Raw genomic sequence first — 57,405 nt, 5'->3', positions numbered from 1 at the left:
TTCGGCCGAGGCGCCGGAGGAGCTTCCGCAGGCGGCCAGGGTGAGGGCGGCGGCGAGTGAGGCGGCGGCGGTCACGAGGGCGCGACGGGGTAGGGACATGGCGGAACTCCTTGCGTGCGGGCTTGCGGGTGAAAGGGGTGACGGGGGTGAAAGGAAGGGGTGCCGGGGCCGGTCAGAGGACCTTGGCGAGGAAGGCGCGGGTCCGCTCGTGCCGTGGGTCGTCCAGGACGGCCCCCGGCGGTCCCTGCTCGACCACCACGCCGCCGTCCATGAAGACGACGGTGTCGGCGACCTCGCGGGCGAAGCCGATCTCGTGGGTGACGACGATCATCGTGGTGCCGGACCGCGCGAGGTCCTTGATCACGTCGAGCACCTCGCCGACCAGCTCCGGGTCGAGCGCCGAGGTGGGCTCGTCGAACAGCAGCACCTTGGGCTCCAGCGCCAGCGCCCGGGCGATCGCCACCCGCTGCTGCTGGCCGCCGGAGAGCTGCCGGGGGTAGGCGTCCGCCTTGTCGGCCAGCCCGACCCGGTCCAGCAGCTCCAGGGCGCGCGCCCGGGCCTCGGCCTTCGGCTGCTTGAGCGCGCTGACCGGCGCCTCGGTGATGTTCTCCAGCACGGTGAGGTGCGGGAAGAGGTTGAAGTTCTGGAAGACGAAGCCGATGTTGGTCCGCTGGCGCAGGACCTCGCGCTCCTTCAGCTCGTGCAGCCGGTCGCCGGCCCGGCGGTAGCCGATCAGCTCGCCGTCGATCGCGACGAAGCCCCGGTCCAGCTTCTCCAGGTGGTTGATGGCGCGCAGCAGGGTGGACTTGCCGGAGCCGGAGGGGCCGAGCACCACCGTGACGGAGCCGGTGGCCACGTCCAGGTCGACCCCGCGCAGCACGGCCAGCTGCCCGAAGCTCTTGTGCAGGCCCCGGACCTGCACCATCGGGTCCCCGGACTTGGTCAGCGTGGTCATGAGCGTCCTCCGACGGCTTTCTCGGCAGCGGTGCGGGAGCTCCGCAGGCCCCGGACGAGGGCCCGGGCCCGCTGCAGCGGGGTGGGGGGCGGGGTGCGCTGCGCGCCCCGGGCGAAGTACCGCTCGACGTAGTACTGGCCGATCGACAGCACGGTGGTCAGCAGCACGTACCAGACGGTGGCGACCATCAGCAGCGGCACCACCCGGCCGGTGCGGCCGTAGATCACCTGCACCTGGTAGAAGAGCTCGCCGATGGCCATCACGTAGACCACCGAGGTGCCCTTGAACAGCGAGATCACCTCGTTGGCGGCGGACGGCAGGATGCCGCGCATCGCCTGCGGCAGCACGATCCGCCAGGCCTGGCGCCAGCGCGGGACACCGAGTGCGGCGGCGGCCTCCCGCTGGCCGGTGTCGACGGCGATGATGCCGCCGCGGATGATCTCGGCGGCGAACGCGGCCTGGTGCAGTCCGAGACCGAGCACGGCGGCGCCGAGCGCGCCCAGGACGCCGACCGTCTCGAAGTCCGCGAAGGTCGGGCCGAACGGGATGCCGAAGCCGAACCGCTTGTAGAGGTAGGAGAGGTTGAACCAGAACACCAGCTGGACGATCAGCGGGATGGAGCGGAACGCCCAGACGTATGCCCAGGCGATGGACTGCAGGATCGCGCTGCTCGACAGCCGCATCGCGGCCACCCCGGCGCCCAGCACGAAGCCCAGGATCGTTCCGTAGAAGGTGAGTTCGAGGGTGCGGCCGACCGCCCGCAGGATGGTGTCGGCGGAGAAGAAGACCCGGAAGGTGGCCCAGTCCCAGCCCGGGTTGGTGGCCAGCCCGTGGGCGAACTGGGCCAGCACGACGAGGGCGGCGAGGCCGGCCGCCCAGCGCCAGGGGTGCCGGGCGGGGACGGTCCGCAGCCGGTTCAGCTCGTCCAGGTCGAGCGGGCGGGCGGGTGCGGGTGCGGTCGTGGTTGCTGTTGCGGCCCGCGGCCCGTCGGCCGTGGTGATGACGGTCATGGTGGGATTCCTCCAAAAGGCCCGGAGCCCGGACAGGGGGTCACGTGTGCTCGGGCGGGCTGATCCGGGACTCCTTGATCGCGGAGTCGGTCACCCCCCACTTCCTGAGGATCCGCTCGTAGGTGCCGTCCTTGATCAGCTGGTTGACCGCCGCCTGGAACGCGGGGGCCAGCGGGGAGCCCTTCCTGAAGGCGAAGCCGACGTCCAGGCGGTGGAACTCGCCGAGGAAACGCGTCCCGGAGGCCTCCTGCGAGGCCTGGTAGCGCAGGCCGTTGATGGTGGACATCAGGATGTCCACCCGCCCCTGCTGCAGGCTGGTCAGCACGGTGCCGCTGTCGCTGAACGCCTTCACCTCGTACGGCTTGCGGCCCGCGTCGGTGCAGACGTTCTTCTTGCCGTTGAGCGTGGTCTCGAAGGTGGTGCCGGCCCCGGTGCCGATGGTCAGGCCGCAGAGCTGGAGGAGGTCGGTGACCGGCTGGATGCCGGTGTTGTCCTTCCTGACCGCGAAGCCCTGGCCGTCGTCGATGTAGGTGACGAAGTCGATGGTCTTCAGCCGGGCCTCGGTGACGCCGAAGTTGCCGGTGCCGACGTCGTACTTGCCGCTGCCGAGCGCGGGCAGGATGGTCTCGAAGGCGGCCTCCTCGCGCTGCACGGTCAGGCCGAGCACCTTGGCCACCGCGTCGCCGAAGTCGATGTCGATGCCGGCCGCCTTCTTGGTGGCCTGGTCGGCGTAGAACGCGGTGGGCGGGGCGCCGATGGACGAGCCGAACTTCACGGTGCCGGACTTGCGGACGTCCTCGGGCAGCAGCGCGGCGGCGGCGTCCGACCTGGCGATGCCGGAGACGAGGTCCTGCGTGGCGGCGGCCGCCGCCAGGCTGGCGCCGCCCTTCCCGCCGACGGCCTTCGGGTCCGAGCCGCAGGCCGCCAGCGCCAGCACGGGCAGCAGGGCGGTGGCCGCGAGCAGGCGGCGGCGGGCGGTGGTGGTTCTCACGGGAAACGGTGCCTTTCAGCTGGTCAGGTGCTTCTGGAACGGCAGCGGGCCGATGGTCAGCGGGTCCGCCGCGAGGTCGAACAGCGCGGTGTAGCCGGTCGCCAGGTACAGCCCCCTGGCCTCGGGCTGGCGCGGTCCGGTGGTGAGGTGGATCCGGGTGTAGCCGGCCGCCCCGGCGGCCCGCTCCAGCTCGGCCAGGACCTGCCGGGCCAGGCCGCGGCGGCGGTGCGCGGAGTGCGTCCACATCCGCTTGACCTCGGCGGTGTGCTCGTCGTACCGCTTGTACGCGCCGCCCGCGACCGGCTCGCCGTCCTCCAGCAGGAGCAGCAGCAGCCCCGCCGGCTCCGCGAAGGCGTCCCGCGGGTAGCGGGTCATCTCCTGGTGGGCCTCGGGTCCGTACCGGCTGACGTACTCCTCGGTGAGCTCGCGCAGCAGCGGCTCGACCAGCGGGTCGTCGATCAGCACCCGGCGGACCTCCACCACCGGGCGGGTGCCGGTGCCGGTCGCCGCGGTCATGCCTGGACCGCGATCAGCTGGTGGCGGTCCCGCTCGGCGCGGGCCGCCCGCTCGGCCTCGGCAGCCTTCGCGGCGTCGCGCCTGGCGACCTCCTCGCGGACGATCGGGATGACGTACCGGCCGAAGTCGATCGCGTCGTCCAGCAGCGCGTAGCCGCGGGCGGACAGGATGTCCACGCCGAGGTCGTAGTAGTCGAGCAGCGCCTGGGCGACCGTCTCCGGTGTGCCGACCAGGGCGTTGGAGTTGCCGGCGCCGCCGGTGGCGGCCGCGGTCGGGGTCCACAGCGCGCGGTCGTAGCGCTCGCCGGCCTCGGCGATCTCCACCAGCCGCTGCGAGCCGGTGTTCTCGGGCCGGAAGGCGCCCGGCGGACGGCCCCGGCGGACCAGGTCCCCGGCCTCCCGGCGGGCCCTGATGGTGTCCACCGTCCGGTGCGCCTTCTCCCAGGCCAGCTCCTCGGTGGGCGCGATGATCGGCCGGAACGCGACCTGGATCCGCGGCACGTCGGTGCGCCCGGCGGCCCGCGCGGCCTCCTTCACCCGCTCGATCTGCTCGGCGGTCCTGGCCAGCGGCTCGCCCCAGAGGCAGTAGATGTCCGCCTCCGCCCCGCCCGCCGCGTAGGCGGCGTCCGAGGAGCCGCCGAAGGAGACCGCCGGACGCGGCGCCTGGACCGGGAAGACGTCGGAGAGGAAGTCGTTGAAGCGGTAGTGCTCGCCCTCGTGGTCGAAGGCCTCCCGGCTGGTCCACGCCTTCTTGACGATCCCGATGTACTCACGGGTGCGGTCGTAGCGCTGGTCCTTGGTCAGGAAGTCGCCCTCGCGCTGCTGTTCGTGGTCGTTGCCGCCGGTGATGAAGTGGACGGTGAGCCGCCCGTCGCTGATCCGGTCGATGGTCGCGAAGGTCTTGGCCGCGTACGTCGGGTAGGAGACGTTCGGCCGGTGGGCCAGCAGGATCTGCAACCGGTCGAGCCGGGCCGCGATGTAGGCCGCCCCGGCCGCCGGGTCGGGGGCGCCGGCCGCGTAGGCGAACAGCACGCGGTCCCAGCCGTTGTCCTCGTGCGCACGGGCCAGCCGCAGGGTGTAGTCGCGGTCGAAGGCTGCCGTGGAGCGGGGGGTGGTCTCCGAACCGTCGCCGGTGGCGGCGATGCCGAGGAATTCGACGGGCATGGTGACGGACCTTTCGGTTGTACGGGCGTCCGGCGGCTGCGGGTGGGCAGGCCGGAGGAGGCCGCGGCCGGGGCCGGGGCCGGAGGGGGCGGCACACGTGCGAACGTGGCGGTGACGGCGGGAACTGCCGGAGTGCAGGGGGAGTGAGAAGACGGCGAAGGCGGCAGCGTGCGCCTGGACCGCCGTCAGAGGACGGCGGCTTCCCGGCCCGCGACGGGGCACCGAGGGAGGGGTCTCCGAAGGAGAGCAGGGCCGGCTAGACGGCCCGCTGCCGGGTCAGCCGCGACACGCCGCGGACCACACCCGACCGAAGTCGATGTGGTCGCGGGTGACCAGGGGCTGCTCGGCGTACATGGCCACAAGTTGAGCAGCGAACGACGCACTACGTCAACCACCCTCCATTGCCGCACTGTTGCGATCTCCTGTCGCCCTGCGACCACCGCTGCGACCCCGCTCACCACCCTTGACAGGCGCCGATCGCGCATGCGTACGATCACAACGGAGTGAGTGCAGTGCCACCCGCGTTGAGGGACGCGGACCGGCACCGACGGCCGTACGTGACCACCCCCGTACCTCCCGCCCGCCCGCACCTCCCCGCCTGGAGCCCTCCGCATGGCCACCCCGCAGGACGTCCTCCCCTCCCCCGCCCTCGCCGCCGTCCGGCCCCCGGCCCCCGAAGCCGCGGCGGCCGACGCCCGCATCGTCGCCCGCCGCCGCCCCGGCCAGTGGGTCTCCGCCACCCTCGCCCTGCTGCTGTTCGCGATGGCCGCCAACTCGGTGATCCGCAACAAGGCCTTCCAGTGGGACGTGGTGGCCGACTGGTTCACCTCCGCCTCCGTCCTGAACGGCCTCACCCTCACCCTCTGGCTGACCGCCGTCACCCTCGTCCTCGGCTTCGTGCTCGGCACCGTGCTCGCCACCATGCGGCTCTCCGCCAACCCGGTGCTGCGCACCCTGAGCTGGATCTACATCTGGATCTTCCGCTCCACCCCGGCGCTGGTGCAGCTGCTCTTCTTCTTCAACATCGGCGCGCTCTACCCGACCCTCGGCCTCGGCATCCCGTTCGGCCCCGAGTTCGTCAGCGTCAGGACCGTCAACCTGATCGGCCCCACCCTCACCGCCGTCATCGGCCTCACCCTGCTGGAGGCCGCCTACGCCGCCGAGGTGGTGCGCGGCGGCATCCTCTCGGTCGACCGCGGCCAGCTGGAGGCCGCCTCGGCCCTCGGACTGGGCCGGTGGCGGGTGCTGCGCCGGATCGTCGTGCCGCAGGCGATGCGCTCGATCGTGCCGACCGCCGGCAACATGCTGATCAGCGCGCTCAAGGGCACCAGCATCATCAGCGTGCTGGCCGTCTCCGACCTGCTCTACTCGGTGCAGCTGGTGTACCTCCAGACCTACCAGGTCATCCCGATGCTGATGGTCGCCACCCTCTGGTACATCGCCGTCACCACGGTCCTGTCCATCGGCCAGTACTACGTCGAGCGGCACTACGCCAAGGGCGCCACCCGGGAGGGCCTGCCGCCCACCCCGCTGCAGAAGGCCCTGGCCGGCTACCGCCGGCTGCGCGCCGCCGCCGACGCCGATCCGCGCACCGGGGGGAAGCGTTGACCACTCTGGTGATCGTCGGAGCCGGGCCGCGGGGCACCGGACTGCTGGAGCGGATCGCCGCCAACGCGGCCGAACTGCTGCCCCCCGAAAGGCCGTTGCACATCCACCTGGTCGACCCGTACCCGCCCGGCGCCGGCCGGATCTGGCGCTACGACCAGTCCCCGCTGCTGCGGATGAACTCGATGGCCGAGGACGTCACGATGTTCACCGACGAGCGGTCGACCATCGACGGACCGGTCCGCCCGGGCCCCTCGCTGGCCGAATGGGCCGCCCGCAGCACGGAGTTCGCACCGTACCGGGAGATACCCGACCCGGCGGTCCGGGCCGAGCTGGACTCCCTGGCACCCACCGACTTCCCCACCCGCCGGGCCCAGAGCGCCTACCTGGACTGGGTGTTCCGCCGCGCCGTCGCCGACCTGCCGCCGCACATCACCGTCACCGTGCACCGCGACACCGTCCGGCGGATCGACGGGCCCGCCGACGGCCCCCAGTCGGTCCACCTCGGCGACCGGGTGCTCACCGCCGACCACGTCGCCCTCACCCTCGGCCACCTCGACTCCGCACCCGACCCCCGGTACGCCGCCGACGCCGCCTTCGCCGCCCGGCACGGCCGCTTCCACCTCCCGCCCGCCTTCTCCGCCGACGCCGACGCCGAGCTCGCCGGCGTCGCCCCGGGCGAGCACCTCGTCCTGCGCGGCTTCGGACTGGCCTTCGTCGACCTGCTGTCGCTGCTCACCGAGGGCCGCGGCGGACGCTTCGAGGAGACCCCCGACGGCCTGGCCTACCGCCCCTCCGGGCGGGAGCCGGTGATCCACGTCGGCTCCCGGCGCGGGGTGCCGTACCACTCCAAGACCGGCTACCGCCTCCAGGGCCCGCCCGCGCCGCTCCCCCGGTACTTCGACGCCGCCGCCGTCGACACCGTCCTCGCCCGCTCCGGACCGCTCGAACTGCGGCGCGACTTCTGGCCGTTGATGGCCAAGGACATCGGCTTCGGCCACTACCACGAGCTCTTCCACGCCCACCCCGAGCGCACCACCCTGCCCTGGCCCGCGTTCCTCGCCGCGTACGACCGGTACGACTGGTACGCCCCCGAACTCGGCCGGCTGATCGCCGAGGCCGTCCCCGACCCGGCCGACCGGCTGGACTTCGAACGCCTCGACTTCCCGCTCGCCGGCGTCGAACTCGGCTCGGCCGAGGAGCTCCAGCACCACCTGCGCGACTACGTCACCCGGGACGCCGAGCGGCGCGCCGACCCCGCCCACAGCGCCGACCTCGGCGCCTTCCTCGCCCTGCTCTCGCTCTTCGGCCAGCTGCCCCGCGTCCTCGCCTCCGGCCGGCTCACCGCCCGCTCGGTGGGCCAGGAGGTCGACGAGTGGTTCTTCGGATACTTCAGCTACCTCGCCTCCGGCCCGCCCGGCTTCCGGCTGCGCCAGCTGCTCGCCCTCTCCGAGGCGGGCGTGGTGCGCTTCCTCGGCGCCGGGATCCGGGTCGAACAGGACGAGGCCACCGGCACCTGGCGGGCGTCCGGCGCCACCGTGCCCGGGCACAGCGTCACCGCCACCGCGCTGGTCGAGGCGTACCTGCCCAAGCACGCGCTGGCCCGCACCCACGACCCCGTGCTGCGCGAACTGCACCGCGCCGGGCGGATCGTGGAGGAGGTCGTCGAGGACGGGGAGTACACCCACCGCTCGGGGCTGCTCACCATCACGCCCGGCGACAGCCGCGTCCTGGACCCGGCCCTGGACGGCGCCCCGCACCCGCGCCGCACCGCCCTCGGCCCGCACACCAGTCTGCGGGCGGCCGCCGCCTTCGCGCGGCCGCGCACCAACTCGCCCGGCTTCCGGCAGAACGACGCCGCCGCCCGCGCGCTGCTGCGCGCCCTGGCCGGGGAGGGGGCGGCCGCCCTGGCGGACTGCGTGGCCGGGGCGCTCTGACCGGCCCGGCTGAGCTGGGCTGAGCTGGGCTGGGCCCTACGGTCCGAAGATCTCCGCGACCAGGTCCTCGGCCGTGACGTGGTCCGGGGCGGAGAGGATCCAGTCCCCGACCCCCTTGATGCCGGTCCCGCGCTCCAGCGCGCTCACACAGGCGTCGGCCTCCCGGTCGGTGGCGAACTCCCAGGCCAGCAGCCGCCGGACCAGCACCACGGCCTCGATCGGGCTCATCCTCGGCCGCCGGCCCGCGCGGGGCGCGCCGCCGCGGGCCCGGCGGCCCGGCGCGGCGAGGCGCTGCTGGTAGCCGGCCAGGTCGTGCCAGGCCTGGACGGTGCTGGGGTGCTGCTCCCCCAGCGCCCGGGCGAGGTCCGGCAGGAGGGTGCGCAGCTGGAGGACCGCGCCGTCCAGGTCGCCCCGGTTGGCGGCGTGCACCGCCAGGTCGTGCCGGGCCTTCAGGACCCGGCTGTCGTGGCCGCCCCAGGCCGCGTGCAGATCGGGCAGCAGCTGGGACAGCTGCCGGATCGCGGTGACGCTCTCGCCGCTCTCCCCGATGCACCAGGCCAGGTGGTAGCGGGCGCCCAGGGTGTCGTCGTCGGTCGCGCCGAGCGCCGTGCGCATGTCCTCCACCAGCGTGCCGAGCAGCCGGATCGCGCCGTCGAGGTCGCCCGCCTTGCTGAGGTACCAGGCGAAGTCGCGCCAGGCGCACAGGGTGTCCCGGTCGGTGCCGCCGAGGGCGGCGAGCGCGTCCCGGGCCACCGCCTGCAGCTGGATGGCGGACTCCCCGGCGGTCGGCGCCCGGTAGGCGGCGCTCCGGCGCTCGCGCAGGGCCGCCCGGACGTCGTCGGACCCGGCGGCGGGCGGCGCGGTGACCGGGGGCGTGGTGAGCGGCGACAGCACCGGCGCGGCCGCGGCCGGCGGCGCGGCGGACACACCGGGAACGACGGGAACAGCGGGAACGACGGGCGGCGCCGTCGGTGCGGGCGGCACCGAGGGCGGCGCTGGCACCACCGGCGCCTCAGCCATCACCGGCGGCGCGGATGTCACCGGCGGCACTGCTGTCACCGGCGGCGCCGGCCGGTCCAGCACGGTCGGGGTCGGCGCCGCCGTCTCGGCCGGCTCCGCCGCCGCGCGCGGCTCCGCCAGCCCGGCCAGCCTCCGCTCGACCGCCCGGGCGTCGGCCGGCCGGTCCTGCGGGTCCTTGGCGAGCAGCTCGGCGACCAGCTCCGCCACCCCCGCCGGCAGCCCGAACTGCGCCGGGTCCAGCGCCGGCGGCGGCTCGTTGAGGTGCTTGTACATCAGCACCGGCGTCGACTCCCCGCCGAACGGCCTGGCCCCGGTGCAGAGTTCGACCAGCACGCAGCCGAAGGCGTAGAGGTCCGCCCGCCCGTCGACCCGGCCGCCGGTCCACCGCTCGGGCGCCATGTACGCCGGGCTCCCGATCACCGTCCCGGTGGTGGTGAGCCCGCCCGCGCCGGTGTCCAGCTGGGCGATGCCGAAGTCCAGCACCTTCAGCACCCCGGCCTCGGTGACCATGATGTTGTCGGGCTTGATGTCGCGGTGCACCATGCCCGCGTCGTGGGCGGCGGCCAGCGCGGCGCAGATCTGCCGCCCCCAGCCCAGGCTCTGCGCCGGGTCGGGCGGACCGGCCCGCAGCACCTCGGTCAGGGTGCGGCCGGTGAGCAGCTCCATCACCAGGAAGGTGACCGGCTGACCGCCGAGCTCGGCCTCCCCCAGGTCGTGCACGGTGACGATGTTCGGGTGCGACAGGTTCCCGGCCGCGCACGCCTCCCGGACGAACCGCAGCGCCGCCTTCTGCTGGTCGCCCCCGTGGTGCCCGATGACCTTGACCGCCACCTGGCGCCGCATCCGGGTGTCGAGGGCCCGCCACACCACCCCGAAGCCGCCCTGGCCGAGCCGCTCCACCAGCTCGTACCGGCCGTCGAGGACATCTCCGACTCTCACGCGCCCCACCCCTGCCTCTCGAAGCGGTCACACTCTATCGACGCCCGGCCGGCCCGACCGGCGCCGGTGGTGGGGATGGTCCGGATGACCAGGCCGGGTGGAAGGATGGGGGTCGGGCCACCGCGACGGCGCGGCGGACCGGACGGATGACGAGCCGAGGAGCGCAGTCATGGCCAAGCAGGCCCCGCAGAGCGACCCGGCGCAGGACGCCCCCCGGGTGTCCGCGCCCCAGCACGCGGCGGCCGGGCTGCCCGCGGTCGGCCACAGCCTGCGCATGGCCGCCGAACAGATGGGCGCCCGCCGCACCCTCGCCACCCTGCGCAAGGTCAACCAGCCGGACGGCTTCGACTGCCCCGGCTGCGCGTGGCCGGAGCCGGGGAAGACGCACGCCGCCGAGTTCTGCGAGAACGGCGCCAAGGCCGTCGCCGAGGAGGCCACCGAGCGCCGGATCACCGCCGAGTTCTTCGCCGCCCACCCGGTGGCCGAGCTCGCCGGGCGCTCCGGCTACTGGCTCGGCCAGCAGGGCCGCCTCACCCAGCCGATGCTGCTGGACGAGGGCGCCACCCACTACGTCCCGGTCTCCTGGGACGCCGCCTTCGACATCGTCGCCGAGGAACTGCGCGCCCTCGACACCCCCGACGGCGCCGCCTTCTACACCTCCGGCCGGACCAGCAACGAGGCCGCCTTCGCCTACCAGCTGTTCGCCCGCCGGCTGGGCACCAACAACCTGCCGGACTGCTCCAACATGTGCCACGAGTCGTCCGGCTCGGCCCTCACCGAGACGCTCGGCATCGGCAAGGGCAGCGTCAGCCTGAAGGACCTCTACCAGGCCGACCTGATCATCGTGGCCGGCCAGAACCCGGGCACCAACCACCCGCGGATGCTCTCCGCCCTGGAGCGGGCCAAGCGCGCGGGCGCCACCATCGTCAGCGTGAACCCGCTGCCGGAGGCCGGTCTGGAGCGGTTCAAGAACCCGCAGAACGCCCGCGGCCTGGTCGGCCACGGCACCAAGCTGACCGACCTCTTCCTGCAGATCCGGCTCGGCGGCGACCTCGCGCTGTTCCGCGCGCTCAACCAGCTGGTCCTGAAGCAGGACGGCGGCGTGGACCGGGCCTTCGTCGAGGAGCACTGCCACGGCTTCGAGGAGTTCGCCGCCGAGGCCCGGACGACCGACCGCGCCGAGGTGCTCGCCGCCACCGGTCTGCCCTGGGAGCAGATCGAGGAGCTGGGCCGGCTGGTGCTCTCCTCGAAGAAGATCATCGTCTGCTGGGCGATGGGCCTCACCCAGCACAAGCACTCCGTGCCCACCATCCGCGAGGTGGTCAACTTCCTGCTGCTGCGCGGCAACGTCGGCCGCCCGGGCGCCGGGGTCTGCCCGGTGCGCGGGCACAGCAACGTGCAGGGCGACCGCACGATGGGGATCTTCGAGCGCCCCTCGGCGGCCTTCCTGGACGCGCTGGGCCGGGAGTTCGGCTTCGAGCCGCCGCGCGAGCACGGGCTGGACGCGGTGGACACCATCCGGGCGATGCGCGACGGCCGGGTGGGGGTGTTCTTCGCGATGGGCGGCAACTTCGTCGCGGCCACCCCGGACACCGGGGTCACCGAGGCGGCGATGCGCCGCTGCCGGCTGACCGTGCACGTCTCCACGAAGCTCAACCGCTCGCACGTGGTGACCGGCGCCCGGGCCCTGATCCTGCCCACCCTCGGCCGCACCGACCGGGACGTCACCGCCAAGGGCGCCCAGTTCGTCAGCGTCGAGGACTCGATGGGCCAGGTCCACTCCTCGCGCGGCGGTCTGCGCCCGCCCGCGCCGGGCCTGCTCTCCGAGGTGGCGATCGTCTGCCGGCTGGCCCGCGCCACGCTCGGCCCGCAGGACAGCGTGCCGTGGGAGGAGTTCGCCGACGACTACGACGGGCTGCGGGACCGGATCGCCCGGGTCGTGCCCGGCTTCGACGACTTCAACGACCGGGTCCGCCGCCCCGGGGGCTTCACCCTGCCGCACGGGCCGCGGGACTCCCGGACCTTCCCCACCGCGACCGGCAGGGCCAACTTCACGGTCAACCCGCTCACCGCGCCCGAGGTGCCGGCCGGCCGGCTGCTGCTCCAGACGCTGCGCTCGCACGACCAGTACAACACCACCGTCTACGGCCTCGACGACCGCTACCGGGGCATCACCGGCGGCCGCCGGGTGGTGCTGGTCAACCCGGCCGACGCCGCCGAACTCGGCCTCGCCGAAGGGGAGTACGTCGACCTGGTCGGCGAGTGGAAGGACGGCGTGGAGCGCCGCGCGCCGCACTTCAGGGTGGTCCACTACCCGGTCGCCCGGGGCGGCGCGGCCGCGTACTACCCGGAGACCAACGTGCTGGTGCCGCTGGACTCCACCGCCGACATCAGCAACACCCCGACCTCCAAGGCCGTGGTGATCCGCTTCGAGCCGGACACCGGGGAGCACTGAGCCGACAACGCCGGAGGGGCGGTGGACCGCGGTCCACCGCCCCTCCGGCGTAAGCCCTGCGCCTAGTTCTGGCCGGACGGCAGCGACGTGGCCGAGGCGCTGCCGTGGGCGGTGGCCGAGGCGCTGCCGGTGCCCGCGGGCGTGCCGCTCGCGGTGCCGGCCGGCGTCCCGGTGGGCGTGGTGGTCGGCACCGAGGCACCAGGCTCGGGCGTGCCCGTCCCGGTCGGGGTGCCGGTCGGCGTTCCCGTGGGCGTCCCGGTGGGCGTTCCCGTCGGGGTACCGGTCGGGGTCCCCGTGGGCGTTCCGGTCGGAGTGCCGGTCGGCGTCCCCGTCGGGGTGCCCGTGGGCGTCCCGGTCGGCGTCCCCGTGGGCGTGGTGGTGGACGGCTGGCCCGTCCCCGGGTCGGTCGGCGTGGCCGTCCCGGGCGCCGGGGTGCCCGGCGCGGGGGTGCCCGGGGCCGGGGTGCCGGGGGCGGTCGGCGTGCCGGGGTCGGGGGTGGCCGCGACCTGGTTGGCCGGGCTCGGCGCGATCGGCGTGACGCTGTCCCAGCCCGCCGGGAGGTCCGGCACCTTCCAGGCGCCGCCCTGGTCGTCCGGAGCGGTCTCCGGGTCGGGGCGGACGGCACCGAGGATCGGCATCGAGCCGATCGGCGACACCTTGATCCAGGCGCCCGGCCGGGGCGCCTGCACGACCAGGCCGCCGCCGATGTACAGCGCGACGTGGGTGGCGCCCTCGTAGTAGATGACCAGGTCCCCGGGGCGCAGCTGGTTCAGCGGCAGGCGCTGGAGCCGGGCCCACTGCTCCTGGCTGGTCCGCGGGATGGGCTTGCCGGCGTGCAACCAGGCCTGCGAGGTGAGGCCCGAGCAGTCGAACACGTCCGGTCCGGCGCCGCCCCACACGTAGGGCTTGCCCAGCTGCGCGAGCGCGTAGGCGACGGCGGCGCGGCCGGCCAGCGACGGGGTGCGCTCGCCCTGGCCGAGCGCGCCCGAGGCGAGGAAGGCGAGCTGGGCCTCGTCGGCCTTGACCTTCTCCAGCTTCTCCAGCTCGACGCGCTGGGCGCCGGTGAGCGAGGAGACCATCTGCTCGACGGCGGTCAGCTCGGAGGCGACCTTGGCCTTGGCGGCGTCCTGCTGGGCGACCAGCGCCTGGGTGTTCTTCAGCGCCTCCTCGTTCTGCTTCTGCAGTCCGGTGAGGGCCTCGCGGTCGGACTTCAGCCGGTCGAGGAAGTCGGACTGGGAGCGGCTGGCCGCGGCGAGCAGCTCGGCGATGGTGACCGCCTCGTACGGGTCCTTGGAGAGCAGCAGTTCGGCGTAGGCGGAGGCGGCGCCGTTGCGGTACTGGGCGGCGGCGAGCTGGGCGGCCACGTCGGTGCCGGCGTCCACCTGCTTCTGCTGGCGCTCCAGACGGGCCTTGAGCTCGGCGAGCGCGGCCTGCTGCTCGGCGACCTTGGCGACGCTGCCGTTGTACTGCTCGCTGGCGGCCTCGGCGTTCTTGTACAGCTCGTGCAGCTGGTCGAGCAGCGGGCCGAGGGTGGCCTTGGCCTCGGCGAGCGGGTCGGCGCCGGGAGAGGCGGTCGGGGCGCTGATGCCCGGGGTGGTGCCCGGGTCGGGAGCGGCGTACGCGTCCTGGGCGGCCAGCGGCAGCGCGAGCGCGGCGGCCGCGAGCACGGCTCCGCAACGCAGGGCGGCCCGCACCCACGGTCGTATGCCCGCCGACTCCGCACGCTGTGCAGCCCCGCCCATGGGTGTGTCCTCCCCGCCCTGCCTGATCCCCGGGCTCCCCGGATCCCCGTCGATCCTGCCATGGGTTACTCGCCGGAAACAGACCGCACCCGTACGGGTCGGTGAATTCTCCGGTTCGGCTGTGAGACAGGTCTCAGCAAACCCTCCCGAACCGGGACGTTCTTCACTAATGCCCAGCTCAGCACGGGTGAGGACACCTTGCGGAAAGCCTACGGCAACCCCTCCGACACTCCCGGAACCACGAATCCCGATCCAGTTCACCTTCCGTTCACCGAGCGTCCCTACCGTCGCGAGCGACACCAACGTCAGTGCGACAACTACGACGATTGTTTGGGTATGGAACACATCTCGTTCCTGGTGGCCGTTGTGATCATCACGGCGCTCGCCTTCGACTTCACCAACGGGTTCCACGACACCGCCAATGCGATGGCCACCTCCATCGCGACGGGAGCCCTTCGGCCCAAGGTCGCGGTCACCATCGCGGCCGTCCTCAACTTCGCGGGCGCGTTCCTGTCCGTGAAGGTCGCCACCACCATCTCCGGCGGCATCGTCAACGAGAAGGCGGGCATCCACCCCGAGATCATCTTCGCCGCACTGGTCGGCGCGATCCTGTGGAACCTGCTCACCTGGCTGAGAGGCCTGCCGTCCAGCTCCTCGCACGCGCTGTACGGCGGCCTGATCGGCGCCACCGTGGTGGGCGTCGGTGTCAACGGCGTCAACTTCGACACCGTGGTCAGCAAGATCCTGATCCCGGCCGTCGCCTCCCCGCTGGTCGCGGGCCTGGCCGCCTGGGGCGCCACCAAGCTGGCGTACGCGATCACCCGCCGGACCAACGAGGAGACCGCCACCAAGGGCTTCAAGACCGGCCAGGTCTTCTCCTCCTCGCTGATCTCGCTGGCGCACGGCACCAACGACGCCCAGAAGACGATGGGCATCATCACCCTGACCCTGGTCTCGGTCGGCGCACTGCCCAAGGGCGCGCTGCCCCCCACCTGGGTGATCATCTCGGCCGGCGCGGCCATCGCGCTCGGCACCTACATGGGCGGCTGGCGGATCATCCGCTCGATGGGCAAGGGCCTCGCGGACATCAAGGCGCCGCAGGGCTTCTCCTCCGAGTCGGCCGCCGCGACGGTCATCCTGACCTCCTCGCACATGGGCTTCGGCCTCTCCACCACCCAGGTCTGCTCCGGCGGCATCATGGGCGCCGGCCTCGGCGGCCCGAAGGGCGAGCTGCGCTGGAGTCTGGTCCGCCGGATGGTCTACACCTGGGGCCTGACCCTGCCCGCCGCCGCCTCGGTGGCCGGCGGCGCGGCCTTCCTCGCCGAGCAGGGCAGCTGGGGCGTGGCGCTGGTCGGCGTCACCCTGGTGGCCGGTTCGGGCGCGATGTGGATCATCTCCCGCCGCCAGCCGGTGGGTGCGGACAACGTCAACGACGTCACCCCGGTCGAGGCCGTCACCCCGGTCGAGGTGGGCCCGGCCGCCGTCTCCGCCACCCCCACCCCCGCCTCGACCACCGTCGCGGCCTGAGCGCCGACCACCAAGGAACCGACACCATGCACATCAAGTGGAACGCCCTGGCCCAGACCGCCGGCGTCAGCTTCGGCATCACCGTCGCCGTGGTCGCCGTCTTCGCCCTCGGCATCCTGGCCCTGTCCCGCCGCGAGGCCTCCCAGTCCGCCCGCGGCTCGGAGTCGGGCGCCGCGGCCGGCGGCCGACTGGCCCTGGCCGGCGCGTACACCTGCTTCGCCGCCTGCGCGGCGGCCGTGGTCTACGGGCTGACCCTGATCGCCGGGAAGTAGCGGTCGTACGCCGAAGGGCCGGGGAGCGGTGATCCGCTCCCCGGCCCTTCGGCGTGTTCCGGGTCAGTCCTGCTGCGTGGTGCGCAGCACGGTCTCCCGGATGAACAGCACGGTCACGAAGGCCATCAGGGCGAACGGCGCCGCCACCAGGAAGACCACGCCCACGCCGTGCCCGAAGGCGTCCGTCACCAGGGGGACGACCGGGGCGGGCAGCTTGTGCAGGTCCGGGATGCCGCCGCCACCGGCGCCGGAGGCCGGGATGTGCGCGGCCGCCAGGTTCTCCGCCAGGTAGTGGGAGACCTTGTTGTTCATCAGGGCGCCGAGCGCGGAGACGCCCATCGCGCCGCCCATGGTGCGGAAGAAGGTGACCACCGAGCTGGCCGCGCCGAGCTCGCCCCGGGGCACCGTGTTCTGCACCGCGAGGACGAGGTTCTGCATGGTCAGACCGAGGCCGATGCCGGTGACCGCCATGTAGACGGAGAGCAGCCCGTAGGAGGTGTCGGCGCGGGCGGTGCCCAGCAGGCCGAAGCCGATCGCCAGCATCAGGGTGCCGGAGACCAGGTACGCCTTCCACTTGCCGTACTTGGTGATCAGCCGGCCGGCCACGGTGGAGGAGACGGCCAGGCCGAGGATCATCGGCAGGGTCATCAGGCCGGCGATCGTCGGGGACTTCTCCTTGGCCAGCTGGAAGTACTGGCTGAGGAAGGTGGTGGCGCCGTACATCCCGACGCCGACCAGCACGCTGGCGAGCGCGGCCAGGACGACGGTGCGGTGGCGGAACAGGCTCGGCGGGATGATCGGCTCGGCGGCGCGCTTCTCGATCACCACGGCGAGGGCGCCCAGCAGCAGGCCGCCGCCGACCATGGCCCCGGTCTGCCACGAGATCCAGTCGTAGTTCTTGCCGGCCAGGGTGATCCAGATCATCAGCAGGCTGACGGCGCCGGTGACGACCAGCGCGCCCAGGTAGTCGATCCTGACCTTGCGCTTGACCACCGGCAGCTTGAGGGTCCGCTGGAGCACCGCGATCGCGGCCAGCGCGAACGGGATGCCGATGTAGAAGCACCAGCGCCAGCCGAGCCAGGAGGTGTCCACGATGACGCCGCCGATCAGCGGACCGCCGATGGTGGCCAGGGCGAAGACGGCGCCGAAGTAGCCGCTGTAGCGGCCGCGCTCGCGCGGCGGGACCATCGCGGCCAGGCAGATCTGCGCCAGTGCGGTGACGCCGCCGGCGCCGATGCCCTGGAGCGCGCGGCAGGCGATCAGCTCGCCGGTGTTCTGGGAGAGTCCGGCCAGCGCCGAGGAGGCGATGTAGATGACCAGGGCGATCTGCAGCAGCAGCTTCTTGCTGGCGAGGTCGGAGAGCTTGCCCCAGATCGGGGTGGAGGCGGTGAGGGTGAGCAGCGTCGCGGTGATCACCCAGGTGTAGGCGGACTGCCCGCCGTGCAGGTCGGTGAGGATGTGCGGCAGCGCGTTGGAGACCACGGTCGACGAGAGCACGGCCACGAAGAGGCCGAGCAGCAGGCCGGACAGCGCCTCCATCACCTGCCGGTGCGTCATGGGTCGGTCGTCGGCTGGGGCGGCTCCGGTCGCGGCGGGTGCGGTGAGGGTCATCTGGGTCCTTCGGCGGGGTGCGGAGGCAGGGCGCGAGAAGTCGTTGCCTCGGGCAACCATAAGGCCGATGGTTGTCTAAGGCAACTTTCTTCAAGCTCCGGCAAAATCCCGGCGCCTCAGACCCCTACGCCCTCCCCGACCACGTCGTTGAAGCGGTGCAGCAGCTCGGCGAAGCGCACCACGTCCTCCTCGGGCCAGCCGCCCATCACCTCGCGCACCCGCGCCATCCGGGCACCCCGCGCCTCCAGGAAGCGCCGCCGGCCGTCCTCGGTCAGCGAGACCAGCGCGGCCCGCCGGTCCTGCGGGTCCGCCTCGCGGGCCACCAGGCCCAGCTCCTCCAGCGCCCTGATCTGCCGGCTCACCGTGGCCTTGCCCACCGCGAAGTGCACGCCGACGTCCGTCACCCGCACCGGTCCGGCCTGCTCGACGTAGGCGAGCAGGCTGTACGCCATGCCCTCCAGCCGGGGGTGCACCCGCCGGGACATCTCCGCCACCCGGGCCCGGCCGCGCCGGAACAGCAGCGCGACCTCGCGCTCCACCGCCATCAGGGGTTCCTCGTCGCCGGGCGCACCGGCCGCACTTGCCGCACTCACCGCGCCAGTATCCCGCAGCGGCCGTGGCCGGAATCCGGCGCGGGGTCCCCGGCCCACCAACTACTTGATGATATGAAGTATCCGTTTTTCACTCATACGTTAGGAGATGTCGATGGCCGCCCCACGGCAGGGACTCGTCGCCGAACTGAAGGACGCGGTCACCCCGCGCACGGCACTGCTGGTGATCGCCGTGCTGCTGCTCCAGCTCGGGTTCATCACCTCGTACGTCGGCGCCCTGCACGACCCCAGCCCGCACGAGCTGTCGATCGCCGTGGTCGCGCCGCCCCAGGTCTCCCCCAAGCTGGTCGGGGCGCTGGAGGCGGTGCCCGACGACGCCGTGAGGGCCGTCACCGCGCCCGACGCCGCGACCGCCACCGAGCGGATCAAGGACGAGAAGATCTACGCCGCGCTGGTGGTGGACCCGACCGGCACCGAGGACACCCTGCTGGTCGCCAACGCCCGCGGACCGGCCGCCGCCCGGGCCGCCGAGACCATCGTCACCGCCCTGGACAAGTCCCAGGGCCGCACGGTCAAGGTCCAGGACGTGGTGCCGCTGGCCAAGGGCGACACCAACGGGCTCTCCTCCTTCTACCTGGTGATCGGCTGGTGCGTCGGCGGCTACCTGGTCGCCTCGATCCTCGGCATCAGCGCCGGCGCGCTGCCCGCCAACCCCAACCGGGCGCTGATCCGGCTCGGCAGCCTGGCGCTGTACTCGGTCGCGGCGGGCATCGGCGGCGCGGTCATCGTCGGGCCGGTGCTGAACGCGCTGCCCGGCTCGCTCTGGGGGCTGGCCGCCCTGGGCGCCCTGGTGGTCTTCGCGGTCGGCGCGGTCACCATGGCGCTGGAGTGCCTGTTCGACATCATCGGCATCGGGATCGCGGTGCTGGTCTTCGTGGTGCTCGGCAACCCCAGCGCGGGCGGGGTCTTCCCGCCGCCGATGATGCCGCCGTTCTGGCGGGCCATCGGCGCCTGGATCCCCAACGGCGCGGGCACCGACGCGGCCCGCTCGATCGCCTACTTCGGCGCCGCCAACCTCGCCGTGCCGCTGTTGGTGCTCGCCGTCTGGGCGGCGATCGGGGTCGCGGTGACCTTCATCGCCGTGCTCCGCAAGCCGCGCTACGGCCGGGAGCTGGTCCACCCGTAGGGCCCGCCCGGGCCTCGGGGCACGCAGGGTTCAGGCGCGCAGGCCTCAGGGCGCTCGGGGTTCAGGGCGCAGGGCCTCAGCCCTCCTCCAGGCGGCCCGGGTCGGCGACGATCGCCCGCACCACCCCGACCGCCGCCCCCAGCAGCGGTCCGCGGCGGCCCAGCCGGGAGACCGTCAGCCGGTCCTCCGACCAGGGCCGGACGGTCACCCGGGCCGCCAGCTCGGCCCGCATCGCGGGCAGCAGCCAGGGCGCCAGCTGGGCGTAGCCGCCCCCCAGCACCACCTCGGCCGGGTCGAGCAGATTGACCGCCCCGGCCGAGGCGGTGCCCAGCGCGGAGCCGGCCCCGGCCAGCGCCTCCCGCACCTCCTCGTCCCCGGCCGCGGCCCGCTCGGCGAGCAGCGCCACCCAGTCGCCCCGCACGCCGTCGAGGCCGGCCGCCCGCATCACCGCCGTCTCCCCCGCGTACTGCTCCAGGCAGCCGTACGCCCCGCAGGCGCAGAGCGGCCCGTCCGGGCGGATCGGCACGTGCCCCAGCTCGCCCGCGTAGCCGCGCGCCCCGCGCAGCAGCCGGCCGCCGACCACGATCGCCGAGCCGACGCCGGCCTCGGCGGAGACGTGCAGGAAGTCGTCCGGCGCGCCGCCCAGCCAGAGCTCGGCGAGCCCGCCCAGATTGGCCTCGTTGTCGGCGTCCATCGGCAGCTCGGCCAACTGCTCCGCGCCGGCCGCCCGCAGCGCGAGCCGCAGCTCGGCGGCGACCGGCACGTCCAGCCAGCCCAGGTTGGCGGCCCGCTGGAGCACCCCGCCACCCGTCCCGACCAGCCCGGGCACGGCCAGCGTCAGCCCGGCCGGGCGCAGGCCGGCGTCGACGGCGGCCCGGCGCAGCAGCTCGGCCAGGTCGGCCATCACGGCGGCCGGCCGCCGGTCCCGGTTGCGGATCTCCTGCCGGCGCCAGGCCCGGACCTCGCCGCGCAGGTCGACCACGCAGGCGCCCAGGTGCTCGACCCCGATCTCGGCGCCGAGGCCGCCCGGCCCCTGTGGGTTGAGGCCCAGCGCGGTCCCGGGCCGGCCGACCTTGCCGCTCGGGGCGGCCGGACCCTCCTCGACCACCAGGCCGGCGCCGATCAGCTGCTCGGCGAGCGAGGAGACGGCCGCCCTGGTGAGTCCGGTGTCCGCGGCCACCTCGGCCCGGGAGCGCGGGGAGCGCGCGATCACCCCGAGGACCAGGGCCAGGTTGGACCGGCGCATGCCCCGCTGGCTGGCGGGCCCGGCCGGAGCCCGCTCCGTCTCGCGCATCGCCTTCACCCCGCTCCCGCACGTCCCGATGGGCCCGGCTGCTTGCAGCGTAACCGCGTTTCGCCGCCCGCTCCCGGCGGGCGCGGACCGGCCGACCGGTCGGGAGCGGACAAGCCCTAGCGGGCCCGCGCGGGCTGCTCCACCCGGGTGGCGAGCGGGTCGGCGCGGGGGCGGAAGACCCAGCGCTGCATCGCCCAGTAGCGGAACAGCATCGCGATGAAGGTGCCGACGACCATCCCGCTGAGGAAGTCGGCGACCTCCTGGGTGAACGCGCCCACCTGGGGCTCACGCAGGTCCAGGACGTAGCGCGAGAGGATCAGCGGGATGTCGTTGACCCCGATCGCCACCACGCTGACCAGCAGGAACAGCAGCACCTCGCGCTGGCGCCCGTTCGCCCGGAAGGACCACTGGCGGTTCAGCACGTAGGAGACGGCGGTGGCGACCACGGTCGCGATGGTGAGCGCCACCACCGGCTTGTGCTGCAGCACGGTGAACTTCAGCGAGAAGTTGATCACCGTGGTCAGCGCGAAGCAGGTGCCCCCGACCAGCAGGAACTTCACCAGCCTGCGGTGCTTGACCAGGAACGGGCGCAGCCCGGCCGGCACCCTGGCCAGAGCTCGCTGAGTGGGGGACGGCATCCTCGCAGTCTCGCACGAGGTCCACCGCCCCTCCCGTCCGGCGCGGGCCGCCCCGCTCCCGCCCGGCCGGTCGCGTCCGATCGCGTCCGCTCTCGATCGGCGCGGCCGGCCGGACCCGGCCTACTGCGCGGCGATCCGCAGCACCCCGGTGGTGGTGCCCTGGTAGACCACGCCGCCGGGGGCGATCGAGCCGACCATCTGGAGCGTGTCGAAGACGAAGCCGGCGCCGGTGTACTTGGTGCGCACGACCGCCCCGCTGCCCGGGTCGACCTCCGCGTAGTAATAGGGGTCGAGCACCGAGGTGGCCTGGGTGCCGGGGATGACGGGGTTGCGCAGCACGGTGTGGATCAGCCCGTCGGCGGTGGAGAGCCGGGGGACGGCCGCCGAGCGCACCCGGTTGTCCCAGGCCAGGTCGCAGCCGGAGCCGTCGGCGCGCACGTCGACCCGGCTGAGCCCGCCCTGGAAGGCGCCGGAGGAGGGCACGCTGGGGCCCGCGTCCTCGGGCAGCTTCGGGTACGGGTAGCCGTAGGTGGAGGCGACCAGGACGGTGTTGCCGACGGCCACCGGGGAGTTCTCGCTGCCGCTGCCGCCGGCCCGGAGCACCGGCACCGAGCAGACCGGCGAACCGTCGGAGGTCCGGTAGACCAGCAGGTTCACGGTCGGGGCGGCGTTGTCGACGATGGTGAGGTAGTCGGTGCCGGTGCGCGGGCCGAAGAAGGTCGGGGTGGAGCCGGTGCCCCAGCTGAGCTGGCCGGGCTTGCGGCCGGGCCCGCGGTCGTAGGCCTGGCGCCAGGCGACCTGCGGGGTGCCGTCGGCGGCTGCGGTGAGCAGGTAGGTGGCGTGGGTGGTGGCGACGGCGGTACCGGCCGGGGCGGTGGAGATCGAGTTGGCGACCTTCTCCCCGGCGGGCAGGGTGAGCGAGCGGACGGCGCCGGTGCGGTCGTCGGCGGTGCCGACCACCCCGCCGCCGGTGGCGAACCAGACCCGGCCCTGCCAGTCGGGCGACACCCCGGTGACGGCGTCGCCGGCGGGCACCGCGCCGGCCAGCGACAGCCGGCTGTCGACGGTCAGCGTCCAGGCGCCGGAGGCGGTGCGGTGGTGGCCGATCCGCAGCAGGTTCCGGTCCCCGTCGACGGCCACCAGGCGGTTCTCGTTGTCCAGGTAGGCGTAGACGCCGCCGAGCAGCGAGCCCTTGGCGATCGGCAGCTCGGTGATCGAGCCGCCGTCGGCGGGGTCGAGCAGGTGGACGGTCGGGGTGAGCCCGAAGATCGTGGTGCAGAGCGCGACGGGGAGGCCGTCGGAGCCGACCAGCACCGTCGGGCAGGCGGACTGCAGGGCCACCCGGTCGGAGTCGAGCGGTCCGGCCTTCGGTCCGGGCAGCGGGGTGGCGTCCGAGGAGCCGGTGTCGCCGTGCATGGTGGCGGTGCCGTCGGGGCCCGCGTACGGGTTGTGCGGCGGCAGCGGGCCGAAGGCCGGTTCGGCGTGGGCCGGGGCGGCTGCCGCCAGCAGGAGGGCGGCGGCCGCGAGCACGGCGGCGCGCATGGGCAGCGCGAAGCGCATGGAGATGTCCCATCGGGTGAGTGGAAACGGCGGACCGCGCACGGCGGTGCGTTCCACCCGGCTCGAACGTCCTGGCGGCTTACCGGGCGGACCATCGCACTGGTCAGACGGCGCGGCGACAGATCGCGGAGCATGCGTACGCCAGGTCGACGTCGAGTCGACGGCTCAGGTACGCATGGCGATTCACCCCGCCAGCGTGGCGCACTGACGGGGTGTCTCACAAGACCGTCTCAGGGAGCGGGCGGCGGCCCGGCGGGGCATCTCCCCCCGCCGGGCCGCCCGGTGAGCCACCGTCAGACGGAGACCAGCACCTCGGCCGGCTCCAGGGCCAGCTTCAGCACCTCCCGGACGTCCGCGACCGGGTGGACGGTGAGCCGCTCCAGCACCTCGGCCGGGACGTCGTCCAGGTCGGCCTCGTTGCGCTTGGGGATGATCACCGTGCCGACCCCGGCCCGGTCGGCGGCGAGCAGCTTCTGCTTCACCCCGCCGATCGGCAGCACCCGCCCGGTCAGCGAGACCTCGCCCGTCATCGCCACGTCGGTGCGCACCCGGCGGCCGGAGAGCAGCGAGGCCAGCGCGGTCGTCATGGTGATGCCGGCGCTCGGCCCGTCCTTGGGGACGGCCCCGGCGGGGACGTGCAGGTGCACGCCCCGGTCCCGCAGCGAGGTGACCGGCAGCTCCAGCTCGGCGCCGCGCGAGCGCAGGAAGGAGAGCGCGATGTGCGCGGACTCCTTCATGACGTCCCCCAGCTGTCCGGTCAGGGTGAGCCCGGTGCCGCCGGTCTCGGCGTCGGCGAGCGAGGCCTCGATGTAGAGGACGTCGCCGCCGGCGCCGGTCACCGCGAGGCCGGTGGCCACCCCGGGGACGGCGGTGCGCCGCTCGGCCGGCTCCTGGGCGGCCTCCGGGACGTGGTGCGGCCGGCCGATCAGGGCCCGCAGCTCGTCGGCGCCGATCGCGGCGGGCAGCTTCCGCTCACCCAGCTCGCTCTGCGCGGCGACCTTGCGCAGCACCCGGGCGATCGAGCGTTCGAGGTTCCGGACGCCCGCCTCGCGGGTGTACTCGCCGGCCAGCCGGCGCAGCGCCGCCTCGTCGACCGCGACCTCCTCGCCGCGCAGGCCCGCCCGCTCCAGCTGGCGCGGGAGCAGGTGGTCCCGGGCGATGACGACCTTCTCGTCCTCGGTGTAGCCGTCCAGCCGGACCAGCTCCATCCGGTCGAGCAGCGGCTCGGGGATGGCCTCCAGCACATTGGCGGTGGCGAGGAAGACCACGTCGGAGAGGTCCAGCTCGACCTCCAGGTAGTGGTCGCGGAAGGTGTGGTTCTGCGCCGGGTCCAGCACCTCCAGCAGCGCGGCCGCCGGATCGCCCCGGTAGTCGGAGCCGACCTTGTCGATCTCGTCCAGCAGCACGACCGGGTTCATCGAGCCGGCCTCCTTGATGGCCCGCACCAGGCGGCCGGGCAGCGCTCCGACGTAGGTGCGCCGGTGGCCGCGGATCTCCGCCTCGTCCCGGACGCCGCCGAGCGCGACCCGGACGAACTTGCGGCCCATGGCGCGGGCCACCGACTCGCCGAGCGAGGTCTTGCCGACGCCGGGCGGGCCGACCAGCGCCAGCACCGCGCCGCCCGCCCGCCGCCCGCCGCCCTTGCGGGCGAGCGCCTCGCGCCGCCCCTCCCCGTCGCCGCCCACCGGGTCGAACCCCTGGTCGGCCCGGCGCTTGCGCACCGCGAGGTACTCGACGATGCGGTCCTTGACGTCGGCGAGACCGGCGTGGTCCGCGTCCAGCACCGCGCGGGCGCCGACGATGTCGTAGGCGTCCTCGGTGCGCTCGCTCCACGGGAGCTCCAGGACGGTGTCCAGCCAGGTGCGGATCCAGGAGCCCTCGGGCGACTGGTCGGAGGAGCGCTCCAGCTTGTCGACCTCCTTGAGGGCGGCCTCGCGGACCTTCTCGGGCAGGTCCGCGGCCTCGACCCGGGCGCGGTAGTCGCCCTCCTCGTCGGCCGGGTCGCCGTTCAGCTCGGCCAGCTCCTTGCGGACGGCCTCCAGCTGGCGGCGGAGCAGGAACTCCTTCTGCTGCTTGGCGACGCCCTCCTCGACGTCCTTGCGGATGGTGTCGTTGACCTCCTCCTCGGCGAGGTGGTCGCGCAGCAGCGTCAGCGCGTACTCCAGACGGGCCGTCTGGTCCGCCTCCAGCAGCACCTTGAGCTTCTGCTCGGCGGTGGCGAAGGGTGCGTAGCCGATGTTGTCGGCCAGCTCGCCGACGCCCTCGATCTGGGCCACCCGGTCGACGATCTGCCAGGCGCCGCGCTTGCGCAGCCACTGGGTGGAGAGCGCCTTGTACTCCCTGACCAGCTCGGCGGCGCGGCCCGTCACCGGAGTGTCGAGCGAGGACTCCCGGAACGGCGTGGTCTCCACCCAGAGCGCGGCGCCGGGCCCGGTGGTGCCGACGCCGATCCGGGCCCGGCGCACGGCCCGGACCAGTGCGGCCGGCTCCCCGTCGGCCAGCCGGCCGACCTGTTCGACGGTGGCGAGGGTGCCGACCGCCGCGTACGAGCCGTCCACCCGTGGCACCAGCAGCACCTGGGGCTTCGCGGTACCGGTGGCCGCGGCCCGCGCGGCCTCGACGGCGGCGCGTACCTCGGTGTCCTTGAGGTCCAGCGGGACGACCATGCCCGGGAGCACGACCTCGTCGTCGAGCGGCAGCACGGGCAGGGTGAGCGGTGTGGACGTCGATGCCATGATCTCTCCCCAGTCAGCGAAGTTGAGCTGACCTGACTAAGGTTTGGCGGGCGCCGGATGTTCCCGGGGATCAGTTCGCCGTGAGCGAACAGGGCGGGAGCTGCCGGGGCCCGTCAAAACGCACCCGGACGACCGCGCGGCGGGAAGGGCGGGACCGGCGCTACGCGCGGTCGAGGACGGCGGCGCCGGAGCCCGGCGCCCGGGCGGCCGCCGTCTGGGCGCCGGCCGCCGCCCCGGAGCGCCGCAGCGGCAGCCGCCGGCCCGGGCCGCGGCGCAGCCAGCGCCAGAGCGCCACCCCGGCCAGCAGCGCCACCGGGTGGCCGACCCCGGTGACGAGGTCCCGGTCGGTGAGGATCTGGTCGGCGATCAGCGCCCCGGCCCCGGCGAGCGCCAGCAGCCGACCGCGCGGCGGGAGCAGCCCGGCCAGCGCGCCGAGGCTCGCCAGCACGCCGTAGCTGACGCCGATGTCCAGGTGGTCCAGCGCCGCGGACTCCATCCGCCCGGTCGCCACCGCGGCCAGCACCACCGCCTGGGACAGCACGGTGGCCGTGACGTGCCCGATCGCGAACACCGCGGCCGCCCGGGCCGCCCCGACCCGGCGCTCCAGCGGCGCGACGGTGAAGGCGAAGGCCCACAGGTACGGCATCCAGACCGGACCGGCGACCCAGAAGCCGCTGAACAGCAGCGCGCGCACGGGGTGGTAGAGCAGGTTGTGCCCGTCCGAGCTGGACGCCTCCTGGAGGCGCAGCACCAGGTCCGGGTCGGCGAGCTTGGCGAAGGTGGTGGTGGCTCCGACCACCGCGAGGTAGCCGAGCGCGAAGGGGTTGCGCCGGGGCGTCGGCACCCGGGCCAGCACCCAGTCGGCGACGCCGGCCCGCAGACCGTGGCGCAGCATGCCGTACGGCGGCCCCGCGGAGGGCCCGTCCGGCCGCCCGGGACACGACCCGGCCCGCACCGCACCCTTGCGCAGCTCCGCCATGCCGTCTCCGCTCCAGACCCCGCAGCCACCGGACCCCGTCCGATGCCCAACGTACCGGCGCGCGCCGAAAATCCCACCCCCGCGACTTGTCGTGGCCACGGTACGTCGCGGTCCTGGGAGCCAGCTGGGAATACCCCGTGAAAACGGTGTCCGACCCGGGCTCGCCATTGGTACGGACCTGCACTCCGTTTACGCACGAGTAGCGGCCCTGACCGGCGGCTCGGCGTCAAATCAACTGCATACGTACCGTTACGGAGTGAAAAATCGCCGGGTAAGGTATCGCCCCGTGCCCACTTGCGAGTGGGTCCGAGGGCGGCCGGACAGCCGCTCCACGGGCCGGAAATGTCCGGTCCACCTGCCGGGAAGCACCCGTTGTCCGTACGCTGCGAAGTGTGCGGGAGGGGTGGGCGGTCCACACCCGTCCCCCTGATCCGCACACGCGACGAACGGGACGGCGGACCCGGCACAGTCCACGACGGAACAAGACTACGAGCGGAGCCCCGCCATCCCCACAGGTGGCCGGCCCGCAGCCCTGGGGGCGGTGGCGTGACCGTGACAGATATTCAGCAGGACAACAACAACAGCGGCGGCACGGTGAGCAGCCAGCGCAGAGTGCTGGTGGTGGAGGACGAGCCGACGATCGCGGAGTCGATCGCGGCCCGACTGGGCGCGGAGGGCTTCAAGGTCGCCGTGGCCCACGACGGCCCGGGCGCCGTCGACGGCTTCCACACCTGGCAGCCTGACCTGGTGGTCCTCGACATCATGCTGCCCGGCTTCGACGGCCTAGAGGTGTGCCGCCGGATCCAGGCCCAGCGACCGGTGCCGGTACTGATGCTGACCGCGCGCGACGACGAGACGGACCTGCTGGTCGGCCTCGGCGTCGGAGCCGACGACTACATGACCAAGCCCTTCTCCATGCGCGAGCTGGCGGCCCGGGTCAACGTCCTGCTGCGCCGCGTCGAGCGCGCCCAGCAGGCGGCCAGGACGCCGGCACTCGGCAGCCTGCGCTTCGGCGAACTGGAGATCGACCACGTGCAGCGCCGGGTCCGGCTGGCCTCGGGCGACGTCCACCTGACGCCGACCGAGTTCGACCTGCTCGCCTGCCTGGCCGCCCAGCCGCGCGCGGTACTCACCCGCGAACAGCTGCTGGCCGAGGTCTGGGACTGGACGGACGCGTCCGGCACCCGCACCGTCGACAGCCACGTCAAGGCGCTGCGCCGGAAGATCGGCGCCAGCTGGATCCGCACCGTGCACGGCGTCGGCTACGCGCTGGAGGCCCCGCTCTCCTAGCGGCGCCTCGGGCACCGGGCCTCCGGGGGGCCCGTGTCCCGAACCACCGCTCGGACCACCGCGGGGGACCACAAGGGACCCATGACCTTTCCACAGCAACGCAACGGGGACGCCGCCGGAACGCGGCCGCCCACACTGGCCGCCCGCGCCGCCCGCCGGGTCTGGGCCGACATCCGGCCGCTCGACCCGGTCCGGTCCATCAAGGGCAAACTCGCCCTCCTGGTGATCGTCTCGGTCTTCCTGGCCACCGGCATGGTGGTCGTCGCGATCCGCTCGGAGACCCAGATCCGGATCATCATGGTCTTCTCCATGATCGCCTCACTGCTCTTCATGCAGTTCCTCGCGCACGGGCTGACCGCCCCGCTGCGCGACATGACCGCCGCCGCCCGCGCGATGGCCTCCGGCGACTACAGCCGCCGGGTCGAGGTGAGCTCGCGCGACGAGATCGGCGAACTGGCGACCACCTTCAACCAGATGGCGGCCGACCTCGAAGCCGCCGACCGCCACCGCCGCGAGCTGGTCGCCAACGTCTCGCACGAGCTGCGCACGCCCATCGCCGCGCTGCGCGCCGTGCTGGAGAACGTCGTCGACGGCGTGGTCCAGCCGAACCCGGCGACCCTGGGTGCCGCCCTGGAGCAGACCGAGCGGCTCGGCCGGCTGGTCACCCACCTGCTCGACCTGTCCAAGATCCACGACGGCGTGGTCGCCCTGGACACCCGCGCCTTCGAGGTGCGCGAGTTCCTGGACGGCGTGCTGCGCGGGGTCACCGTGGACGGCGCGACGGCCGGTGGGGCGTTCTCCCGGCGCGGCGACGTCCGGCTGGCACTGGAGGTCAGCCCGACCGGCCTGACCGCCGTGGCGGACCCGGAGCGGCTGCACCAGGTGGTCGCCAACCTGGTCGACAACGCCTGCAAGCACTCCCCTCCCGGCGGCACCGTGACGGTCCGCGCGCGGCCCGGCGACGGGCCCGGCGACCTGCTGCTGGAGGTCGAGGACGAGGGTCCGGGCATCCCGCCGGCGGACCGCGGCCGGGTCTTCGAGCGGTTCAGCCGCAGCGGCACCGCCACCGCCCAGGGGCCCGGCTCCGACGGCGGCACCGGGCTGGGGCTGGCCATCGCCCGCTGGGCGGTGGACCTGCACGGCGGACGGATCGAGGTGGCCGAGGCCCCGCGCGGCTGCCGGATCGAGGTGCGGCTGCCCGGCCCGCGGTGAGCCGCCGCCGGGCGGGCGCCCGGACCGGGTCGATCGGCGTTCGCCCCCATGTCACAGAAGCGACACAGTGGTATACGGATCTTGGATGATCGCTATGTCCGGATTCGTACCGATATGGGGGCCGATCAGGGGCGATCGATTCCCCTCCCATGCGGCTTTCTAACGCACATTTTCAGCCAAACTGCAGGTCAGGACTGTGATCTGGGCGACGCCTGAGCTCTGGGGACTGCGCGATCACTGGTCAGGGGCGTAGCCTTAATCCCCGCTGTCCAAACATCCCAAAAGGAAGCGGAAGAGGGCGGTTGCCGCCGTGTCGCCACAGTCCCAAGAAACCCCCAACAGCTCGGCAAGCTCCACTGGCTTCGGCCCCAATGAGTGGCTCGTCGACGAGATCTACCAGCAGTACCTCCAGGACCCGAACTCGGTCGACCGAGCCTGGTGGGACTTTTTCGCCGACTACAAGCCCGGTACCGAGGTGACCCCAGTGACCCAGGCCGCGACCCAGGTCGGCCCCACGCCGACCCCCGTTGCCGCCCCCGCGCCCGCCGCTGCTGCTCCGGCCGCGCCCGCCCCCGCCGCACCGGCCGCGCCCGCGCCGGCCCCTGCGGCCCCGGCGCCCGCGCCCCTCGCCGCAGCCCCTGCCGCGCCCCCGGCCCCGAAGGCCGCCGCCGCAGCGCCGGCCGCGCCCGCCGAGACCGGCCCCGAGCTGGTCCAGCTCCGCGGCCCGTCGAAGGCGGTGGCGACCAACATGGACGCCTCGCTGGAGGTGCCGACGGCGACCTCCGTGCGCGCCGTGCCGGCCAAGCTGTTGATCGACAACCGCATCGTCATCAACAACCACCTGCAGCGCGCCCGCGGCGGCAAGGTCTCCTTCACCCACCTGATCGGCTACGCCCTGGTCCAGGCCATCAAGGCCTCGCCGGGCATGAACCACAGCTACCAGGTGAAGGACGGCAAGTCGTACCTGGTCAAGCCCGAGCACGTGAACCTGGGCCTGGCCATCGACCTGGTGAAGCCCAACGGCGACCGCCAGCTCGTGGTCGCGGCGATCAAGAAGGCCGAGACCCTCGACTTCTTCGGCTTCTGGCAGGCCTACGAGGACATCGTCCGCCGGGCCCGCGCCAACAAGCTGACCATGGACGACTTCACCGGCGTCACGGTCTCGCTGACCAACCCCGGCGGCATCGGCACCGTGCACTCCGTGCCGCGCCTGATGCAGAACCAGGGCACCATCGTCGGCGTCGGCGCCATGGAGTACCCGGCCGAGTTCCAGGGCTCCGCCCCGGAGACGCTGTCCCGGCTCGGTGTCTCCAAGATCATGACGCTGACCTCGACCTACGACCACCGCGTCATCCAGGGCGCGGCGTCCGGCGAGTTCCTGCGCGAGATCCACCGGCTGCTGCTCGGCGAGAACGGCTTCTACGACGAGATCTTCGAGTCGCTGCGGATCCCGTACGAGCCGGTCCGCTGGGCCACCGACGTCGCCACCACGCACGACGACGAGGTCAACAAGACCGCCCGCGTCATCGAGCTGATCCACTCCTACCGGGTCCGCGGCCACCTCATGGCCGACACCGACCCGCTGGAGTACAAGCAGCGCAAGCACCCCGACCTGGACGTCACCACCCACGGCCTCACCCTGTGGGACCTGGAGCGCGAGTTCGCGGTCGGCGGCTTCGGCGGCCAGCGGATGATGAAGCTGCGCGACATCCTCGGCCTGCTGCGCAACACGTACTGCCGCACGGTCGGCATCGAGTACATGCACATCCAGGACCCGAAGCAGCGCAAGTGGCTGCAGGAGCGCCTGGAGAAGCCGTACACCAAGCCCGAGCGCGAGGAGCAGCTGCGCATCCTGCGCCGGCTGAACTCGGCGGAGGCCTTCGAGACCTTCCTGCAGACCAAGTACGTCGGGCAGAAGCGCTTCTCGCTGGAGGGCGGCGAGTCCCTCATCCCGCTGCTGGACGCGACCATCGACTCGGCGGCCGAGCACCGCCTGGACGAGGCCGTCATCGGCATGGCCCACCGCGGCCGCCTCAACGTGCTGGCCAACATCGTCGGCAAGCCGTACGGCAAGATCTTCGGCGAGTTCGAGGGCAACCTCGACCCGAAGTCGATGCACGGCTCCGGCGACGTGAAGTACCACCTCGGCTCCGAGGGCACCTTCACCGGCCTGGACGGCGAGACCATCAAGGTCTCGCTCGCCGCGAACCCCTCCCACCTGGAGGCCGTGGACCCGGTCGTCGAGGGCATCGCCCGCGCCAAGCAGGACATCCTGGACCAGGGCGGCACCACCTTCCCGGTGCTGCCGATCCAGATCCACGGCGACGCGGCCTTCGCCGGCCAGGGCGTCGTCGCGGAGACCCTGAACATGTCGCAGCTGCGGGGCTACCGCACCGGCGGCACCGTGCACGTCGTGGTGAACAACCAGGTCGGCTTCACCGCCGCGCCCGCGAGCAGCCGCTCGTCGATGTACTGCACCGACGTGGCCCGGATGATCGAGGCCCCGATCTTCCACGTGAACGGCGACGACCCGGAGGCCGTGGTCCGCGTCGCGCGGCTCGCCTTCGAGTTCCGCCAGGCGTTCCACAAGGACGTCGTGATCGACCTCATCTGCTACCGCCGCCGCGGTCACAACGAGGCCGACAACCCGTCGTTCACCCAGCCGCTGATGTACGACCTGATCGACAAGAAGCGCTCGGTGCGCAAGCTGTACACCGAGGGCCTGATCGGTCGCGGCGACATCACCATGGAAGAGGCGGAGCAGGCGCTCCAGGACTTCCAGGGCCAGCTGGAGAAGGTCTTCGCCGAGGTCCGCGACGCCGCCCAGACGCCGGCCCCGGCCGCCAACGGCAAGCCGCAGGCCGACTTCCCGGTCAACATCCAGACCGGCATCTCCCAGGAGATGGTCAAGCGGATCGCCGCCTCCCAGGTCAACCTGCCGGACTGGCTGACCGTCCACCCGCGCCTGCTGCCGCAGCTGCAGCGCCGCGCCGGCTCGGTCGAGGACAACACCATCGACTGGGCCATGGGCGAGACGCTCGCCATCGGCTCGCTGCTGATGGAGGGCCACCCCGTCCGACTGGCCGGCCAGGACAGCCGCCGCGGCACCTTCGGCCAGCGCCACGCGGTGCTGATCGACCGGGTCTCCGGCGAGGACTACACCCCGCTGCTGTACCTGACCGAGGACCAGGCCCGCTACACCGTGTACGACAGCCTGCTGTCCGAGTACGCGGCGATGGGCTTCGAGTACGGCTACTCGCTGACCCGCCCGAACGCGCTGGTCATGTGGGAGGCGCAGTTCGGCGACTTCGTCAACGGCGCGCAGACCATGGTGGACGAGTACATCGCCTCCGCCGAGCAGAAGTGGGGCCAGCACTCCGGCGTCACCCTGCTGCTGCCGCACGGCTACGAGGGCCAGGGCCCGGACCACTCGTCCGCCCGCCCGGAGCGCTTCCTGCAGCTGTGCGCGCAGAACAACATGACGGTCGCCATGCCGACCCTGCCGTCGAACTACTTCCACCTGCTGCGCTGGCAGGCGCACAACCCGCACCACAAGCCGCTGGTCGTCTTCACCCCGAAGTCGATGCTGCGTCTGAAGGCCGCGGCGAGTGCCACCGAGGAGTTCACCTCCGGCTCGTTCCGCCCGGTCATCGGTGACAGCACCGTCGACCCGGCGAACGTCCGCAAGGTGGTCATCACGGCGGGCAAGTTCTACTACGACGTCGAGGCGGCCCGTACCGAGCGCGGGGTCACCGACACCGCGATCGTCCGGGTCGAGCGGCTCTACCCGCTGCCGGTGGCCGAGCTCCAGGAGGAGCTGGCCAAGTACGGCGACAACGTCCAGTTCGTCTGGGCGCAGGAGGAGCCGGCCAACCAGGGTGCCTGGCCGTTCATCGCCATGAACCTGGTCGACCACCTCCAGGTCGTCATCGGCCGCAGCGCCAACGGCTCGCGCCTGCGCCGCGTCGCCCGCAACGCCTCCTCGGCCCCCGCGGTCGGCTCGGCCAAGCGCCACGCCGCCGAGCAGCAGGGTCTGCTGGAGGAGATCTTCTCGCTCTGACCCGCTCAGGCCGAACGGCCCCGGCCCCCCGTGCACACCGCGCGGGGGGCCGGGGCCGTTCCGTCACCCGCGGCGGTGGCGCCAAGTCCGCGGTGGCGCCATGTCCGCGGTGGCGCCATGTCAAGGTCCCAGCTCTGCAACCAAACGGCCACCGGACTGCGTGCCGAGCTGACGGCTCGATAGGTTGTCCCTCGTCGGATCGCCGTCCGCGCCCGTCCAAGCGCCCCGGCGCCGGCCGAACGACCTCACCGCTCTCCCAGGGGGATCACCGCATGACCGCCGACACGCCTCCCGGCTCCGCCGCCTCACCTCTCCCGCCGATCTTCCAGCCCCTGCTCCCCGAGGACCCGAGGGAGGTCGGCGGCTACCGGCTGTTCGCCCGCCTGGGCGCCGGCGGCATGGGCCGCGTCTACCTGTCCTACACCCCGGGCGGCCGCCCGGTGGCGCTCAAGGTGGTCCGTCCGGAGTTCGCCGAGGACGGCGAGTTCCGCCGCCGGTTCGCCCAGGAGGTCACCAACGCCCAGCGCATCCACGGGCTCTACACCGCCCAGGTGATCGACTCCGGCCTGGACGCGGACGCCCCCTGGCTGGTCACCGCGTACGTGCCGGGCCCGTCCCTGCAGCAGGTGGTGCGGGAGAACGGCGCCCTGCCGGTCCGTACCGTCCTGCTGCTGCTGGGCGGCGTCGCCGAGGCGCTGCAGGCGATCCACAGCGTCGAGGTGGTCCACCGCGACCTCAAGCCGGCCAACGTGCTGGTGGCCGGCGACGGCCCGCGCGTCATCGACTTCGGCATCGCCCGGGCCGCCGACGCCACCGCGCTGACCGGTACCGGCTACCGGATCGGCTCGCCCGCGTTCATGTCGCCCGAGCAGGCCCAGGGCCACCGGGTCACCCCGGCCACCGACGTCTTCGCGCTCGGCGCGCTGGCCGCGTACGTGGCGAGCGGCACCGCGCCGTTCGGCGACGGCCCGGACACCGCCGTGCTCTACCGGGTGGTGCACGAGCAGCCCGACCTGAGCGCCGTCCCCGGCGACCTGCGCGAGCTGGTCCTGCGCTGCCTGGCGAAGTCCCCGGAGGACCGGCCCACGCCCGCCGAGATCATCGAGATCGCCCGCAACCACCCGTCGGTCGGCGGGCAGCTGCGGTTCGCCGACGACTGGCTGCCCCGGCAGGTCAACACCGAGATCACCCGCCGCTCGGACCTCCCCAGGACCCCGCCGACCCCGCTGCCGGCCGCCCCGACCAGCGCGCCGACGGTGCCGCAGGCCCCCGCCGGGCCGCCCACCGCTCCCCCGCAGCCGCTCGGCCAGCCGACCCACCCGGCCACCGCCGTCTCGTACAGCGCTCCGCAGCAGCCGCCGGCGACCCCGCCGCCCGGCTTCACCCCGCCGCCGCTCGGCGCCTACGGCCCGCCGCAGCCCGGCACCGAGGCCCCGACCGGCCCGGTGCTGTCCTCCCCGCCGACCATGCAGCTGCGCCAGGAGCCGCCCTCCTTCGACACCCCGCCACCGGGCCCGGTGGTCGCCGACCTCCCGGCCCCCGCGCCGGAGCCCCGGCGCAAGGGTGTCTCCTGGAAGGTGCTGCTGACCGTCGCCCTGGTGATGGCCGTCGGCGGCACCGCGGGCGGTGTCGTCCTGATGAGCAAGATGACCAAGAACAACGACAAGAGCTCCTCGTCCGCCGACGCCGCGCCGCCGAGCAGCGCCGCCACCACGCCCGCCCCGGCGCCGGCCAAGACCGCTCCGCCGGCCTCCGCGGCCTCGCCCAGCGCGTCCCCGAGCACCACCGGCGACCCGTTCACGGCCGAGCCCTCGCCGTCCAGGTCCGCGAGCAACGGCGTCACGGCGCCGGCCCGGCCGACCGGCTACTCCCCGCTGCTGGACAAGAAGTCGCTGTCCATCCCGGGCGCCGACTACTCCTCGGAGGCCTACCGGATCGACCTGGTGGCCGGCACGGTCGTGCCGCGCGGCAACGACCTCAAGTGGGGGCTGGGGGTGACGGCCTCCGGCAGCAGCAACAAGGCCAACGCCTTCACCAGCTTCGGCGACGAGAAGTCGGACTTCGCGGTGATCACCGATGCCACCGTGACCCCCGAGCAGTGCGCCGTCGCGATCGACTCCCGCCCCGACACCGACCTGTCGTTCAACCGGGTCGCGCCGGGCCGGCTGCTCTGCATCCGCGACCGGGTCACCCACAACATCGCCGTCGGCGCGGTGGAGGTCGCCGACTCCACCACCGGCACCGCCAAGATCACCATCAGCACCTGGCGGGCCAGCTAGGCCCTGGCCGGGACGGTCCCGGACGGGACTATCCTGACCAGGTCGAATCCCCACCGGACCCGGAGTGAACCGTGTACTTCACCGACCGCGGCATCGAGGAGCTGGCGAACCGGCGCAGCGACGAGGAGGTCACCTTCGAGTGGCTGGCCGAGCGCCTGCGCGAGTTCGTCGACCTCAACCCCGACTTCGAGATCCCGGTCGAGCGGCTGGCCACCTGGCTGGCCCGGCTCGACGACGAGGACGACGAGTGACGCGGTGACCCCCGCTCGAAGGGCCCGGAAGGCAGCCGCCTTCCGGGCCTTTCGCATGCGCCCCGTACGGGACGCCTCGGGGACGCCTCGGGGGTGCCTCCGGGATGACTCAGGGGCGGGTCCGGGACGGGCTCCGGGCCGGATCCCTTGACTTCGCCGTCACGCGATATATCGTCTTTAAAAGAGAACGCGATACATCGCGAGTCACAACGGGAGGCGGCAGAGATGAGCCAGTGGACGGTCGAGGGACCCGACAGGATCACCATCGACGAGGCGGTCCGCGCGCTGCACGTGCGCATCATCGACGGCACGGTGAACGTGGTCGCGGCCGAGGGCCCGGCCCGCCTGGAGGTCACCGAGCTCCAGGGCGAGCCGCTGCACGTCACCCTGGTGGACGGTGTCCTGACGGTCACCTACAAGGACCTCAGCAGCTGGAACGAGTTCGGCGACGTGCTCAAGTCGGTCGACTCGGTCAAGGGCTTCTTCTCCTCGTTCAAGCGCAAGCGCCGCGCCGCCGTCACGCTGACCGTGCCGGCCGCCGCCGAGGTCAAGGTCGGCACCGTCTCGGCCGACGCCACCGTCTCCGGGGTGTCCGGGCACGTCTCGGTGCAGAGCGCCAACGGCGACGCCACCCTGGTCGGCCTCACCGGCCGGACCGACGCCAACACCATCACCGGCGACGTGGACGCCCAGTCGGTGGCCGGCCAGCTCAAGCTGAACACCGTCTCCGGCCGGCTCACCGTGGTCGCCGCGACCGCCGACAGGGTGCAGGCCAACGCCGTCACCGGCGCCGTCACCCTGGACCTCGACGTGGCCACCCCGACCGACATCAAGGTCACCACGGTCAGCGGCGCGGTCGGCGTCCGGCTCCCCTCGCTGGCCGACACCAAGGTCGAGGCCGGCACCAACAGCGGCGACGTGTCCAGCACCTTCGAGCAGCTCAAGGTGGGCGGCACCTGGGGGGCCAAGCGGCTCTCCGGCCAGCTCGGCGACGGCAAGGGCAGCCTCTCCGTGACCACCGTCTCCGGCGCCGTCACCGTGCTGCACCGCCCCGACCCCGAGGACGACGGCCCGGTGGTCGTCAAGGAGCTCCCGGCCGGCCCCGACCTCACCAAGGAGGCCTGAGATGACCCCCGTCTTCGGCCACGGCCGGCTCCGGCTCTACCTGCTGAAGCTGCTGGACGAGTCCCCGCGGCACGGCTACGAGGTGATCCGCCTGCTGGAGGAGCGCTTCCAGGGGCTGTACGCCCCCTCGGCCGGCACCGTGTACCCGCGGCTCGCCAAGCTGGAGCAGGAGGGCCTGGTCACCCACAGCACCGAGGGCGGCCGCAAGGTCTACCGGCTCACCGACGCCGGGCGCGCGGAGCTGGAGGCCCGCCGCAGCGAGCTGGACGAGCTGGAGCTGGAGATCCGCGACTCGGTGGCCCAGCTCGCCGGGGCGATCCGCGAGGACGTCCGGGACAGCGCCAAGGACCTCCGCGAGGAGCTCTGGGGCGCCGCGCGCGAGGCGCGGAAGGCGGAGCCGGGGGCGGAGGGCGCCGAGGGCGGGGACCCGTGGGCCGGCCCGTGGGGGGACCGGGACGCCTGGCAGCGCGCCAAGGAGGAGTTCGCCCAGTTCAAGGCCCAGGCCAAGGAGCAGGCCAAGCGCGCCAAGGACCAGGAGAAGGCCGCCAAGGCCAAGGCGAAGGCCGCCGAGGAGGAGGCCCGCCGGCTGCGCGAGCAGTCCAGGGCCGCCCGGACGGCGGCGCAGCAGGAGGCGCTGCGGCTCAAGCGCCGGGTCGAGCAGCAGGTGCGCGAGCACGCGGCCAAGGGCGACTGGTCGACCGGACTGGCCGAGGGGCTGTCCGAGCTGACCAGGGGTCTGGCCGGGCTGGCCGACGCGGCCCGCTGGGGGCACTCGGCGGAGGGCGGGGCACCGGCCGCCGAGAAGGTCGACGTCACCCGGATCGACCTGGACAAGGACGAGCCGCCCACCGGCTCCGCCGACCTGCCGCCGTGGGCCCGGACCGACCCGGCCGGCGACCCGGCCCGTGAGCTGGAGCGGCTGCTCGACCGCTTCCGCGACCAGGTCCGGGACGCGGCCCGGGACGGCGGGGTGACGGACGCCCGGCTCGCCGAGGCGCGCGCGGTGCTGGGCGCGGCGGGCGAGCGGCTGCGGCGCCTGCTGGGCTGACGCACGGGAGGACGCACGGGAGGACGCACGGGAGGACGGCCGGGTCGGCGGGATGCCGACCCGGCCGTCCGCCGTCCCGGCAAGGCCTAGCCCAGCGGTAGGGGTCTCAGGGCTTCAGCACGATCTTGCCGAAGACCTCGCCCTTGGCCAGCCGGGCGAAGCCGTCCCGGGCCTCGGCCAGCGGCAGCACCGAGTCGATCACCGGCCGGACACCGGCGGTGGTGCAGAGCGAGAGCAGCCCGGCCAGCTCCTCCTTGGTGCCCATGGTCGAGCCGACCACCTTGAGCTCCAGGAAGAAGATCCGGTTCAGCTCGGCGGCGCGCGGGCTGGGGCCGGAGGTGGCACCGGAGATGACGATGGTGCCGCCGGGCCGCAGCGACTTCACCGAGTGCGACCAGGTGGCGGCGCCGACCGTCTCCATCACCGCGTCCACCCGCTCGGGCAGCCGGGCGCCGCTCTCGAAGGCGGCGTCGGCGCCGAGCTCCACGGCCCGGGCGCGCTTGGCCTCGGACCGGCCGGTGACCCAGACCCGCAGGCCGGCCGCCTTGCCGAGGACGACCAGCGCCGTCGACACACCGCCGCCGGCGCCCTGCACCAGCACGGTGTCACCGGGCCTCACCCCGGCGTTGGTGAACAGCATCCGATAGGCCGTCAGCCAGGCGGTGGGCAGACAGGCCGCCTCCTCGAAGCTGAGCTCCGCGGGCTTGGGCAGCAGGTTCCAGGTGGGGACGGCCAGCTGCTGGGCGAAGGTGCCCTGGTAGCGCTCGGTGAGGATGGAGCGCGGCTCGTCCGGGCCGACGCCGTGGCCGCTCTGGCCGATCACCGAGTGGACGACCACCTCGTTGCCGTGCTCGTCGACACCGGCGGCGTCGCAGCCGAGGATCATCGGCAGCCGCTCGGCGGGCAGGCCGACCCCGCGCAGCGACCAGAGGTCGTGGTGGTTGAGGGTGGCGGCCTTCACCGTGACCACGCTCCACCCGGGACGGGCCTGCGGTTCGGGGAGTTCGCCCAGCTCAAGCCCGCTCAGCGGGTCGTCGGCATCGATTCGTGCGGCGTAGGCAGCAAACATGGTCCGGACGATAGCGGCGACGGCCGGGGCCCGGAACCGCGCGTGGGTGTGACGCGCGTCCCGGCCCCGGCCGGCTGTGCCGCAGGGCGGTCAGCGGCGGGCGACGCCCTCGGCCCGGGCGGCCTCGGCCACGGCCTTGGTGACGGCCGGGGCGACCCGCTCGTCGAACGGCGAGGGGATCACCCGCTGCGGCGTCAGCTCGTCGGCGACCACGTTGGCCAGCGCCTTCGCGGCGGCCAGCTTCATGCCCTCGGTGATCCGGGTGGCCCGGACCTGGAGCGCGCCGGCGAAGATGCCGGGGAAGGCCAGCACGTTGTTGATCTGGTTCGGGAAGTCGCTGCGCCCGGTGGCGACGACCGCCGCGTACTTGTGCGCCACCTCGGGGTGGATCTCCGGGGTGGGGTTGGCCATCGCGAAGACGAACGCGCCCTCGGCCATGGTCGCGACGACCTCCTCCGGCACGGTGCCGCCGGAGACGCCGATGAAGACGTCGGCGCCGGCCATCGCGTCGGCCAGCGAGCCCTTGACGCCGGTGCGGTTGGTCAGCGCGGCGATCTCGGCCTTGACGTCCGTCAGGTCGCCGCGGCCCTCGTACACCACGCCGCGGCGGTCGCAGACGGCCACGTCGCCGATGCCGGCGGCGACCAGCATCTTGGCGATCGCGATCCCGGCCGCGCCGGCGCCGGAGATGACCGCGCGCAGCGAGCCGATCTCCCGGCCGGTGACCTTGGCGGCGTTCCACAGCGCGGCGGTGGTGACGATCGCGGTGCCGTGCTGGTCGTCGTGGAAGATCGGGATGTCCAGGGCGTCCTGGAGCCGGCGCTCGATCTCGAAGCAGCGGGGCGCGGAGATGTCCTCCAGGTTCACGCCGCCGAAGGAGGGGGCCAGCCGGACGACGGTCTCGACGATCTCCTCCACGTCGGTGCAGGCCAGCGCGATCGGGACGGCGTCGACGCCACCGAACTGCTTGAACAGGATGGCCTTGCCCTCCATGACGGGCAGGGAGGCCTCCGGGCCGATGTCGCCGAGGCCCAGCACCGCGGTGCCGTCGGTGACGACGGCCACCGTGTTGGCCTTCCAGGTGTAGTCGTTCACCAGCTCGGGCTGCTCGGCGATGGCCGTGCAGACCCGGGCGACACCGGGGGTGTAGGCGAGGGACAGGTCGTCCGCGTCGCGCACCGGGACGGTCGCCCGGACCTCCATCTTGCCGCCGCGGTGGAGCGCGAAAACGGCGTCGACCGGATCGTCGGTGTCCTGAGTGCTGCTGTGGATGATCTCCGCTGCCACGATGACCTCTTCGTCATTGATCAGCGAGGACGCGTGGCCGACGGGCGGACGACCCCGGCCGGAAACCGGAAACCGGGTCGCCGAAGCGGACCCGGGGACGGGGGTCGGGGCGCTGCCGTCGGGGCGGCGCCCTCGGGTGAGGGTTGTGTTTCTAGTTGTCTGCGCTGTGCTTTCGGGCCGAGCGTAGGTCGAACGACGGCATCGCACCTATGCCTTTTCGTCCTCGTCACGTGCATTTCATCAGCCTTGCGGCCAAATGACGGCGCCGGGCGTCTTCAGGCGCCGGGCTCCGGCGGCGGCAATGGCGAGAAAGTACACGCACCCGCAGGAGTGAACTGCAGACACGGAGGGAATCCGGTGCCTCGGATGCGGAGTCGGCGTCGTGGACTTCCGTTCCTGCGCACCCCGAGCCTGTCGCGACTCGGCGGTCTGGGTTCGAGCGTCGGGGGTCACCCGGTACCGAATTCTGACATACCCGCCGCCCGGCCCGGCAGGGTGGGATGGGAGGATCCCTTTTCCGCCACCTTGCGTACACCCCCGCGCCGCTGTGGCGACACCACACCCCTCCCACAGGAGCCTCCTCATGCACCACCGCCCCCACCTGCGCCGCCCGGCCGCCGCCTGCGCGGCGCTGGCCACCGCCGGAGCCCTGCTGCTGACCGGCTGCGGCGGCGGCCAGGAGACTGCCAAGGACCCGGTCCAGGAGATCCGCGGCAAGGTCCCGAAGGCCCAGCGCTCCGCCGGTGTGCTCAGGATCGGCACGGACCTCAACTACGCCCCGGTGGAGTTCCGGGGGGCGGACGGCAAGCCGGACGGCCTCGACCCGGAGATCGCCACCGCGCTCGGCAAGATCCTCGACCTGCGGATCGAGATCGCCGACACCCCGTTCGACAAGCTGATACCGAACCTGCACGCCAAGCAGTACGACATGGCGATGTCCGCGCTCAGCGACATCCGCCAGCGCCGCGACGGCACCGACGAGGCGGGCAAGCAGGTCAACCCCGGCGTGGACTTCGTGGACTACTTCATCGCGGGCACCTCGATCATCGTCCCGAAGGGCAACCCCAAGGCCATCCACACCCTGGACGACCTCTGCGGCCGGACGGTCGCCCTCCAGCAGGGCACCACCCAGGACGAGATCATCGCCCGCCAGGTGCTGGCCTGCGCCCGGACCGGCAAGCCCCTCACCGTGCACAAGTTCGACAACGACGCCAAGGCGCTCGCCGAGGTCGCGTCCGGCGCCGCGGCGGCCGGCCTCAACGACTTCCCGGTGGCCGCCTACGCGGCGAAGAGCACCGACGGCGGCACCCGCTTCGAGGTGACCGGCGCGCAGTCCAAGTCCAACCCGTACGGGATCGCGCTGCGCAAGGAGGACACCGCGCTGCGGGACGTGATGGTCAAGGCGGTCGACCAGCTGATCCGCAGCGGCGAGTACGACAAGATCCTCGCCAAGTGGAACGTGAGCGCGGGCGCGGCCCAGAACGCGGTGGTCAACGGCGGGATCTGAGCCGGATCCGAGCCGGATCCGGGCGGCATCCTTGCGGGCCCGAACAGGGTCCCGCGGAGGGGATCCGAGGGGCAGGGGCCGCCCCCACGCGGGCGGCCCAATCCCGCAGGCCCACGGGCGGGCCTCCGGGCACAGTGCAGGGAGATCTGCATACTTATACACAGGGTGACAGGGACACGGTATTCGTCCGAATAGCGGACAGCGCGGGCCCCCGTTATCCGATTTTGATCTGAATGAGGGCCACCCGACCGTCATCAGATGGCAGGATTCCCCCCATCTCGGATCGAGCCGGCCACTGGTCGAGGCGGTTCGGTCAACGTCCACCTCGGCGGAGGGTGGCGACAGCAGCACCAGGCACCACCCTGCGCACCTCCTGCCCAGGCCACGCACGACCGGCCCCGCCCGTACGACGACGTACAGCGAAACGCACCCGTACAGCGACGTACGACCTGCCGCCCCGGTGTGCCGCTCCCCCGCGGCGCGCTCCGCCCGACCTCTCCCTCAGGAGGAGATCCCCCCATGACCGCCCGTACCCAGCGCACCCGTCTCCTCGCGGCCGGCGCGGTAGTCGCGTCCGTCTCGCTCGCCCTGACCGCCTGTAGCAGCAGCACGGACGACGGCGGTGGCGCACCGAACGCCGGCGCCAGCATCAGCGCGGTGAAGGCCGACGACAAGCTGGTCGCCCTCGTCCCCGCCGACATCAAGTCCTCCGGCAAGCTCGTGGTCGGCGCCGACGCCTCCTACGCGCCGGACGAGTTCAAGGACGACAGCGGCAAGATCATCGGCATGGACGTCGACCTGGCCAACGCCATCGCGGCCAAGCTCGGCCTCAAGGCCGACGTCCAGGACTCGGGCTTCACCGCGATCATCCCGGGCATCCAGTCGAACAAGTTCCAGCTCGGCATGTCGTCCTTCACGGACAACAAGGAGCGCGAGCAGATCGTCGACATGGTGACCTACTTCAACTCCGGCAGCGCCATCGCGGTCAAGAAGGGCAACCCGGACAAGATCGACCCCAACGACCTCTGCGGCAAGAAGGTCGCCGTCCAGACCGGCACCACCCAGGCCGACGAGATCAAGGACACCCGCAACCCGGACTGCGTCAAGGCCGGCAAGCCGGGCATCCAGAACGACGGCGACAAGTTCGACCTCCAGACGGACGTCACCAACGCCGTCGTCTCCGGTCGCGACCAGGCGCTGATGGCCGACTCCCAGGTCGTGGACTACGCGATCAAGCAGTCCGGCGGCCAGCTGGAGAAGGTCGGCTCCACCTACGGCGTCGCCCCCTACGGCGTGGCGCTGGCCAAGGGCTCGCAGCTCACCCCCGCCGTGCAGGCCGCCGTGCAGTCGCTGATCGACGACGGCACCTACAAGCAGATCCTCGCCAAGTGGGGCGTCGAGGCCGGCGCGATCGACAAGTCCACCGTCAACGGTGCCGTCAGCTGACCGTCCGCCTGCCTTCTCTCTCCCCCGAGGCCACACCGTGAACTCTCTGGACAAGGGGAAGGCGGACAAGGGACGGCCTGAGACCATCAAGGCCGTCCCGGTCCGCCACCCCGGACGCTGGGTGGGCGCCGTCGTCATCGCCGTACTCGCCGCGATGCTGCTCAGCGCCCTCTTCACCAACCCCGCTTTCAAGTGGGACATCGTCGGGAAGTACCTCTTCCACGACAGCATCGTGCACGGCATGCTCGTCACGCTGGAGCTGACCGCGCTCGCCATGGTCATGGGTGTGGTCGGCGGCATCATCCTCGCGGTGATGCGGCTCTCCCCGAACCCGCTGCTCTCCGGCACCGCCTGGATCTACATCTGGATCTTCCGCGGCACCCCCGTGCTGGTGCAGCTGGTGTTCTGGAACTTCCTCGGCCTGATCTGGGCCAAGCTCTCGATCGGCGTGCCGTGGGGACCGGAGTTCTGGTCCGAGTCCACCAACGTCCTGATCCCCACCTTCGTCGCCGCCCTGCTGGGCCTGGGCCTCAACGAGGCCGCCTACATGGCGGAGATCGTCCGCGGCGGCATCCAGTCGGTGGACGAGGGCCAGTCCGAGGCCTCGCACGCGCTCGGCATGAGCCGCTTCACCACCATGCGCCGGATCGTCCTGCCGCAGGCCATGCGGGTGATCATCCCGCCGACCGGCAACGAGACCATCTCGATGCTCAAGACCACCTCGCTGGTCAGCGTCATCTCGCTGGAGGAGATCTTCCGGGCCGGCCAGGTGATCTACTCTCGGACGTACCAGAACATCCCGATCCTGATCGTGGTCAGCCTCTGGTACCTGTTCTTCACCTCGCTGCTGACCATCGGCCAGTACTACATCGAGCGGCACTACGCCCGCGGCTCCAACCGGACCCTCCCGCCCACCCCGCTGCAGCGACTGCGGCGCATGTTCGCCGGGAAGCCCACCCCGAAGACCAGCACCGACGTGGTCCCGGGGCTTGAGGGAGGTGGTCACGTATGACCGATCTGACCAAGACGCCCGCCGACGCCGTCGCCGGCGGCCCCATGGTCCGGGCCGAGGACGTCCACAAGTCCTACGGGTCCGTCCAGGTGCTCCGGGGCATCGACCTGGAGGTCCGGCAGGGCGAGGTGTTCTGCCTGATCGGTCCGTCCGGCTCCGGCAAGTCGACCTTCCTGCGGTGCATCAACCACCTGGAGAAGATCAACGCCGGCCGCCTCTGGGTGGACGGCGAGCTGGTGGGCTACCGGCAGAAGGGCGACCGGCTCTACGAGCTCAAGGAGAGCGAGGTCGCGCTCAAGCGCCAGGACATCGGCATGGTGTTCCAGCGCTTCAACCTCTTCCCGCACATGACCGCCATAGAGAACGTCATCGAGGCGCCGGTGCAGGTCAAGGGCGAGAGCCGGGCCGCCGCCCGGGAGCGCGGGATGGTCCTGCTGGAGCGGGTCGGCCTCTCCGACAAGGCGAAGAACTACCCGTCCCAGCTCTCCGGCGGCCAGCAGCAGCGCGTCGCGATCGCCCGCGCGCTCGCGATGAAGCCCAAGCTGATGCTCTTCGACGAGCCCACCTCCGCGCTCGACCCCGAGCTGGTCGGCGACGTCCTCGACGTCATGCGCGGCCTGGCCGAGGAGGGCATGACGATGGTCGTCGTCACCCACGAGATGGGCTTCGCCCGCGAGGTCGGCGACGCGCTGGTGTTCATGGACGGCGGTGTGGTGGTCGAGGCCGGCAACCCGCGCGACGTGCTCACCGACCCCCAGCACGAGCGCACCCGCGCGTTCCTCTCCAAGGTGCTCTGAGCGCACCCCCTGGGCGCCCGGCAGGCCGGTCCTGCCGGGCGCCCTGCGTTTGCCCCGCCAAGGTAATAGGCTGGAGGCACTAAGCCCGTTACCAACGCTTGAAAGGACCACCGTGGAGCTCGCCTCGTACGCAGACCTGGCCGTTCGGCTGGTCAACACCGAGGAACCCGAGCGCGGCACCGACTCGCTGACCTCGGTGGAGGCCGTCCGCGGCCTGTTCTCCGACTCCTCGCGGGCCGCCGCGCTCGCCGACGAGGCGGACCTGCCGCGACTGCGCGGCGTCCGCACCCGGCTGCGCGGGGTCTTCGAGGCCGCCGCCGAGGGGGACGAGATCCGGGGCGTCGACCTGCTGAACAGCCTGCTGATGGAGTACCCCGTCAGCCCGCTGGTCTCCGGGCACGACTACCTGGACGATGCCGGCCGCCCCCGCTGGCACCTGCACCTCGCCGACAACTCGCCCACCGCCACCGCGCACTTCAGCGCCGTCGCCTGCATGGGCCTGGCCGTCCACCTCACCGAGCTGGGCGCCGACCGGCTCGGCATCTGCCAGGCCGCGCCCTGCCGCAACGCCTACCTGGACACCTCGACCAACCGCTCCCGCCGCTACTGCTCCGACCGCTGCGCCACCCGCGCCAACGTCGCCGCGTACCGGGCCCGCAAGCGCCTGGAGGCCCAGGAGGCCGCTGCGGCCTCCTAGGTCCGTGCGGGGTGTTTGCAAAGTCCCGCCGGGTCCGCGGCGACTTTGCGAACACGCCCTGGCCCCGAGCTGCCTCAGAACTCGTCGGGGTCCACCCAGACCCCGAGTCGGCGGGCCAGCCCCGGCACCCGGGCCAGCGGGCCGCGGAGCAGCAGCCGCTCCAGCCGCCGGCCCGGCGCCAGCCAGGCCGGGCACGGCCGCAGCCGCAGCAGCACCCGGCCGAGCACCAGCTCGTCCGGCACCGCGCCGTAGCTGCGGCTGTCGCTGTCGATCGGCCGGTTGTCCGACAGCAGCCACCAGCCCTTCGGCCGCCGGGCCCCGGCCCGCTTCACCACCAGCAGGTCCTGCTGGAACGGGTGGCGGAACACCACCACCGCACCCGGCCTGATCCGCGCGCCGTACCGGACGACCAGCTGGTCGCCCTCGCGCAGGGTGGGCACCATCGAGTCGCCCGCCACGTCGATCAGCCCGAACGGGGCGACACCCCCCGGGGTGCCGCCCTCCGGTTGCACCATCCGCGCCACGACTCCTCCTCCCGGCTCGCCGCGTCCCAGTGTGCCGTACGGACCGTCACCCGCCGATGTCCGGATTGGCCCGGTTCCGGCTCCGCCTTTTGCCCTAGGCCGACTGCCCGATCGCGAAACCCGGTGGCCGGAGGGGTAATCTCGGGCGCGGGAAGACGATCTAAGGAAGGACTCCCATGTTCTCTCGTCTGTTTGCACCGCGTGCCACCGCTCACGCCCACTGTGACCTGCCCTGCGGCGTGTACGACCCGGCGCAGGCCCGGATCGAGGCCGAGTCGGTGAAGGGCACCCAGGAGAAGTACCAGGCCAACGAGGACGCGGCGTTCCGCACCCGCGCCCTGATCATCAAGGAGCAGCGCGCCGAGGCCGTCAAGCACCACATCTCGGTGCTGTGGAGCGACTACTTCAAGGCCCCGCACTTCGAGAAGTACCCGCAGCTGCACCAGCTGATCAACGACACCCTGAAGGCCGCCTCGGCCGCCAAGGCGTCGACGGACCCGGCCACCGGCCAGGCCCTGCTCGACCTGATCGCCGAGGTCGACAAGATCTTCTGGGAGACCAAGCAGGCCTGATCGCCGCTCAGTCGCCTTCGACCGCCCCCCTCCGGCCCGCCGGACGGGGGCGGTCGTGCGTTCCGGGGCGCTCCCGGTCTTCCGAACGTTCCCGGGAGGCTCCGCCCCGGCACCGGTAAGGGTTGACCGGCCCGAGCAGTTGTTATGCTGCCAGGGCGTCCCGAGGGGGAAGTCCGGTGCGAATCCGGCGCTGACCCGCAACGGTAGGCGGGGCCCCGGCCCCGCGAGCCCGATCGCCCTGGGGCGCTGACCTCCCGACAACTCGCCGTGGACTGCGAGGGGATGGCGCTCCGGCACACCCTGATGCCCCGGCCCGCCGCCCCCGCCCGGACCACCGCCCGAGGCTAAGGCGCGCCCCCGTTGAGCACCGCAGCGACCGCACCGCTCCGCCGAATACCCGTCGTACCGCTGGCCGCCGCCCTGGCCGCGGCGCTGCTGCTGTCCATGGTCTGCGGGGTGGCCCTGGGCGCCTCCGGACTCGGCTGGGCGCGGGTACTGCGGCTGCTCGGCGCCGGACTGACGGGCGGTCGGCTGGAGGCCGAGGAGGCCGCCGCGTACGCGATCGTCTGGGAGATCCGGCTGCCGCGGACGGTGCTGGCCGCCGTGGTCGGCGCCGGACTCGCGGCCACCGGCGTCGCGGTGCAGGCGATGGTCCGCAACGCGCTCGCCGACCCGTTCGTGCTCGGCATCTCCTCCGGTGCGGCGGTCGGCGCCAACGCCGTCCTTCTGCTCGGCGCCCTCGCCTCGCTCGGGGTCTGGGCGCTGTCGGTCTCCGCCTTCGGCGCGGCCCTGCTGGCGATGGTGCTGGTGTACGCCGCCGCCCGGTCCGCCTTCGGCCTCACTCCGCTGCGGCTGGTCCTCACCGGCACCGCGATGTCCTACGGCTTCTCGGCGGTGACGGCACTGATGGTGTTCGGCGCCGCGCGCGGCGAGGCGGCCCGCAGCGCCATGATGTGGATGCTCGGCAGCCTCGGCGGGGCGACCTGGGGCTCGGTGCCGATCGCCGCCGCCACCGTGCTGGCGGGCCTGGCGTACCTGGCCTGCTCGGCCGGGCGGCTGGACGCGCTCGCGATGGGCGACGAGACGGCCGCCTCGCTCGGGGTGGACGCCGACCGGCTGCGCCGCGAGCTGTTCGTGGTGACCGCCGCCGTCACCGGCACGGTGGTCGCGGTCAGCGGCGCGATCGGCTTCGTCGGGCTGATGGTGCCGCACCTGACGCGGATGCTGGTCGGCGCCGGGCACCGCCGGGTGCTGCTGGTCGCCCCGCTCGCCGGCGCGCTGCTGCTGGTCTGGGTGGACATCGTCTCGCGGGTGGTGCTCGCCCCCGCCGAACTGCCGGTCGGGGTGGTCACCGCCGTCCTCGGCGTGCCCTGCTTCCTGCTGCTGATGCGCCGTCGCGGCTACACCTTCGGAGGCCGCTGATGGACATCGACCTCGACCGGGTCTCGGTCGACCTCGCCGGGACCCGCCTGGTCCACGACATCACCCTGAGCGCCGCCGCCGGCCGGGTGGTCGGCCTGGTCGGGCCGAACGGCAGCGGCAAGTCGACGCTGCTGCGCTGCGTCTACCGGGCGCTGCGGCCCGCCGCCGGCGCCGTCCGGCTGGGCGGCGCCGACCTGCACGCGCTCGCCCCGCGCGAGGCCGCCCGGCGGGTCGCCGCGCTGCCCCAGGAGCACTCCGCCGAGTTCGACTTCACGGTGGCCGAGGTGGTCGGCATGGGCCGGCTCCCGCACCGCGGCGCCTTCGCCGGACCGAGCGCGCAGGACGCGGAGCGCTGCGCCGGGGCACTGCGCCGGGCCGGCGCGGACCACCTGGCCGGGCGCGGCTTCCTCAGCCTGTCCGGCGGAGAGAAGCAGCGGGTGCTGATCGCCCGCGCGCTCGTCCAGGAGCCGCGGGTGCTGGTGCTGGACGAGCCCACCAACCACCTGGACATCGGCCATCAGCTGGAGGTGCTGGCCCTCGTCCGGGAGGCCGGGCCGACCGTGCTCACCGCGCTGCACGACCTCAACCTGGCGGCCGGCCACTGCGACCTGCTGTACGTGATCGAGGCCGGCCGGATCGTGGCCTCCGGGCCGCCCGCCGAGGTGCTCCGACCCGCGCTGCTGGCCGAGGTGTTCGGCGTGCGCGCCACCCCGGTGCGGCATCCGCTGACCGGCGCCGTCCACCTGCTCTTCGACCGCCTCGACCCGCTCGACCCGCTCGACCGACCCTAGGACCTCGTATGCGTACCAAGGCCGTTGCCACCGCCGCCCTGCTCACCCTCGCCCTGACCGCCTGCGGCGCGGAGATCGCCCCCGCCGGCGGTGCCGCCGCCGGCTCCGCCCACTACCCGGTGACCGTCGACAACTGCGGCGCCAAGGCGACCTTCAAGACGAAGCCCGCCCGGGTGGTGACCAACGACGTCGGCATCACCGAGCTGATGCTGGCGCTCGGCCTCGCCGACCGGATGGCCGGCTACGTGATGCCCGACGAGAAGGGCCAGGTCGACAAGGTGGCCTGGAAGGACGGCTACGCCGGGACCACGTGGCTCTCCAAGCAGCAGATCACCAAGGAGATCGTGCTGGAGGCCAGGGCCGACCTGGTCTTCGCCGGCTGGCACTACGGCTTCAGCGACGCCGACGGCTTCACCCCGCAGGCGCTCGCCGGGCTCGGCATCGACTCCTACGTGCTGAGCGAGTCCTGCCGCAGCGGCAAGGGCCCGGAGCGCGGGGTGATGTCCCCGCTGGACGCGCTGTACACCGACCTGGCCAACCTCGGCGAGATCTTCGACGTCCGCGACCGGGCCGACAGGCTGATCGCCGGGTTCAGGGCCCAGGTCGCCGCCGTACCGCAGCCCGAGCAGCGGCCGAGCGTGTTCCTCTACGACAGCGGCGAGGACAAGCCGTACACCTCCGGGCGGTTCGCCGCACCGGAGGAGATCATCGCCAAGGCCGGCGGGCGCAACGTGATGGGCGACCTCGCCGACTCCTGGACCACCGTCGGCTGGGAGAGCGTGGTGCAGCGCAACCCCGAGGTGATCGTGATCAACAACTACGGCGAGACCGGCGCCGAGGCGAAGCGGAAGTTCCTGAAGTCCTTCCCGCCGCTGGCCGGGGTCTCCGCGATCAGGAACGACCGGATCTTCGTCCTGGACTACGTCGACCTGGTGGAGAGCCCCCGCAACCCGGCGGCGATCACCGCGCTCGCGGCCTATCTGCGCGGTGTGACGGCCGGTTGACCGGCCCCGCGGCGGGCGTACGCTCGAAGGTACGAGCCGACGGAAGCGACCGGAGGAGCGACATCATGACCACCACGGCGGCGCCGCCCGCCTTCGACACCCGGGCGCTGCGCGAGGGGATCGAACGCGGCGACGCCGAGGCCCTGCTCGCGCTCTACGCCGACGACGCCGAACTGCGCATGGTCGACCGCAAGACCCAGCCCAGCCACCCGCTCGTGGTGCACGGCCGCGCGGAGATCGGCGCGATGCTGAGCGACGCCTACGGCCGCGAGACGACGCACCGGCTGGAGCAGGTGGTGCTCCAGGGCGACCACGTGGCCTTCCTGGAGTCCTGCCGCTATCCCGACGGGATCCGGGTGCTGGTCAGCTCGATCGCCGACCTGCGGGACGGCCGGATCGTCGACCAGACCTCGGTCCAGGCCTGGGACGAGAACAAGTCCTGGGACGACGGCGGACCGGCCCAGTAGGCTCGTGGCATGATCCGCACCGCCGCAGTCACCGATGTCCCGGTCATCCACGCCATGATCCGCGAACTCGCGGAGTACGAGAAGGCGCCCGAGGAGGCCGTGGCCACCGAGGAGCAGCTGCGGGAGGCGCTGTTCGGCGCCGCCCCGGCGCTGTTCGGCCTGATCGCCGAGGACGACACCACCGGTGAGCCGGTCGGCTTCGCGGTCTGGTTCCTCAACTTCTCGACCTGGCGCGGCACCCACGGCATCTACCTGGAGGACCTCTACGTCCGCCCGGAGGCCCGCGGCGGCGGCCACGGCAAGGCGCTGCTGCTGGAACTGGCGCGGATCGCCGTGGACCGCGGCTACTCCCGGGTGGAGTGGTCGGTGCTGGACTGGAACGAGCCCTCGATCAACTTCTACAAGTCGCTCGGCGCGGTGCCGATGGACGGGTGGACGGTCCACCGGCTCACCGGGGACGCACTCGCCGCCGCCGGCGCGCGCTGAGCAGCCCCTTGCAAGTCCGGTCCGACCACTGCCACCCTGTGTCGCGATGGCTTACCATGAGTGACTCCCGCACCGGGGCCGGAAACGGTAACGTCTCGGGCGGATGCGCGGCGTCCGGCCAGGGGTATGACCGGTACGTACCGCACCACCCCTCTGGACAGTTGGGGCGAAGCAGTTGAGCCAAGCAACAGACAGTGCCGCGGCCACCGGCCCGGAAGCACAGCGCGTCACCCAGGAGGTGAGGGTGTCCCAGATCGACGGCGAGCCCGGAGTGCAGGACTTCGTGGAGGTCCGGCTGCCCGCGGCGGGGGCCTACCTCTCGGTGCTGCGAACAGCGACGGCGGGGCTGGCGGCCCGGCTGGACTTCACGCTGGACGAGATCGAGGACCTGCGGATCGCGGTGGACGAGGCCTGCGCCATCCTGCTCCAGCAGGCGGTGCCCGGCTCGGTCCTGTCCTGTGAGTTCCGGCTGGTCGGCGACTCGTTGAAGGTCACCGTCTCGGCCCCGACCACGGACGGCCGGGCCCCCGAGCGGGACACCTTCGCCTGGACGGTGCTCTCCGCCCTGGCCGGCGAGGTGGACTCGTCGGTCGGCGAGGACAAGACCGTGTCGATCAGCCTGCACAAGAAGCGCGGCGGGTCCGTCGCCCACTAGTGCGGTAGCGCAGCAGCACCGAACAAGGGCCGTCCGCCCGGCACCCCGCCAGGGGCCGGCGGACGGCTCCCGGTACCGCCCACCACGCGGTACGACCAACGAGACGAATCCGGGGCCGCCCCACGGTCCCGGTGCTCCCGGAACGGAACGGGGGAATGGCCGTGAGTGATCTGGACCGTACCGGCCTCGCGACGGCGGGCCCTGCCGTACCGACCCAGGCGAGCGTTCCCGGCCTCGCCGCCAACGACGAAGCGCACCCGAAGGACGCCCACCGGATGAGCCAGCCGACCGAGCCGACGTCCGAACCGTCGCAGACGCCCTCGCCCCCGCCGTCCCCCGAGGAGCCGGCGGCCGAGGTACTGCGCAGTGCGGTGCCCGCCCAGGCCCCGCACCGCTCGGGTGCGCCGGACCGGGAGGCGGCCCGGGCGCTGTTCGTGCGGCTGTCCTCGCTGCCCGACGGCTCCCCGGAGCGCGTCGAGCTGCGCAACCAGCTGGTGCGCATGCACATCCCGCTGGTCGAGCACCTGGCCCGGCGGTTCCGCAACCGGGGCGAGCCGCTGGACGACCTGACCCAGGTCGCCACCATCGGCCTGATCAAGTCGGTGGACCGCTTCGACCACGAGCGCGGGGTGGAGTTCTCCACCTACGCGACGCCGACCATCGTCGGCGAGATCAAGCGGCACTTCCGTGACAAGGGCTGGGCGGTCCGGGTGCCGCGTCGGCTCCAGGAGCTGCGGCTGTCGCTGACCACGGCGACCAGCGAGCTCTCGCAGCGGCACGGACGCTCCCCCACGGTGCACGAACTGGCCGAGCACCTGGGGATCTCCGAGGAGGACGTCCTGGAGGGCCTGGAGTCCGCCAACGCGTACTCCACGCTGTCGCTGGACGTCCCGGACAGCGACGACGAGTCGCCGGCCGTCGCCGACACCCTCGGCGCCACGGACGAGGCGCTGGAGGGCGTCGAGTACCGCGAGTCCCTCAAGCCGCTGCTGGCCCAACTGCCGCCCCGCGAGCAGAAGATCCTGGTGCTGCGGTTCTTCCGGAACATGACCCAGTCGCAGATCGCCGCGGAGGTGGGCATCTCGCAGATGCACGTCTCCCGGCTGCTCGCCCGGACGCTGGCGCAGCTGCGGGAGAAGCTCCTCGTCGAGGAGTAGGCACCGCGGAGCAGTGCCGGAAGCAGATGTGCGCCCGGGGCCTCGGCCCCGGGCGCACACCCATGAGAAGCGCCCCCTCCACGGGGGCGGTCGACCGACGCGGCGTCAGCCTGCCGCGGCCGGCCGGGTTCAGTCCTCGCGCGGGGCGTAGAGGGTCGCCGTGACCCTCGGGTTGAGCAGCGCGCCGATGCCGACCAGCCCGAGCAGGCCGATGACCGCCGCGGCGGCGATCATCGGGCCGCCGCTCTGCCCCATGTAGTAGGCGACCGGCAGGCAGATCGAGTTGGTGAGCAGTGCCGGGCTGCGGCCCCAGCGCCGCCCCTTGAGCAGCGCCTGGCCGGCCAGCAGCGGGAAGACGCCGAGCAGCACGATCAGCAGCCCGCCGAACTCGTGCAGGCCGAGGTTCTTCGCGCCGGAGGTCAGGGCGTGCACCATGTCGAGGACGCCGACGACGGCCAGTGCGGCGCCCTCCAGCGCGGTGATGGCGGCGCCCACGACCAGGGGCACGGGCCGGGCCGGGCCGGACGCGGGTACGGGTGCGGAGGATTCTGCGGTCACTCCAGCAGGGTAGCCGCCGGTTGGTCCGTACCGACCCGTAGGCTGAGCACATGCGCGCTCTCCTGGTCGTGAACCCGAAGGCGACCACCACCAGTGGCCGCACCAGGGACGTGCTCATCCACGCCCTGCGCAGCGACCTCAAGCTGGAGGTCGCCCAGACCGAGTACCGGGGCCACGCGCGCGACCTGGCCCGGGAGGCCGCCGAGGACGGCGCGGTCGACCTGGTGGTGGCGCTGGGCGGTGACGGCACCGTCAACGAGGTGGTCAACGGACTGCTGGCGCACGGGCCGGGCGAGAAGGTCCCCCGGCTGGCCGTGGTGCCCGGTGGTTCGACCAATGTCTTCGCCCGCGCGCTGGGCCTGCCCAACGACCCGGTGGAGGCCACCGGCGCCCTGCTGGACGCCCTGGAGCACCGCCGGGAGCGGCCGATCGGCCTGGGCAAGGCGATGACCGACGGGCTGCCGGACCGCTGGTTCACCTTCACCGCCGGCCTCGGCTTCGACGCCGGTGTGGTCGGCCGGGTGGAGGAGCAGCGCAGGGCGGGGCGCAAGTCCACGCACGCGCTCTACATCGGCCAGGCGCTCCGGCACTACGTCACCCAGCGTGAGCAGCGCAGATCGGGCCCGGTCACCCTGCAGATGGCGGGCCACGAGCCCGTTCCGGGCCTGGTGCTGGCGATAGTCAGCAACACCTCTCCGTGGACGTTCCTGGGCAACCGCCCGGTCTATCCGTCCCCGCTCGCCTCCTTCGACACGGACCTCGACATCTTCGGCATCACCCGGATGACGGCGTTCGGCACTGCTCGAACGGTCCGTCAGATCCTGCGGTCGTACGGGCCTTCGAGCAATGACGCCCGGCCTGTCGGCCCCTCCGGGAAGCACGTCGTCTCCTATCACGACGCCCGACACTTCACCTTGGTTTCAGAGGAACCGGCCCCGTTCCAGGTGGACGGGGACCACCTTGGAGACAGGAGTCGCGTCAGTTTCACAGGCGTACGGCGGGCACTGCGTGTGATTGTGTGACCGGAAGGGGGGTTCGCCCTTCTTCTCGAACGCACAAGCCCCCTTCACTCCATAGAAGTACTGGCTGTGAGCTAGGCGACACCGAAGAATCAAAAATTCCTCCCTGAAGGGGGTTGTATCCGGGCCCGAGGTTTGCGAACCTCTACATGGCGATCGGGACACATCGCAGCGACGGCAACCTCAGACCCTGACGGGGGCCGACCGCGGAGTGTCCCTCGAATCGCCGAATCCCTCCCCAGCACAGACCACCCGGGCCCGATGGGCCTTTGGTCTCTTTTGCTGTTGCGGGATTCGTGAAAGCGTTCACATTCACAAGCCATCGATTATGCCGATCGGGTGACCCCCGCCGGCAGGAGGAGTTGGACGACCATGGACTGGCGCCACCGCGCTGTCTGCCGCGAAGAGGACCCGGAGCTTTTCTTCCCGATCGGGAACACCGGTCCTGCTCTGCTGCAGATCGAGGAAGCCAAGGCCGTGTGCCGCCGCTGTCCGGTCATGGAGCAGTGCCTGCAGTGGGCGCTCGAGACCGGCCAGGACGCCGGCGTCTGGGGCGGTATGAGCGAGGACGAGCGTCGCGCGATGAAGCGCCGCGCTGCCCGCAACCGCGCCCGCACCGCCTGATCACACGCCGCATTACCAGCAGTGACCGCATTGCCGATCAACTCATGATCAAGGGCTTCCCTGCACTTCCTGGTGAAGCCTTCCGCACAAAGGACCTTGTTCCATGAGGTCCGACGACACCGGGCCGCCCAGGCACTTGATACTGTTCACTTAGAGCAATATTGTGGAGCTGTGGCGCTCACCGTGTGCAACGCACTGGTGAGGTGTCGTCCCACCTAGAGCCCCCGCTCCGGCCGACTCCCCCCGACGGCCGGAACGGGTTGAGAGGCCCTGCCGACCCACCCCCCCCGGTCGGCAGGGCCTCGTTTCTGTTTCCGCCCGTACTCACGCTCCGCCCGGGGGCGTCCGCGGGCCCGGGTTCCGGCGCGCCGGGGCAGGGTGCGCGGAACCCCGGCGCGCCGGGGCAGGGTGCGCACGCACGGCGCCCTCCCCGGACACGCGCCCCCTGCGTACCCCTCGATGCATCAGGGCACCGGGATCTCCAGGATCACCTTGGTGCCGCCGTTCGGCCCCGCCACCATGTCGAAGGTGCCGCCCAGCTCGCCGGTGGCCAGGGTGCGCACGATCTGCAGCCCGAGGTTGCCCGCCGTCTGCGGGTCGAAGCCCTCCGGCATGCCCCGGCCGTCGTCCTGCACGGTGATCAGCAGGTACTCCTCCGGCCGCGCGCCGCCGTTCCAGCTGTCCGACCAGCCCATACCGGTGGCCGGCGCCCGCCCGCGCAGGGCGGAGACCTCCAGGTTGCCGGAGGCGGACGGGCCGAAGGCGTGCTCCAGCGCGTTCTGCAGCAGCTCGGTCAGCACCATCGACAGCGGGGTCGCCACCTCGGCGGAGAGGATGCCGAAGCTGCCGCTGCGGCGGGTGGCCACCCGGCCGTCCTGGGACAGCTCCATCACCATCGCCAGCACCCGGTCGGCGATCTCGTCGAAGGCCACCTGCTCGTCCAGCGCCTGGGAGAGCGTCTCGTGCACGATCGCGATCGAGCCGACCCGGCGGACCGCCTCGTCCAGCGCGGCCCGGCCGGCGTCGGAGTCCATCCGGCGGGACTGCAGCCGCAGCAGCGCGGCCACCGTCTGGAGGTTGTTCTTCACCCGGTGGTGGATCTCCCGGATGGTGGCGTCCTTGGTCATCAGCTCGCGGTCGCGCCGGCGCAGTTCGGTGACGTCCCGACAGAGCACCAGGGAGCCGGTCAGGGTGCCCTTGGGCTTCAGCGGGATGGCCCGCAGGGTCACCACCCCGCCCTGCACCTCCACCTCGGTCTGGCGGGGCGCCCAGCCGCTCGCCAGCTTCACCAGCGCCTCGTGCACGGCCGCCCGGGAGGGCGGGACGAGCTCGGCGGTGGCCCTGCCCAGGTGGCTGCCGACCAGGTCGGTGGTGAGGCCGAGCCGGTGGTAGGCGGAGAGCGCGTTGGGGCTGGCGTAGGTGACGACGCCGTCGGCGTCCAGCCGGATCAGGCCGTCGCCGACCCGGGGGGCGGCGTCCATGTCGGCCTGGTCGGCCCCGGGGAACGGGAAGGTGCCGGCGGCGATCATCTGGGCCAGGTCGGAGGCGCTCTGCAGGTAGGTGAGTTCGAGCCGGCTGGGGGTGCGGACGGTGAGCAGGTTGGTGTTGCGGGCGATCACGCCGAGCACCTTGCCCTCGCGCCGGACCGGGATCGACTCGACCCGCACCGGCACCTCCTCGCGCCACTCCGGGTCGCCCTCGCGCACGATCCGCCCCTCGTCGAAGGCGGCGTCCAGCAGCGGCCGGCGGCCGCGCGGGACGAGGTGGCCGACCATGTCGTCCTGGTAGGAGGTCGGGCCCGTGTTGGGCCGCATCTGGGCCACCGAGACGTACCGGATGCCGTCCCAGGTGGGGATCCACAGGACCAGGTCGGCGAAGGAGAGGTCGGAGAGCAGCTGCCACTCCGAGACCAGGAGGTGGAGCCACTCCACATCGGCACCGGTCAGGGTGGTGTGGCGGCGGACGAGTTCGTTCAGCGAGGGCACATGGCGAGCGTAGCTCCAGCCGTGCGGGCGGGGCCCCTCGCACCCGTCCGGCGGGGCGCCCGCCAAGTTGTCCAGACCAATTTTCGGGGAGCCCTGGACAACCCAGATTGGTCTAGTCCACAATGAAAGGGCACCAAGGAGAGGCCACCGCGCAACTGCCCTGACCGCGCGCGGCCGCTCCTCGGTCGGACGCCGTCGAGCGAGGACCCCGCACAGTTCTCGATCGGCCCGGCGCCCGACGACAGCTCCGGGCTGCGGTGCCGCATGGGCTGAGGGTCCCGTGTCGGCGCCGTGGCCCGTAGTGCTTTCCGGACCCGCGCACCTCCCCGTGCGGCGCAGAACGCCGAACCCCCGTCCACAGGCTGTGGACGGGGG

Annotated in this window: 48 protein-coding genes and 1 riboswitch (1 of these 49 only partly in view); of the genes, 28 read left to right on the top strand and 20 right to left on the bottom strand. The window is 72.8% G+C overall.

What is annotated here, in order from left to right; all coding sequences use genetic code 11:
- The 6 genes from ACFVVX_RS14325 to ACFVVX_RS14300 form a co-directional block, all read right to left on the bottom strand.
- Window positions 1-99, bottom strand: the beginning of a protein-coding gene (locus tag ACFVVX_RS14325) for an ABC transporter substrate-binding protein (protein ID WP_387945136.1). 888 nt of this gene lie to the left of the window's left edge; 99 of the gene's 987 nt are visible here — the first part of the coding sequence; the start codon lies at window positions 97-99; the stop codon falls past the left edge of the window.
- 73 nt (window positions 100-172) lie between these two features.
- Window positions 173-955, bottom strand: coding sequence for an amino acid ABC transporter ATP-binding protein (locus tag ACFVVX_RS14320; RefSeq protein ID WP_387945134.1), 783 nt, complete (start codon window positions 953-955; stop codon window positions 173-175).
- Entirely contained in the window at window positions 952-1,965 is a 1,014-nt protein-coding gene (locus ACFVVX_RS14315) for an amino acid ABC transporter permease (RefSeq protein WP_387945132.1), read from the bottom strand. The genes ACFVVX_RS14320 and ACFVVX_RS14315 overlap by 4 nt, the downstream gene beginning before the upstream one ends.
- A 40-nt stretch (window positions 1,966-2,005) precedes the next feature.
- A complete protein-coding gene (locus ACFVVX_RS14310) occupies window positions 2,006-2,956 on the bottom strand; it encodes an ABC transporter substrate-binding protein (RefSeq protein ID WP_387945130.1) in 951 nt (316 codons plus the stop codon).
- Window positions 2,957-2,971: 15 nt separating this feature from the next.
- Window positions 2,972-3,472 carry a GNAT family N-acetyltransferase gene (locus ACFVVX_RS14305; protein WP_387945128.1) on the bottom strand — a complete coding sequence of 167 codons (501 nt, stop codon included), beginning with the start codon at window positions 3,470-3,472 and terminating at the stop codon, window positions 2,972-2,974.
- Complete coding sequence (locus tag ACFVVX_RS14300; RefSeq protein ID WP_387945126.1) at window positions 3,469-4,635, bottom strand: LLM class flavin-dependent oxidoreductase; 1,167 nt, start codon at window positions 4,633-4,635, stop codon at window positions 3,469-3,471. Before ACFVVX_RS14300 ends, ACFVVX_RS14305 begins: the two co-directional genes overlap by 4 nt.
- Window positions 4,636-5,247: 612 nt before the next feature.
- On the opposite strand from ACFVVX_RS14300, the gene ACFVVX_RS14295 reads away from it, so the two are divergent.
- Window positions 5,248-6,243, top strand: a complete 996-nt coding sequence (locus ACFVVX_RS14295; protein WP_387945124.1) for an amino acid ABC transporter permease — start codon at window positions 5,248-5,250, stop codon at window positions 6,241-6,243.
- A complete protein-coding gene (locus ACFVVX_RS14290) occupies window positions 6,240-8,177 on the top strand; it encodes an FAD/NAD(P)-binding protein (protein WP_387945122.1) in 1,938 nt (645 codons plus the stop codon). The genes ACFVVX_RS14295 and ACFVVX_RS14290 overlap by 4 nt, the downstream gene beginning before the upstream one ends.
- 36 nt (window positions 8,178-8,213) lie before the next feature.
- Here ACFVVX_RS14290 and ACFVVX_RS14285 read toward each other — a convergent pair whose 3' ends face one another.
- Window positions 8,214-10,136 (bottom strand): protein kinase, encoded by a 1,923-nt coding sequence (locus tag ACFVVX_RS14285; protein WP_387945120.1) that lies wholly within the window; start codon window positions 10,134-10,136, stop codon window positions 8,214-8,216.
- Window positions 10,137-10,305: 169 nt separating this feature from the next.
- Between ACFVVX_RS14285 and ACFVVX_RS14280 the strand changes: the two genes are divergently transcribed.
- On the top strand, window positions 10,306-12,591 hold the full coding sequence (locus tag ACFVVX_RS14280) for an FdhF/YdeP family oxidoreductase (RefSeq protein WP_387945118.1): 2,286 nt from the start codon (window positions 10,306-10,308) through the stop codon (window positions 12,589-12,591).
- A 62-nt stretch (window positions 12,592-12,653) separates the two neighbouring features.
- Here ACFVVX_RS14280 and ACFVVX_RS14275 read toward each other — a convergent pair whose 3' ends face one another.
- Complete coding sequence (locus ACFVVX_RS14275) at window positions 12,654-14,333, bottom strand: NlpC/P60 family protein (RefSeq protein WP_387945116.1); 1,680 nt, start codon at window positions 14,331-14,333, stop codon at window positions 12,654-12,656.
- Between the two features lie 336 nt (window positions 14,334-14,669).
- On the opposite strand from ACFVVX_RS14275, the gene ACFVVX_RS14270 reads away from it, so the two are divergent.
- The gene (locus ACFVVX_RS14270; RefSeq protein ID WP_387945114.1) at window positions 14,670-15,860 is read left to right on the top strand and encodes an anion permease; all 1,191 of its coding nucleotides are present in this window, start codon (window positions 14,670-14,672) and stop codon (window positions 15,858-15,860) included.
- A 26-nt stretch (window positions 15,861-15,886) separates the two neighbouring features.
- Complete coding sequence (locus ACFVVX_RS14265) at window positions 15,887-16,132, top strand: hypothetical protein (protein WP_387945112.1); 246 nt, start codon at window positions 15,887-15,889, stop codon at window positions 16,130-16,132.
- A 63-nt stretch (window positions 16,133-16,195) separates the two neighbouring features.
- Here ACFVVX_RS14265 and ACFVVX_RS14260 read toward each other — a convergent pair whose 3' ends face one another.
- Both ACFVVX_RS14260 and ACFVVX_RS14255 read right to left on the bottom strand, forming a co-directional pair.
- Entirely contained in the window at window positions 16,196-17,743 is a 1,548-nt protein-coding gene (locus ACFVVX_RS14260; protein ID WP_387945110.1) for an MDR family MFS transporter, read from the bottom strand.
- Window positions 17,744-17,859: 116 nt separating this feature from the next.
- On the bottom strand, window positions 17,860-18,336 hold the full coding sequence (locus ACFVVX_RS14255; protein WP_387945108.1) for a MarR family winged helix-turn-helix transcriptional regulator: 477 nt from the start codon (window positions 18,334-18,336) through the stop codon (window positions 17,860-17,862).
- A 112-nt stretch (window positions 18,337-18,448) separates the two neighbouring features.
- On the opposite strand from ACFVVX_RS14255, the gene ACFVVX_RS14250 reads away from it, so the two are divergent.
- Window positions 18,449-19,480 (top strand): DUF3533 domain-containing protein, encoded by a 1,032-nt coding sequence (locus tag ACFVVX_RS14250; RefSeq protein ID WP_387945106.1) that lies wholly within the window; start codon window positions 18,449-18,451, stop codon window positions 19,478-19,480.
- 76 nt (window positions 19,481-19,556) lie between these two features.
- Here ACFVVX_RS14250 and ACFVVX_RS14245 read toward each other — a convergent pair whose 3' ends face one another.
- From ACFVVX_RS14245 to ACFVVX_RS14225, 5 genes are all read right to left on the bottom strand, one after another.
- Window positions 19,557-20,774 (bottom strand): ROK family protein, encoded by a 1,218-nt coding sequence (locus ACFVVX_RS14245; RefSeq protein WP_387945104.1) that lies wholly within the window; start codon window positions 20,772-20,774, stop codon window positions 19,557-19,559.
- Between the two features lie 116 nt (window positions 20,775-20,890).
- Window positions 20,891-21,412, bottom strand: a complete 522-nt coding sequence (locus tag ACFVVX_RS14240; protein WP_387945102.1) for a GtrA family protein — start codon at window positions 21,410-21,412, stop codon at window positions 20,891-20,893.
- 120 nt (window positions 21,413-21,532) lie between these two features.
- Window positions 21,533-22,972, bottom strand: coding sequence for a hypothetical protein (locus ACFVVX_RS14235; protein WP_387945388.1), 1,440 nt, complete (start codon window positions 22,970-22,972; stop codon window positions 21,533-21,535).
- A 293-nt stretch (window positions 22,973-23,265) separates the two neighbouring features.
- Window positions 23,266-25,707: an endopeptidase La gene (gene lon / locus ACFVVX_RS14230; protein ID WP_387945100.1), complete on the bottom strand. Its 2,442-nt coding sequence runs from the start codon at window positions 25,705-25,707 to the stop codon at window positions 23,266-23,268.
- A 160-nt stretch (window positions 25,708-25,867) separates the two neighbouring features.
- Window positions 25,868-26,686: a rhomboid-like protein gene (locus tag ACFVVX_RS14225; protein WP_387945098.1), complete on the bottom strand. Its 819-nt coding sequence runs from the start codon at window positions 26,684-26,686 to the stop codon at window positions 25,868-25,870.
- Window positions 26,687-27,238: 552 nt separating this feature from the next.
- Here ACFVVX_RS14225 and ACFVVX_RS14220 point away from each other — a divergent pair.
- From ACFVVX_RS14220 to ACFVVX_RS14190, 7 genes are all read left to right on the top strand, one after another.
- Window positions 27,239-27,976 (top strand): response regulator transcription factor, encoded by a 738-nt coding sequence (locus ACFVVX_RS14220; RefSeq protein WP_387945096.1) that lies wholly within the window; start codon window positions 27,239-27,241, stop codon window positions 27,974-27,976.
- 81 nt (window positions 27,977-28,057) lie between these two features.
- Window positions 28,058-29,188: a sensor histidine kinase gene (locus tag ACFVVX_RS14215; protein ID WP_387945094.1), complete on the top strand. Its 1,131-nt coding sequence runs from the start codon at window positions 28,058-28,060 to the stop codon at window positions 29,186-29,188.
- A gap of 310 nt (window positions 29,189-29,498) precedes the next feature.
- Window positions 29,499-33,248 (top strand): multifunctional oxoglutarate decarboxylase/oxoglutarate dehydrogenase thiamine pyrophosphate-binding subunit/dihydrolipoyllysine-residue succinyltransferase subunit, encoded by a 3,750-nt coding sequence (locus ACFVVX_RS14210; RefSeq protein WP_387945092.1) that lies wholly within the window; start codon window positions 29,499-29,501, stop codon window positions 33,246-33,248.
- Window positions 33,249-33,520: 272 nt separating this feature from the next.
- Window positions 33,521-35,527, top strand: a complete 2,007-nt coding sequence (locus ACFVVX_RS14205) for a serine/threonine-protein kinase (protein WP_387945091.1) — start codon at window positions 33,521-33,523, stop codon at window positions 35,525-35,527.
- A 71-nt stretch (window positions 35,528-35,598) separates the two neighbouring features.
- Window positions 35,599-35,778: a DUF6104 family protein gene (locus ACFVVX_RS14200; RefSeq protein WP_387945089.1), complete on the top strand. Its 180-nt coding sequence runs from the start codon at window positions 35,599-35,601 to the stop codon at window positions 35,776-35,778.
- Between the two features lie 225 nt (window positions 35,779-36,003).
- A complete protein-coding gene (locus ACFVVX_RS14195; protein ID WP_387945087.1) occupies window positions 36,004-36,903 on the top strand; it encodes a DUF4097 domain-containing protein in 900 nt (299 codons plus the stop codon).
- Between the two features lies 1 nt (window position 36,904).
- Window positions 36,905-37,951: a helix-turn-helix transcriptional regulator gene (locus ACFVVX_RS14190; protein ID WP_387945085.1), complete on the top strand. Its 1,047-nt coding sequence runs from the start codon at window positions 36,905-36,907 to the stop codon at window positions 37,949-37,951.
- A gap of 106 nt (window positions 37,952-38,057) precedes the next feature.
- Here ACFVVX_RS14190 and ACFVVX_RS14185 read toward each other — a convergent pair whose 3' ends face one another.
- Together ACFVVX_RS14185 and ACFVVX_RS14180 are read right to left on the bottom strand one after the other, a co-directional pair.
- Complete coding sequence (locus tag ACFVVX_RS14185) at window positions 38,058-39,020, bottom strand: zinc-binding dehydrogenase (protein ID WP_387945083.1); 963 nt, start codon at window positions 39,018-39,020, stop codon at window positions 38,058-38,060.
- Window positions 39,021-39,110: 90 nt separating this feature from the next.
- Entirely contained in the window at window positions 39,111-40,307 is a 1,197-nt protein-coding gene (locus ACFVVX_RS14180) for an NADP-dependent malic enzyme (protein ID WP_387945081.1), read from the bottom strand.
- A 583-nt stretch (window positions 40,308-40,890) separates the two neighbouring features.
- Here ACFVVX_RS14180 and ACFVVX_RS14175 point away from each other — a divergent pair.
- The 5 genes from ACFVVX_RS14175 (at window position 40,891) to ACFVVX_RS14155 (ending at window position 45,766) form a co-directional block, all read left to right on the top strand.
- Window positions 40,891-41,814: an ABC transporter substrate-binding protein gene (locus ACFVVX_RS14175; RefSeq protein ID WP_387945079.1), complete on the top strand. Its 924-nt coding sequence runs from the start codon at window positions 40,891-40,893 to the stop codon at window positions 41,812-41,814.
- 519 nt (window positions 41,815-42,333) lie between these two features.
- Complete coding sequence (locus ACFVVX_RS14170; RefSeq protein ID WP_387945077.1) at window positions 42,334-43,260, top strand: ABC transporter substrate-binding protein; 927 nt, start codon at window positions 42,334-42,336, stop codon at window positions 43,258-43,260.
- A gap of 37 nt (window positions 43,261-43,297) precedes the next feature.
- On the top strand, window positions 43,298-44,272 hold the full coding sequence (locus tag ACFVVX_RS14165) for an amino acid ABC transporter permease (RefSeq protein ID WP_387945075.1): 975 nt from the start codon (window positions 43,298-43,300) through the stop codon (window positions 44,270-44,272).
- A complete protein-coding gene (locus tag ACFVVX_RS14160) occupies window positions 44,269-45,069 on the top strand; it encodes an amino acid ABC transporter ATP-binding protein (RefSeq protein WP_387945073.1) in 801 nt (266 codons plus the stop codon). The genes ACFVVX_RS14165 and ACFVVX_RS14160 overlap by 4 nt, the downstream gene beginning before the upstream one ends.
- Before the next feature lie 112 nt (window positions 45,070-45,181).
- On the top strand, window positions 45,182-45,766 hold the full coding sequence (locus ACFVVX_RS14155) for a CGNR zinc finger domain-containing protein (RefSeq protein ID WP_387945071.1): 585 nt from the start codon (window positions 45,182-45,184) through the stop codon (window positions 45,764-45,766).
- A 74-nt stretch (window positions 45,767-45,840) separates the two neighbouring features.
- Here the strand turns inward: ACFVVX_RS14155 and sodX are convergent, their stop codons facing one another.
- The gene (sodX, locus tag ACFVVX_RS14150; RefSeq protein ID WP_387945069.1) at window positions 45,841-46,281 is read right to left on the bottom strand and encodes a nickel-type superoxide dismutase maturation protease; all 441 of its coding nucleotides are present in this window, start codon (window positions 46,279-46,281) and stop codon (window positions 45,841-45,843) included.
- Window positions 46,282-46,466: 185 nt separating this feature from the next.
- Here sodX and sodN point away from each other — a divergent pair, with 185 nt between their 5' ends.
- The 8 genes from sodN to ACFVVX_RS14110 all read left to right on the top strand — a co-directional run bounded on the left by sodN (window position 46,467) and on the right by ACFVVX_RS14110 (window position 52,844).
- Window positions 46,467-46,862: a superoxide dismutase, Ni gene (sodN, locus tag ACFVVX_RS14145; protein ID WP_387945067.1), complete on the top strand. Its 396-nt coding sequence runs from the start codon at window positions 46,467-46,469 to the stop codon at window positions 46,860-46,862.
- Between the two features lie 136 nt (window positions 46,863-46,998).
- Window positions 46,999-47,118: riboswitch (cobalamin riboswitch) on the top strand.
- 188 nt (window positions 47,119-47,306) lie between these two features.
- Window positions 47,307-48,284 carry a FecCD family ABC transporter permease gene (locus ACFVVX_RS14140; RefSeq protein WP_387945386.1) on the top strand — a complete coding sequence of 326 codons (978 nt, stop codon included), beginning with the start codon at window positions 47,307-47,309 and terminating at the stop codon, window positions 48,282-48,284.
- Window positions 48,284-49,075 carry an ABC transporter ATP-binding protein gene (locus ACFVVX_RS14135; protein ID WP_387945065.1) on the top strand — a complete coding sequence of 264 codons (792 nt, stop codon included), beginning with the start codon at window positions 48,284-48,286 and terminating at the stop codon, window positions 49,073-49,075. Before ACFVVX_RS14140 ends, ACFVVX_RS14135 begins: the two co-directional genes overlap by 1 nt.
- Before the next feature lie 8 nt (window positions 49,076-49,083).
- Window positions 49,084-50,079 (top strand): ABC transporter substrate-binding protein, encoded by a 996-nt coding sequence (locus ACFVVX_RS14130; protein WP_387945063.1) that lies wholly within the window; start codon window positions 49,084-49,086, stop codon window positions 50,077-50,079.
- Between the two features lie 65 nt (window positions 50,080-50,144).
- Entirely contained in the window at window positions 50,145-50,546 is a 402-nt protein-coding gene (locus ACFVVX_RS14125; RefSeq protein ID WP_387945061.1) for a nuclear transport factor 2 family protein, read from the top strand.
- 9 nt (window positions 50,547-50,555) lie between these two features.
- Entirely contained in the window at window positions 50,556-51,032 is a 477-nt protein-coding gene (locus tag ACFVVX_RS14120) for a GNAT family N-acetyltransferase (RefSeq protein ID WP_387945059.1), read from the top strand.
- A 244-nt stretch (window positions 51,033-51,276) separates the two neighbouring features.
- Window positions 51,277-51,687, top strand: coding sequence for an anti-sigma regulatory factor (locus tag ACFVVX_RS14115; RefSeq protein WP_387945057.1), 411 nt, complete (start codon window positions 51,277-51,279; stop codon window positions 51,685-51,687).
- 161 nt (window positions 51,688-51,848) lie between these two features.
- Window positions 51,849-52,844, top strand: a complete 996-nt coding sequence (locus ACFVVX_RS14110; protein WP_387945055.1) for an RNA polymerase sigma factor SigF — start codon at window positions 51,849-51,851, stop codon at window positions 52,842-52,844.
- Between the two features lie 129 nt (window positions 52,845-52,973).
- Here ACFVVX_RS14110 and ACFVVX_RS14105 read toward each other — a convergent pair whose 3' ends face one another.
- Entirely contained in the window at window positions 52,974-53,402 is a 429-nt protein-coding gene (locus ACFVVX_RS14105; protein WP_387945053.1) for a hypothetical protein, read from the bottom strand.
- A 50-nt stretch (window positions 53,403-53,452) separates the two neighbouring features.
- Between ACFVVX_RS14105 and ACFVVX_RS14100 the strand changes: the two genes are divergently transcribed.
- Window positions 53,453-54,424, top strand: a complete 972-nt coding sequence (locus tag ACFVVX_RS14100) for a diacylglycerol/lipid kinase family protein (protein WP_387945051.1) — start codon at window positions 53,453-53,455, stop codon at window positions 54,422-54,424.
- Window positions 54,425-54,793: 369 nt separating this feature from the next.
- The gene (locus ACFVVX_RS14095; protein WP_014138019.1) at window positions 54,794-55,045 is read left to right on the top strand and encodes a WhiB family transcriptional regulator; all 252 of its coding nucleotides are present in this window, start codon (window positions 54,794-54,796) and stop codon (window positions 55,043-55,045) included.
- A 464-nt stretch (window positions 55,046-55,509) separates the two neighbouring features.
- Here the strand turns inward: ACFVVX_RS14095 and ACFVVX_RS14090 are convergent, their stop codons facing one another.
- The gene (locus ACFVVX_RS14090; RefSeq protein ID WP_387945049.1) at window positions 55,510-57,030 is read right to left on the bottom strand and encodes a sensor histidine kinase; all 1,521 of its coding nucleotides are present in this window, start codon (window positions 57,028-57,030) and stop codon (window positions 55,510-55,512) included.
- Window positions 57,031-57,405: the final 375 nt, after the last annotated feature.

This window comes from Kitasatospora sp. NPDC058170 (assembly GCF_042883905.1).
GTDB lineage: Bacteria > Actinomycetota > Actinomycetes > Streptomycetales > Streptomycetaceae > Kitasatospora.
The sequence above is the reverse complement of the archived record's forward strand: the minus strand, read 5'-3'. Positions and strand labels throughout refer to the sequence as shown.

Excerpts from the sequence above, each read along its gene's own strand:
- ACFVVX_RS14320 (WP_387945134.1), bottom strand. The coding sequence starts at position 955 with ATGACCACGCTGACCAAGTCCGGGGACCCGATGGTGCAGGTCCGGGGC.
- ACFVVX_RS14315 (WP_387945132.1), bottom strand. The coding sequence starts at position 1,965 with ATGACCGTCATCACCACGGCCGACGGGCCGCGGGCCGCAACAGCAACC.
- ACFVVX_RS14305 (WP_387945128.1), bottom strand. The coding sequence starts at position 3,472 with ATGACCGCGGCGACCGGCACCGGCACCCGCCCGGTGGTGGAGGTCCGC.
- ACFVVX_RS14300 (WP_387945126.1), bottom strand. The coding sequence starts at position 4,635 with ATGCCCGTCGAATTCCTCGGCATCGCCGCCACCGGCGACGGTTCGGAG.
- ACFVVX_RS14295 (WP_387945124.1), top strand. The coding sequence starts at position 5,248 with ATGGCCACCCCGCAGGACGTCCTCCCCTCCCCCGCCCTCGCCGCCGTC.
- ACFVVX_RS14280 (WP_387945118.1), top strand. The coding sequence starts at position 10,306 with ATGGCCAAGCAGGCCCCGCAGAGCGACCCGGCGCAGGACGCCCCCCGG.
- ACFVVX_RS14275 (WP_387945116.1), bottom strand. The coding sequence starts at position 14,333 with ATGGGCGGGGCTGCACAGCGTGCGGAGTCGGCGGGCATACGACCGTGG.
- ACFVVX_RS14270 (WP_387945114.1), top strand. The coding sequence starts at position 14,670 with ATGGAACACATCTCGTTCCTGGTGGCCGTTGTGATCATCACGGCGCTC.
- ACFVVX_RS14265 (WP_387945112.1), top strand. The coding sequence starts at position 15,887 with ATGCACATCAAGTGGAACGCCCTGGCCCAGACCGCCGGCGTCAGCTTC.
- ACFVVX_RS14260 (WP_387945110.1), bottom strand. The coding sequence starts at position 17,743 with ATGACCCTCACCGCACCCGCCGCGACCGGAGCCGCCCCAGCCGACGAC.
- ACFVVX_RS14250 (WP_387945106.1), top strand. The coding sequence starts at position 18,449 with ATGGCCGCCCCACGGCAGGGACTCGTCGCCGAACTGAAGGACGCGGTC.
- ACFVVX_RS14245 (WP_387945104.1), bottom strand. The coding sequence starts at position 20,774 with ATGCGCGAGACGGAGCGGGCTCCGGCCGGGCCCGCCAGCCAGCGGGGC.
- ACFVVX_RS14240 (WP_387945102.1), bottom strand. The coding sequence starts at position 21,412 with ATGCCGTCCCCCACTCAGCGAGCTCTGGCCAGGGTGCCGGCCGGGCTG.
- ACFVVX_RS14235 (WP_387945388.1), bottom strand. The coding sequence starts at position 22,972 with ATGCGCTTCGCGCTGCCCATGCGCGCCGCCGTGCTCGCGGCCGCCGCC.
- lon (WP_387945100.1), bottom strand. The coding sequence starts at position 25,707 with ATGGCATCGACGTCCACACCGCTCACCCTGCCCGTGCTGCCGCTCGAC.
- ACFVVX_RS14225 (WP_387945098.1), bottom strand. The coding sequence starts at position 26,686 with ATGGCGGAGCTGCGCAAGGGTGCGGTGCGGGCCGGGTCGTGTCCCGGG.
- ACFVVX_RS14215 (WP_387945094.1), top strand. The coding sequence starts at position 28,058 with ATGACCTTTCCACAGCAACGCAACGGGGACGCCGCCGGAACGCGGCCG.
- ACFVVX_RS14205 (WP_387945091.1), top strand. The coding sequence starts at position 33,521 with ATGACCGCCGACACGCCTCCCGGCTCCGCCGCCTCACCTCTCCCGCCG.
- ACFVVX_RS14195 (WP_387945087.1), top strand. The coding sequence starts at position 36,004 with ATGAGCCAGTGGACGGTCGAGGGACCCGACAGGATCACCATCGACGAG.
- ACFVVX_RS14190 (WP_387945085.1), top strand. The coding sequence starts at position 36,905 with ATGACCCCCGTCTTCGGCCACGGCCGGCTCCGGCTCTACCTGCTGAAG.
- ACFVVX_RS14185 (WP_387945083.1), bottom strand. The coding sequence starts at position 39,020 with ATGTTTGCTGCCTACGCCGCACGAATCGATGCCGACGACCCGCTGAGC.
- ACFVVX_RS14175 (WP_387945079.1), top strand. The coding sequence starts at position 40,891 with ATGCACCACCGCCCCCACCTGCGCCGCCCGGCCGCCGCCTGCGCGGCG.
- ACFVVX_RS14170 (WP_387945077.1), top strand. The coding sequence starts at position 42,334 with ATGACCGCCCGTACCCAGCGCACCCGTCTCCTCGCGGCCGGCGCGGTA.
- ACFVVX_RS14160 (WP_387945073.1), top strand. The coding sequence starts at position 44,269 with ATGACCGATCTGACCAAGACGCCCGCCGACGCCGTCGCCGGCGGCCCC.
- sodX (WP_387945069.1), bottom strand. The coding sequence starts at position 46,281 with ATGGTGCAACCGGAGGGCGGCACCCCGGGGGGTGTCGCCCCGTTCGGG.
- sodN (WP_387945067.1), top strand. The coding sequence starts at position 46,467 with ATGTTCTCTCGTCTGTTTGCACCGCGTGCCACCGCTCACGCCCACTGT.
- ACFVVX_RS14140 (WP_387945386.1), top strand. The coding sequence starts at position 47,307 with ATGGTCTGCGGGGTGGCCCTGGGCGCCTCCGGACTCGGCTGGGCGCGG.
- ACFVVX_RS14135 (WP_387945065.1), top strand. The coding sequence starts at position 48,284 with ATGGACATCGACCTCGACCGGGTCTCGGTCGACCTCGCCGGGACCCGC.
- ACFVVX_RS14130 (WP_387945063.1), top strand. The coding sequence starts at position 49,084 with ATGCGTACCAAGGCCGTTGCCACCGCCGCCCTGCTCACCCTCGCCCTG.
- ACFVVX_RS14125 (WP_387945061.1), top strand. The coding sequence starts at position 50,145 with ATGACCACCACGGCGGCGCCGCCCGCCTTCGACACCCGGGCGCTGCGC.
- ACFVVX_RS14120 (WP_387945059.1), top strand. The coding sequence starts at position 50,556 with ATGATCCGCACCGCCGCAGTCACCGATGTCCCGGTCATCCACGCCATG.
- ACFVVX_RS14100 (WP_387945051.1), top strand. The coding sequence starts at position 53,453 with ATGCGCGCTCTCCTGGTCGTGAACCCGAAGGCGACCACCACCAGTGGC.
- ACFVVX_RS14095 (WP_014138019.1), top strand. The coding sequence starts at position 54,794 with ATGGACTGGCGCCACCGCGCTGTCTGCCGCGAAGAGGACCCGGAGCTT.